Genomic DNA, 57,325 nt, shown 5'->3' on the forward strand with positions numbered 1-57,325 from the left:
CCCCGTTACACAAAATGCAGAGATGGCTTGCATAACGGGAGGTGTCCATATACGACAAGGCGCGTCAAGCGCCGCCCCCGGGATCTGTTAGCAGAGTGGTTGAATGCCCCGGAGGCGCTGCTGCGCCTTATCCGCACTACACCCGCCACTCGCTCTTTTCTTCACCATTCACCAGCAGCCTGCGGGTTTCCCCTGCCGGTAACGACACCTTCAACGCTTTCCACGCCGGTCGATAATCGCCGCGCGCGTTGACCTTCAGATTGATGCTGGCGCTATCGCAAACCATTTCCCACTCTACCCACAGCGCATGGCCATTCTGGTAACCCCAGCTTTCGCCATCATCCTCAAACAGCAGGCCGCGGCGGGTTCCCACGCCTTTCAGCGGGAACAGTTTCAGCTCACGACGATCGTCTTTTTGCGCATCGACGTGACGGATGCGTTCGCTGAGCGGCAGGCCTGCTCCGGCACGAACCAGCAGCGGCAGCTTTTCCAGCGGCGCATCAAGGACGATCCACTGCCCGCCGGCGAACCACTGGTGGCTATCAAAGTCGTACCAGCCGTCCTGATTAGCCGGCAGCCAGACGCGGCGCTGACGCTCACCGGGCTCGACGACGCTGGCGACCAGCAGATCGCGACCCAACAGGAAGTCGTCGCATTCGGCAAACGTCTGCGGATCGTGCTCGTGATCGAGGAAGGTCGGGCGCAGCATCGGTTCATCGTCGGCGTGAGCCTGCCAGAGCAGGGTATAGAGGTACGGCAGCAGACGATAGCGCAGCTCAATGGCCGCACGGATGGCCGGCGTGATTTCCGGATACATCCACGCTTCATTAACCGTCTGGTCGTCATTCCATGAGTGAATGGTAAAGCGCGGATGCATAACGCCGTTTTGCACCCAGCGAACGAACAGTTCCGGGTCCGGTTTATCGCCAGAGAAGCCGCCAACATCGTGGCCGACGTTGAACAGTCCGGAGAGGCTCATTCCCAGCCCCATCCGGGTGTTGTAGCGCAGCGTGTCCCAGTTAGTACGGTTATCACCGCTCCAGGTCTGAACATAGCGCTGCATCCCGGCGCAGCCGGAACGAGAGATAAGATACGGACGTTTGTGCGGCGCAAAGCGCTGCTGAGCCTCCAGCGACGCGCGCATCATCAGCAGCGGCATGACCGGGCGAATATGTTTAATGGCAATCTCCTGGCCAAACCCATAACAGCGGGCTTCGCCGTCCCACACTTCATACTCGTTATTATCGTTCCACGTGGAGTCGATACCCATCTCCAGCAGCTGGGTTGTCACGCCTTCCTGCCACCAGGCGACGGTCTGCGGGTTGGTAAAGTCGAGGTGCGACCCTTCGTCGTCCCAGAAGCTGGAGCGCTCGGGGGCATCGGCCTGTGAATCACGAATAAATAGCCCGCGTTCCGCCACTTCGTTATAGCGCGGATGGTCCTGCAGCAGGCAGGGCTTAATATTGGCGGCGAGCTTCAGCCCGGCATCGTGGAAGGCCTGGCTCATCACCTTCGGCTGCGGCACTTTATCGTAGTTCCAGTTAAAGACGTAGCGTTTGCCATTAATCGAGGTATAGCCGGATGAGAGCTGAAACGAATCGCACGGAATGGCGTGTTCATCGCACAGACGGATAAAGTTCATCAGCTGGTTTTGCGCATCCGGCGCGTCGGTGTAATGCATCGTCGAACCGCTATAGCCGAGGCTCCATTTTGGCCCAAACAGCGTTTTACCGGTCAGGCGAACGAAGGCTTTAGTGATATCCAGTACGCGCTTGCCGGTGAACAGATAGTAATCGATGTCGCCAGCTTCCGCCTGCCAGCGGCGATAGGCGGTATGGTAATTATCGATTTCGTTACCGAGATCCAGCCAGCAGCTGCTCAGGTTATCGTAAAACAGGCCGTAGCTGACATCGCTACGCTGCGCGATGGTAAATGGAATATGTTTATACAGCGGGTCGGTGCTCACCGCGTTATACCCCATCGCGTCGAGGTTACGCATCTCATAGCGTTTGCCGGTACGCTGCAGATTGCCCGCCTTCTCACCCAGACCGTAGAAGCGCTCATCTTTACGTCGGCTCAGGTAGTGAGCAACGCCGTCGCCGTGCGCATTCGCCAGATAGGCGCTGGTCGGGCGGTCGTTCGCCAGCGGCTGCCACTCGCCGGCTTCATCGCGATAGCTCCATTCCAGCCACAGCGGCTGGTGGACGATAACGCGCAGCTGTTCGGTGACGATACAGAGGGTGCCTTCCTGTTCCGTGAGCTGCCAGGCGGGGAGGCTAAAGCCGCTTAGCTCTTCGCGCGGACGGCCTTCCCACGGCACATCCTGTCCGGGAGCGATACTCCAGGTGCGATCCACCGCCAGCTGACCGTGCCGTTTCAGCAGCACGCGGAACATATTCTCTTCCAGAACGTACAGACACAGGGTGTGTTGGCCGTCGACGGTCAGCTCAACGTGGTGCTCCAGCCGTTGGCGTAAAGTCCAGTTTTTCAAAGTCTTCATTTTTTACATCCACTCTCAGGCGCGTTTTGCGCGACGTTCAGCAATAAATGCCACCAGGAATACCGCGCCAATCAGGTCAAAGAACCCCATGGCGATAAACAGCGGGTTGAAGCCGATTTTGTCGGCGGTGACCCCAATTAACAGTGAGAACAGAAAGCTGGCGATCCACGCGGCGGATCCGCGCATGCCGTTCACGGTCGCCATCTGTCCTTTATCGAACGACTCCACCACCAGCGCGCTGAGCATGCAGGAGATAATCTGGTGACCGAAGCCGCCTATTGAAATCAGTACGATGGTGATATAGGGATCGCGGGTGATCGCCACGGTGGCGAGCGAAATCATCAGGAAGGCGCCGGTCACGGAGCTGGCGACCACCGAGTTCACCCGTGAACAGCCGAACCAGCGGGTATACAGTTTGGTCAGATAGCCGCTGGCGACGCTGCCGAGGTCGGCCGCCAGAAACGGTAGCCAGGCGAACATAGCGATTTGCTTTAAATCCATTCCGTGCTCTTTTGCCAGATAGAGCGGTACCCAGAAGCTCAGCACCGCCCAGGCGGGTTCCGCCATAAAGGCCGGAATGGCGATACCGTAGAAGCGCTTGTTTTTTGATACGGTTTTCAGCGCGGTAAAGAAGGGCAGTTTGACCGGCGGTGCTTCATTATCCTGCTGGATCAGCGCCAGCTCAGCTTTCCCGAGGTTAGGGTGCTTCTCCGGATTATGATAAAACGCCCACCACAGCACGACCCACAAGAGCGCCAGCGCGCCGGTGAACATGAATGCGCCCTGCCAGCCGAACGAGGCGTGCGCAAAGTAGATAATCGGCGGCGCCAGCATGGCGCCGACCGAGAAACCGACGCCAGCCCAGCCAGCCGCTATCGGCCGCTCGGATTTTGGAAACCACTCACCCAGCGTTTTGGCGTTGGCTGGCGTCGCCGCAGCCTCAGCGCCGCCCATAAAAAAGCGCAGGATCGCCAGGTGCAGCCAGCTTCCCGCACCGGCATGGGCAATGCAGGCGACGGCCCACAGCGTGGCGCAAATCATAAAGCCGAGCTTGAGGCCGATTACGTCGATGAGCCAGCCGCAGAGCGGCTGGAAAATGGTATAGGCCAGCTGAAATGCGCCGACTATCCATGAATACTGTTCGGTGGTAATCCCCAATGAGGTTTTTAATTCCGGGGCGATAATCCCCAGCGAGTTGCGCGTAATGTAGTTCACGGTCACGCCCAGCAAAAACAGCACCAGTATCCACCAGCGCAGATTTTTTACTATGCGGCCTGATTTACTCACCGCCATATCATTATTGAGACCTTGGCTCATAGAACTCTCCACGAGACATGTAGTAGGGAAAATTGACCAGCCTGATTCCTGAGTGGTCGCTAAAATTTTCTGTTTCGTTGTTCGATAATGCTGCTGTTCCGCCACGATTGGTTGACTTATTTGATTTGTGGTGGACCAATTCAGGCTAAGGGAGAAAAGAGGTGGACCCTAGCGGCAATTCTGCAAATTTTTTCATGAGCCGATCGCGATCGCAGTAAGAAGCGGGCAATTCCCTTAAAAATATTCATATTCTGAATATGAAAATTTTTTCATCAGCAAATTAGAGCGCGATCACAAAATGGATAAAAAGCTAAAAGTGAGCGAAATAGCGGGCCGCACGGGGCTCTCTGTCAGTACGGTATCGCGAGTGCTGGCAGGGAAAGCGAATACCAGCGCCAGGGCCCGCCAGAGGGTTCTGGAGTGCGCTCGCGAGCTGGGCGTCATGGACGGTATCGCCGCCGGGAGAATGCTGCTCAATAATCTGGTGGTCTTTGCCCCTCAGCGGGCGTTCGATGAGCGTACAGATATTTACTACTATCGCGTTATTCAGAGCATCAATTCGGCGCTGGTGCCCCATGAGGTGCATCTGCGCTACTGCGCGCTGGAGGAGAATGACAGCGATGCCAATTTGTTTTTGCAGCGTATGCATGAAACATCGACCCAGGCCGCCATCTTACTGGGAATCGACGATCCGCATATTCACGATCTGGCGGCGGACCTGGCTAAACCCTGCGTGATGATTAACTGCCACGACGCCGGAATGCGCCTCCCTTCCGTCGCGCCGGATCATCGACTGATCGGTCAATTCTCCGCCCGCTATCTGTTTGAGATGGGGCACCAGGCGATCATGAACGTGATGTGTCTGCGCCGCTATACCATGGAACTGCGTTTACTGGGGATTAAGCAGGCGTGGCGTGCGCGGAATCTGCGCTTCGTCGATAGCATGGATTTAATCGACGTCGCCAATTTCAGCGCCCGGGATACTGAGACAAAAGTGGGCGAGTGGCTGGATCAGCGCTGTGATGGCCCGCTGCCAACGGCGTTTCTGGTAGGCGGTGATTTTATGGCGGCAGGGACGATCGCTGCTCTGCAGAAGCGCGGATTACGCGTGCCGCAGGATATTTCTATCATGAGTATCGACGGCTTTAACCTGGCGGCGATTCAGGATGTGCCGTTAACCGCTGTCCACGTCCCGCGCGATGAATTAGGCGTTGAAGCAGTACATTTGTTGCAGCAGAGGCTGATTCGTCCCGATGCGCCGCACGGCTCACTATTATTGCATGGTACGCTGGCGGTACGTGATTCGGTGCGGCGGATACGTGCCGGTAACCGCCGCACCGCCGTTGAGCCTAAGGGGTTATACGACGATTAATCCGCCATCCCCAGCGCCCGCTTGCCGTGGACATTTAAATCCTCCAGCGTGAAGCGGCCTTCCCAGTCGGTTTCATAATCTTCACGCGGGAAATCTCCCGGCGAAGCGCCGCGCGCCAGCGCGGCTTTAACCTTCTGCGCGTAGGCGAGGTTTTTCTCACACATCGGCGCGGCGGGAATATACATGACGTTGCCCCAGCCTTGCTGATTTTCCACCGGCGCGACTGAGTGGATGACGTCGCAGTGCCACCATACCGAATCGCCCGCATTGAGCGCCGGAATAGAACTTAAGGCTTTGATCAGCAGCGGGTGCCATTTTTCCGAAATCGGCAATACCTTGCCCGGCGCGACGCCGCACAGTTCATCCTCCGGCACATCGTCGAGCAGCGGACGCAGAAGTACGTAAGCCATAGCTTCCGGGATCGGCACGACGTGCAGCAGGCCCTGATCGGGGATCATATCGGAGAGCGCGGTCCAGCCCTGGAAGGTACGGAATACCGAGCATTTGGTGGTATTGTCGACCGTGTACTCTTCGACGTCAGTACGGTGCGCCGCGTCCCACGGGTCGTAAGCATCAACATTGCCGTTAAACACGTCGGCAAACACTTTCTGATAGGCCGGTAGCAGCCAACGTTCCAGGGCGCCGGAATCGGTATGCGCGCCCAGACCTTTCGAGGTGGTTCCCGGCGGGCGGCGGCGAATGCGGTCCGGGTAAATAACGCTGATATCCGGGTTAAACCACTGCTTGCCGTCGTGGTTAAACGTCCACAAGCGGTTAAGAAATGACTGTGCGGCGGCCATTTCATCGCTCTGGCGCGCCTGCATCTGCGCCTGGGACCAGTAAATCGGATAGATTTCCGGGCGCGACGCTTCCAGTGAACCGAAAAAAGTATCGCCGGGACCTTTGTAGACCTCATCGAAATGGTTGCGGTCCAGATACGCGAGCATCGAGTTATCCCATCCCAGCGCCTGTTCGCGGGGAAAATGGCTCTTGATCACCACGCAGCCGCGACGCTTGATGAGCTCGCGCTGGGCTTGCGTAACCCGATCCCGGGCAATATCGGCGAACGGGATCGTCGGCCAGACGTCCTGTCCGCTGGTTTTAAGGGCATCAATCTCTTCCACACGCGCAGCGATTCGCGCCGTCAGACGATCGAACACCGCCTGCACGTCGCCAATTTGCGCCCGCAGCTCTTGCTTAATCTGGCGGATGGCCGCTTTTGGGTCGGCAGGTAAAGTTTCACAGGTACAGGTAATAGCCATAATGACCTCTCATCTTTCATTCGAAAGTATTAAATATTACATACGATAATTTAAGTTAAAATTAAGTTAATGCAAGTTTAAAATTATGCGGAGATGCACAAAATGGAAAATCGGGGCGGTAAGCCCCGGAGAGGCGCTACTCGTCGAACGGGGTGGCGTGGTCGAGGACGGCCTGAATCACCTTCAGCGCGCCGTCGTGGTTGTTGTCATCGGTAGCATAACGCGATACCGCTTTAATGCTTTCGGCGGCATTGGCCATTGCGAAAGAGTATCTCACCAGCTTCAGCATTTCCGTGTCGTTCGCGCTGTCGCCGATGGCTACGCACGCCTGCGGCGAAATGTTCCAGCGCTTAAGCAAGCGGCTGATACCGTTGGCTTTATGCAGGCCGGGGATGATCAAATCGACGAAGCCAAAACCGCTGGTGACCGGCTTCATAATGCCGTCCAGCGAGACGTGCAGTTTGTCGATAAGCTGCGGAATTTCGCTATCCGGCAGGTTAAGGGAAAACTTAAACAGCTTATCGTCGATGTCATGGTAGCTGCCAATACGCTGCAGACGATGGTAGTGCTTTGACATCAGCGCGACAAAGGCGTCGGGCGCGCGATCGCTGACGTAAGCGCTCTCGAGGCCGCAGGCGACAAAGTTGAGCTGCGGGTCTTTGAGCAGTTCGCCAATCACCACCTGGGATTCATGGCGGGTAAGTTCACCGTGGAACAGCTGTTGACCGTGTTCGAAAACCAGCGCGCCGTTCTCGGCAACAAAGGAGATTTGGTCGCGGATTTCCGGGAAAAAAGAGATCAGCTGATAGTACTGGTTGCCGCTGGCGACCACAAATTCAATACCCTGCTGCTGGAGTTGCGCGAACTGCGCAAGAAAACGCGAGCGATCGTACTGCTTGGCGTCATTGAGAAAAGTTCCGTCCATATCGGTGACGATAACTTTAACGGTCATAACACATGCTCCTGGCTTAACTTCGACCAGTAACATTCTAATTACAATGTGATGAGGAGCACAAATTTATTTCGAATGAAAGTTTGTGTTCACCCTTGTGCAGCATAAAACCCCGGATTGCGGCGTAAACGCCTTACCCGGACTACCGGCCCGCAAACGGCTTCGAACCTGTAGCCCGGCTAAGCGCAGCGCAAGCCGGGGGATGTGGCTTACAGCGTATGCTCGGTACGGGCGATAATATCGTCCTGAGCATCCGGCGACAGGGCGGTAAAGAACGCCGAGTATCCGGCCACGCGGACCACTAAATCACGATACTGGTCAGGATGTTTCTTCGCTTCCAGCAGCGTTTCGCGCGACACGATGTTGTACTGAATATGCCAGCCTTTGTGCACCTCGAAGAAGGTGCGCAGCAGCACCATCAGTTTCTGCTTATCCGACTCATTCTCCAGCGTAGCCGGGTTCAGCTTCTGGTTAAGCAGTACGCCGCCAAGAATTGAGCCGGTTGGCAGTTTACCTACCGAGCTGATCACCGCGGTCGGCCCCAGGTGGTCGGTACCCGAAGCCGGACTTGCCCCTTCCGCCAGCGGCGAGTGCGCTTTACGGCCATCCGGCGTCGCCATCGTTTGAGCGCCAAACGGCACGTTGGCGGAGATGGACGAGGTGCCGGCGTAGTAGTTACCGCCGATCGGGCCGCGGCCATAGCGCGGGTTATGATACAGCTTCAGCTCATCAATATAGGTCTGGTAGGCGCGAGCCAGCAAAATATCGACGCTATCTTCATCGTTACCGTATTTCGGCGCGCCGTTGATTAAGCGCTGGCGCAGCTGCTCGTGGGTCAGGCCTTCGAAGTCTTCAGCCAGCGCTTTGGCCAGCTCTTGTTGACCAATGACGCCCTGGTCGAACACCAGTTTCTTCACCGCCGCCAGGCTGTTGCCGAGGTTAGCGATACCGACCTGCAGACCGGATACCCAGTCATATTTCGCGCCGCCCTGCTTGATGCTCTTCGCACGCTCAATGCAGTCATCGACCAGCGCCGAGCAGAGGATATCGTGCACGTTCTCTTCCAGCATGGTATCGACCACGTACTCAATCTCGATAGATTTGCGCGTGTAGTAGCGGATCTGCGTATCCCAGTCGGCCAGGACCTGTTCAAAGTTGTCGAAGTTGCCTTTTGACAGCGCATGTTCCTGCGGCAGGAAAACCTGGCCGCTGGTGGCGTCGCGGCCGCCTTCCAGGGTTGCCAGCATGACGCGGGCGAAGTTGATAAAGCTCATCCCGGTGCAGCGATAGCCCCATTTACCGCCGACGGCGGTTTCAATGCAGCCGATAGCGGCATAGTCGTAGGCATCCTGCGGCTCGATCCCCAGCTTGATAAATTCCGGGATGACGATTTCATCGTTGTTGAACGCCGGCATGCCGAAGCCGCAGCGGATCACCTGCACGCAGGCGTCGAGGAAGTCGTTGCTCATGCCCGCGTGATAGCGCACGCTGAGGTTAGGCTGAGTCGAACGCAGCCGACCGCAGGATTCCAGGATGGCGTAGGAGAGCGGGTTCACCGCATCCTGCGCTTTACCGTCCACCAGATTCTGGCCGCCGATGGTGACGTTCTGATACAACGGGCTCCCGGCGGAAGCCTTAGAGTGCGAGCCGGAGCGAATTTTGTTCACCTCCAGCAGTTTAAGCCAGCAGCAGTGCAGTAGCTCAATGGCGTGTTCGCGATCCAGAGAGTGTGCCAGCTCAACGTCACGGCGGTAGTAAGGGTAGAGATACTGGTCCATACGGCCGAAAGAGACCGAGTGACCGTTGGACTCGATCTGCAGAATCAGCTGGATGAAATAGCACAGCTGCAGCGCCTGCCAGAAGGTTTTCGGCGGCTCATGGGCGATGATGTCGCAGTTTTCGGCAATCGCCAGCAGCTCGTCGCGGCGGGATTCACGGCTCTCCGTCGCGGCCATGCTGCGCGCCAGCCCGGCATAGCGCTTACAGTGTTCGCTCACCGCTTCCAGCACGATATCAATGGCTTTCAGGAACTGCTCGCCGTGCAGATCTTCCAGTACGGTCAGGTTAATGCGCGAACGGCGCTCGGCGACTTTCGCGCGCATGCCGTCGAGGCCTTTTTCCAGCAGCAGCGGATAGTTGACTGCAAGGTGAGCATCGCCGGAGGTCATATTGCCTTCCGCTTTGATAATGCCGGTGGCCAGCAGCGCTTTTTGCTCATCGGTGAACATGCCGTAGCAGCGGTCCTGTACCGTTTGACCGCGCCACCACGGACACACTTCGTGCAGCACGCGTTTGTTTTCTTCGCTAACGGCAAAACCGGCGCCGGGGCGATCGGCGAGGTCGTCGATCTCTTTTTCGATCCAGCTAACGGTGTATTCCGGGAAGATTGGCGCCGCGCGAACTTCGCTGGCCTGGTTGCCGACGATCAGTTCATCGTGCTTGATCCAGATTGTGCGTTCCGCCAGGTGGTGGGCCAGCGCCAGCGCGCGGCGTACCGGGATCGGCTTATCCAGATGCTGCTGATAGGCTTGGGTATAGTGCAGGGCGCGTTCGGTACAGACCGGCGGCTTGACGATATGCACCAGCGCCATTTTATGCGCCTGTATGCGCGGGCTCAGAGTATCCAGTTTCAACGTTGTCATAAGGTTATCCTCGTAGAGTCGCCGTTACACCTTTGCTCTGAGCATAGTGCTGCGCGAAGGCGAGCAGCTCGGGTGCAGCAAGCGGTTTATCCGGAGCGGTATAGGGCTGACTGAGTAATTGGTATTTATTCATGCCTAACGTGTGGTAAGGCAGAAAGTGGATCTCGCCAACCTTTAAACGGTCAGCGGCAAAATCGGTAATGGCGGCGATATCGCTTTCGTTGGCGTTAAAGCCCTGGATCAGCGGTACGCGAATGATGATTTTCTTTCCGGCCTGCGCGACGCGCTGCAGATTATCCAGTACCCGACGGGCGCTGCCGTCCGTCCACTGCTGGAAAATCGCTTCGTTGACGTGCTTGAGATCGGCGAGAAACAGATCGATAAACGGCAAAGCGGGTTCGACGTATTTCCACGGCACGTGCAGGCAGGTTTCGACCGCGGTGTGGATCCCCGCGCGGTGGCTGGCCTCAAACAGCTGTCGGGCCAGCTCGGGATTCATAAACGGCTCGCCGCCGGAAAGCGTGATGCCGCCGCCGCTGCGGTCGTAAAACGGTTTGTCGCGCAGCACCGTGGCCATAATCTCTTCGACGCTTTTCTCTTCGCCGCACACCGTTAACGCCGTCGTCGGGCAGCAGTCGCGCAATTTGCCGATATGCGCATCGGTGAGCTTTTCGCGATGGATAATCAGACCGTCCAGCTTACGGGTAATCACTTCCGGCGCAGCCTGCTGGCAGAGGTCGCAGCCGTCCAGGCAAAGGCGGGCGTCGTACAGCAAATCCGCCGTGCGGGCGCGGCTTTCCGGGTTCTGGCACCAGCGGCAGCCCAGCGAACAGCCTTTGAGGAATACGACAGTGCGGATCCCCGGGCCGTCATGGGTTGAGTAACGCTGAATGTTGAAGATCATGATTCACCCTCTTGTTTGCATATGAAGATTAAATTACTTTCGAATGAAAGTTGTATTGATATAAATCAACAAGCAGAAGGAGGGAGGAAAATGGAGGCTAAAAAGCCGCTGCGGGTCACAAATCATCCGGCGACGGCAGTCGCCGGAAAAGGGCTAAGGCGTGCCACACACCTCACACTGAGGGTTACGCATCAATTTCATTTCGCGGAACTGGCAGCGCATGGCGTCGTACATGACGATTTTTCCCGTCGCCGGGCTGCCGTAGCGGGTCAGCAACTTTATCGCTTCCATCGCCTGTAGCGAACCAATGGTGCCGACCAGCGGCGCCATCACCCCGGCTTCTACGCAGGTGAGGGCGTTTTCGCCAAACAGACGGCTCAGGCAGCGGTAGCAGGGTTCATCTTCCTGCCAGGTAAAAACGCTGATTTGCCCTTCCATGCGAATTGCCGCGCCGGAGACCAGCGGTGTTTTATGGCGGAAACATCCGGCGTTGAGCTGGTTACGGATCGCGACGTTGTCGGTACAGTCGAGCACCAGATCGTGGGCGGCGATTTGCGCCGCCAGCGCCTCGTCTTCCAGCCGCGCGTTGAGCGCCGTGAGCTGAACGTGGGGATTAATCCGCGCCAGCGCGGCGCGGGCGGAGTCGACCTTCGGCTGGCCGATGGTGGCGTCACTGTGCAGGGTCTGGCGCTGAAGGTTGGAGAGCGAAACGGTGTCGAAATCGAGCAGGGTAAGCAGGCCGACGCCTGCCGCCGCCAGATACTGCGCGGCGGCGCAGCCCAGCCCGCCGAGGCCGACAACCAGCACGCGGGAGGCTTTCAGCTGCTCCTGACCGTCAAAATCGAAATCGCGCAGAATAATCTGCCGGTTATAGCGCAGCATCTCCGCATCGCTCAGCTCCACGCTCATTACAGCCCTCCGAACAGATGATTAAAGGGCTCAACGTCCACCCATTCGCCCGCTTCCACGTTGCCGCGCTCGCGCTCCAGCACGATAAAGCAGTTGCCGAGGCTGAATGAGCTGAAGATATGCGATCCCTGGTGACCGGTGCTGTTAACCGTCAGTTCGCCGTCCGGACCGCGCTGCAGCACGCCGCGTTGAAAATCGAGTCGTCCGGGCGATTTTTTCAGATGGGTTGCGGCGCGCACGCGCAGACGCATCGGCTGAGCCTGCCCACCGTTGCCGGAGAGCTTCGCCAGCAGCGGCTGGACCAGCTGGTAAAAGGTTAGCGTTGCGGAAACCGGGTTGCCCGGCAGACCGCAAAACCAGCTGTGGTTGAGCTTGCCGAAAGCGAAAGGTTTACCCGGTTTAATCGCCAGCTTCCAGAAGCCGATTTCACCCAGTTCTTCGAGAATCGCTTTGGTGTAGTCTGCTTCGCCGACGGAGACGCCGCCGGAGCTAATCACCACGTCTGCCTGTCGATCGGCCTCGATAAAGACTTCCCGCAGCTTAGCCGGATCGTCGGGAATAATGCCGAGGTTAATGACCTCGCAGCCCAGCTCCTGCAGCATCAGGTGTACCGCCAGGCGATTAGTATCGTAAATTTGCCCGTCGGCGAGGGGCTGGCCCGGCAGCTGGAGTTCATCGCCGGTAGAGAAAACCGCCACGCGCACTTTGCGTATCACCTCGACGTCGGCAATCCCCAGCGAGGCCAGAACCGGCAGCTCGGCAACGGTCAGGCGGGTGCCAGCAGGGAAAACGACCGCACCGTGGGCGATATCTTCGCCGAGACGACGGATATTCTGTCCGCTTTTCACCGGCGCGAGGAAGCGGATGCCCCCATCGGTTTGTTCCGTCTGCTCCTGCATCACCACCGCGTCGCAGCCTTCCGGCACCGGTGCGCCGGTCATAATGCGGATACAGGTGCCCGCCGGCCAGTCACCGTTAAAAGGTTGACCGGCGAAGGCCTTGCCGGTGACCGGCAGCGCTGCGCCGTCGGTGAGATCCGCCAGGCGTACCGCATAGCCGTCCATTGCCGAGTTATCAAAACCAGGCACGTTGAGCGGTGAAACGAGATCATGGGCGGTCACGCGCGAAAAGGCCTGCAACAGCGGTACGGTTTCCGTCGCATTCAGCGGCGTAATACGATTGAGCATCTGGGTCAGGGCTGTGTCGAGCGGCATCAGTCCGGCGGTAAAATCCATGGCTTTCTCCTGCGGGCAAACATCGAAAACGCCTATTATACCTTAAATAATTCGCGTTGCAGGCAGGCGGCGACGTAGGGACAAATTCGTCGGGAACGAATTTGAACAGCTGAAGGCTGCCTCTGGTGAGGGACAAGGATGTCCCTCATTACATCCCCGGGAGCTTACTTCAGTAAGTGACTGGGGTGAGCGACAAATCTGTACGGAACAGATTTGAACGCCGTGTAACGGCGGCCCGTCAGGGCGAGGCTCATGGATGAGCCGAGTAACGAAGCCAACGCACATGCAACTTGAAGTATGACGGGTATATGGCAGAAAAGAGAGACGGGCTATAACCCACCTGGGTACAAGCTTTACATCACCCTCCGCTCTTTCTATATTCAAAAATTGTATAGGACAGTCAGCACGATAATGATATTTATACACTTTATCGTTAAGGAATGGCGCGATGGGTAAGGCGGTTATAGCAATTCACGGCGGAGCCGGGGCGATTAGCCGCGCGCAGATGACGCCGGAGCGCGAGCGGGAGTACGTGGCAGCGCTGTCGGCGATTGTCGATAGTGGACAAAAAATGCTGGCGGCCGGGGCCAGCGCGCTGGATACGGTAACCGAAGCAGTTCGGCTGCTGGAAGAGTGCCCGCTATTTAATGCCGGTATTGGCTCCGTGTTTACCCGCGATAGTCGCCATGAACTCGATGCCTGCGTCATGGATGGTTACAGCCTACAGGCGGGAGCCGTGGCCGGCGTTCAGCATTTACGCAATCCGGTGCTGGCGGCGCGGCTGGTGCTGGAGCAAAGTCCGCACGTGCTGCTGATTGGCGAAGGGGCGGAAGCGTTTGCCGCTTCCCGCGGTATGGCGCGCGTCGATAACAGCTTGTTTTCTACTCCTGAGCGTTTACTGCAGCTGCGTCAGGCGCAGGAAGGCGACGATATCGTGCTCGATCACCACGCCGCGCCGCTGGATGAGCGGCACAAAATGGGGACCGTCGGCGCGGTAGCCATGGATCTGACGGGCAACCTCGCGGCGGCGACCTCAACCGGCGGGATGACCAATAAGCTACCGGGACGCGTCGGCGACAGCCCGCTGCCGGGAGCGGGCTGCTACGCCAATAACGCCAGCGTCGCCGTGTCCTGTACCGGTACCGGGGAAGTGTTTATGCGGACCCTGGCGGCCTACGATATTTCGGCGCTGATGGAGTATAGCCAGCTCAGCCTGCAGGAGGCCTGCGAAAGGGTAGTGATGGAGAAGCTTCCGGCGCTGGGCGGTAGCGGCGGCCTGATCGCCATCGACAGAGAAGGCAACGTGGCGCTGCCGTTTAACAGCGAAGGCATGTACCGTGCCTGGTGTTATGCGGGCGATACGCCCACGATTGGTATTTATCGCGAATAAGAGGAAAGGGCGTTGCCGCATAGTCAAGAAATCGATGCCGATGATGTTCTGCAGGTGCGCGGCCTGAACGTCGTGTTTAATCAGCAACAGCAGGCTTTTTCCGCCGTCCGCGACCTGTCGTTTACCCTGCGGCGCGGCGAAACGCTGGCGATTGTCGGCGAGTCGGGCTCGGGAAAATCGGTGACTTCGCTGGCCCTGATGCGCCTGCTCGATCGGGCGGTCAGCGAAGTGCGCAGCGATGCGCTACTTCTGCGCCGTCGCAGTCGGCAGGTGATTGAGCTGAGCGAACAGTCTGACGCTGAAATGCGCGGCGTGCGCGGCGCGGATATGGCGATGATCTTCCAGGAGCCGATGACCTCGCTCAATCCGGTCTTCACCATCGGCGAGCAGATTGCCGAATCTATCCGCTTACATCAGGGCCTGAAGCATGATGAGGCCCTGCGCGAAGCGAAAAAAATGCTCGATCAGGTGCGCATTCCGGAAGCGGAAGCCATGCTCTCACGCTATCCGCACCAGCTTTCCGGCGGGATGCGTCAGCGGGTGATGATCGCCATGGCGCTCTCCTGTCGTCCGGCGGTGCTGATTGCCGATGAACCGACGACCGCGCTGGACGTCACTATCCAGGCGCAGATCTTACAGCTGATTGCCGTCCTGCAAAAAGAGATGGCGATGGGCGTTATCTTTATTACCCACGATATGGGGGTGGTCGCCGATATCGCCGACCGCGTGCTGGTGATGTATCGCGGCGAAGCGGTGGAAACCGGCAGCGTGGAAGAGATTTTTCGCGCGCCGAAGCACCCGTATACCCAGGCGTTGCTGGCCGCGGTGCCGCGGCTGGGCGCGATGCGCGGCACTTCGCTGCCGCGTCGCTTCCCGCTGTTAAACCAGAGCCCGTCGTCGGAGGGGCAGAACACCGTTGTGGCCGGAGAACCGATCCTTAAAGTTCGCGATCTGGTGGCGCGCTTCCCGCTGCGTAGCGGAATTCTCAACCGCGTAACCCGTGAGGTGCATGCGGTCGAAAAGGTCAGCTTTGATTTATGGCCCGGCGAAACCCTGAGCCTGGTGGGCGAGTCCGGGTGCGGTAAATCGACGACCGGCCGGGCGCTGCTGCGGCTGGTAGAGACCCAGGGCGGCAGCATTATCTTCAACGGCCAGCGAATTGATATGCTAACGGGCAGTAAGCTTCAGGCGCTGCGCCGCGATATTCAGTTTATTTTTCAGGACCCGTACGCTTCCCTCGACCCACGGCAAACGGTGGGCTATTCGATTATGGAGCCGCTGCGTGTGCATCGGCTGCTGGAGGGCGATGCCGCCCGTGAACGGGTCAGCTGGCTACTGGAACGCGTCGGGCTGGAGCCGGAACATGCGTGGCGCTACCCGCACGAGTTTTCCGGCGGCCAGCGGCAGCGCATCTGTATTGCCCGCGCGCTGGCGCTCAATCCGAAAGTGGTGATTGCCGATGAGTCGGTATCGGCGCTGGACGTGTCGATTCGCGCGCAAATTATCAATCTGATGCTCGATCTACAGCGTGAGATGGGCATCGCATTTCTGTTTATCTCCCATGACATGGCGGTGGTTGAGCGCATCAGCCACCGCGTGGCGGTGATGTATCGCGGGCGTATTGTCGAGATTGGCCCGCGCCGCGCCGTGTTTGAAAACCCGCAGCACCCCTATACCCGTAAACTGATGGCCGCCGTTCCGGTGGCTGACCCTGCGCATCGCCGTCCGCAGCGCGTGCTGCTCTCCGACGAGCTGCCGGGTAACATTTTCAAGCGGGGCGAAGAGGGGATCAGTACGCCGTTACAGCAGGTGGGGCCGGGGCACTTTGTCGCCAGAGAGTCCGCCGCCGACGTGCTGGCGCGCTAACAACGACACCAATAATGCAGCATTTCAGGAGAACAACATGACTCAACGCGTATCAGGCAAATGGCTGTTGGCGCTGGGCGTCGCCTCGGCGCTGACAGCCGCTCCGGCTCTGGCCGCAAAAGATGTGGTGGTGGCGGTCGGTTCTAATTTTACGACCCTCGACCCGTATGATGCTAACGACACGCTGTCGCAGGCCGTCGCCAAGTCCTTCTATCAAGGGCTGTTCGGCCTCGATAAAGAGATGAAGCTACAGAACGTGCTGGCGGAAAGCTATACCGTTTCCCCGGACGGCCTGGTGTATACCATTAAGCTACATCCGGGGGTGAAGTTCCAGGACGGTACCGAGTTTAATGCCGAAGCGGTTAAGGCGAACCTCGATCGCGCCAGCAACCCGGAAAACCATCTCAAGCGTTATAACCTGTATAAAAATATCGCCAGCACCGAAGCGGTAGACCCGACCACGGTGAAAATTACCCTCAAACAGCCTTTCTCGGCGTTCATTAATATTCTGGCCCATCCGGCGACGGCGATGATTTCTCCGGCGGCGCTGAAGAAATATGGTAAAGAGATTGGCTTCCATCCGGTTGGCACCGGGCCTTATCAGCTCGATACCTGGAACCAGACCGATTTTGTGAAAGTGAAAAAATTCGCCGGTTACTGGCAGCCAGGGCTGCCGAAGCTGGACTCCATCACCTGGCGCCCGGTCGTGGATAATAATACCCGCGCGGCGATGCTGCAGACCGGCGAAGCGCAGTTTGCGTTCCCGATCCCCTACGAGCAAGCGCCGCTGCTGGAGAAAAATAGCAAGCTAGAGCTGGTGGCCAGCCCGTCAATTATGCAGCGCTATATCAGCATGAACGTGACGCAGAAGCCGTTCGATAATCCCAAAGTGCGCGAAGCGATTAACTACGCTATCAACCGTCAGGCGCTGGTAAAAGTCGCTTTTGCCGGCTACGCCACACCGGCGACCGGCGTGGTGCCGCCGTCTATCGCCTATGCTGAAAGCTACAGCGCCTGGCCGTACGATCCGGCTAAAGCTCGTGAGCTGCTGAAAGAGGCGGGTTATCCGAATGGCTTTACCACGACGCTATGGTCATCGCACAACCACAGCACGGCGCAGAAAGTACTGCAGTTTACCCAGCAGCAGCTGGCGCAGGTGGGCATTAAGGCGCAGCTGACGGCGATGGATGCGGGCCAGCGCGCGGCGGAAGTTGAAGGTAAGGGACAGAAAGAGAGCGGCGTACGCATGTTCTACACCGGCTGGACGGCGTCGACCGGGGAAGCTGACTGGGCGCTGTCGCCGCTGTTTGCGTCGCAAAACTGGCCGCCGACCCTGTTTAATACGGCTTTCTACAGCAATCCGCAGGTCGATAAAGATCTCAATGACGCGCTGAAAACCACCGATGCGCAGGAAAAAACGCGGCTGTATAAAGACGCGCAGGATACTATCTGGAAAGAGTCGCCGTGGGTGCCGCTGGTCGTAGAAAAGCTGGTCTCGGCGCACAGTAAAAATCTGACCGGTTTCTACATCCAGCCGGATACCGGATTTAGCTTTGAACAGGCGGATCTTAAGTAGAGAGTTGTGGGTCCCCGGGCGCAGGCTGCGGGGAATTTGCGCAAGGAGAAGCATGCTCAATTATGTGATTAAACGCCTGCTGGGGCTGATCCCCACGCTGCTGATTGTAGCGGTGCTGGTGTTTCTGTTCGTGCATATGCTGCCCGGGGATCCGGCTCGGCTGATTGCCGGACCGGAAGCCGATGCCCAGGTGGTGGGAATGGTGCGCCAGCAGCTTGGGCTCGATCGCCCGCTGCACGTGCAGTTCTGGCACTATATCAGCAACATTTTGCAGGGCGACTTTGGCACCTCGATGGCTTCCCGCCGCCCGGTGAGCAGCGAAATCGCCAGCCGTTTTATGCCCACTTTCTGGCTGACGATTGCCAGTATGGGCTGGGCGGTCATCTTCGGGATGGCGGCAGGGATCGTGGCGGCCGTGTGGCGCAATCGCTGGCCGGATCGTATAGGCATGGCGCTGGCGGTCACCGGCATCTCGTTCCCGGCCTTTGCGCTCGGTATGCTTTTGATGCAGATCTTTTCCGTTGAACTGGGCTGGCTGCCAACGGTGGGCGCCGACAGCTGGCGGCACTATATTCTGCCTTCGCTCACCCTGGGCGCGGCGGTGGCGGCGGTGATGGCGCGTTTTACCCGCGCCTCGTTCGTCGATGTTCTGCATGAAGACTATATGCGCACCGCGCGGGCGAAAGGCGTCAGCGAAACTCTGGTGGTGCTCAAGCACGGCCTGCGCAACGCGATGATCCCGGTCGTCACTATGATGGGGCTACAGTTCGGCTTTTTGCTCGGCGGTTCAATCGTGGTGGAAAAGGTCTTTAACTGGCCTGGTCTCGGACGTCTGCTGGTGGACTCGGTGGAGATGCGCGATTACCCGGTGATTCAGGCGGAAGTGCTCCTGTTTTCGCTGGAGTTTATTCTTATTAATTTAGTGGTGGACGTACTGTATGCCGCCATTAATCCGGCTATCAGGTATAAGTAAGGTGCGATTGCTCAACTGGAGAAGACAAGCGGTTATCAACGCGATGCCGGGGGTTAAACCCGGGCAGATACGTACCCCGTGGCACGAGTTCTGGCGGCGGTTTCGCGGCCAGCCGGTGGCGATGGGCGCGGGGATATTTGTGCTGCTGCTGATTGCGGTGGCGATCGTGGCGCCGTGGATCGCGCCGTTCGATGCGGAAAACTATTTTGACTACGATCGGCTCAACGATGGACCGTCGATGATGCACTGGTTCGGCGTTGATTCGCTGGGGCGCGATATTTTTAGCCGGGTGCTGGTCGGCGCGCAGATTTCGCTGGCCGCCGGGGTTCTGGCGGTATTGATCGGCGCGGCTATCGGCACCGTACTTGGGCTACTGGCCGGGTATTACGAAGGCTGGTGGGATCGCATCATTATGCGCATCTGCGATGTGCTGTTTGCTTTCCCTGGCATTCTTCTGGCGATTGCCGTCGTGGCGGTGATGGGCAGCGGAATGTCGAACGTCATCATCGCGGTGGCGATCTTTTCGATCCCGGCATTTGCGCGTCTGGTGCGCGGCAATACGCTGGTGCTTAAGCAGCAGACTTTTATCGAGTCGGCGCGCAGCATTGGCGCCAGCGACGCTAACATTCTGTTTAACCACATTTTGCCCGGAACGGTATCATCGATTGTGGTCTACTTTACGATGCGCATCGGAGTGTCGATTATCTCTGCCGCCAGCCTGTCATTTCTGGGCCTTGGCGCGCAGCCGCCGACGCCGGAGTGGGGGGCAATGCTGAACGAGGCGCGGGCGGATATGGTGATGGCGCCGCACGTGGCGCTGTTCCCGGCAATTGCCATTTTTCTGACGGTGCTGGCGTTTAACCTGCTGGGTGATGGCCTGCGCGATGCGCTGGATCCGAAGATAAAAGGTTAGGCGTTCGAGGATTGTGCAGCCCGGACAGGTGTCCGGGAAAGCACACCGCACGCTAATTCTGTGCGGTTTTGTCGCCCGGATAGGGCGCATGAGCGCCGCTATCCGGGACAGGTTCAGCGGGCGGAATTAAACCCGGCTGCCCCACAGATCGTATTCGTCGGCGTGTTCGACTTTCACTCGCACAACGTCGCCCGGTTTGACTTTACTTTCGCCGTTGAGGTACACCGCGCCGTCGATTTCTGGCGCATCGGCCATGCTGCGGCCAATGGCTCCTTCTTCATCGACTTCGTCGATCAGCACCATAATTTCGCGGCCAACTTTCTCCTGCAGACGCTCGGCGGAGATCTGCTGCTGAAGCTGCATAAAGCGGTTCCAGCGCTCTTCTTTAACGTCTTCCGGTACCTGATCCGCCAGTTCGTTGGCGGTCGCGCCTTCCACCGGGCTGTACTTGAAGCAGCCGACTCGGTCGAGGCGGGCTTCCTTCAGGAAGTCCAGCAGCATCTGGAAATCTTCTTCCGTCTCGCCCGGGAAGCCGACGATAAAGGTCGAGCGCAGGGTGAGTTCCGGGCAGACTTCGCGCCACTGCTTGATACGCGCCAGCTGACGGTCGGCGGAGCCCGGACGCTTCATCATCTTGAGAATGCGCGGGCTGGCGTGCTGCAGCGGGATATCGAGGTAGGGCAGAATTTTGCCTTCCGCCATCAGCGGGATCACATCATCAACGTGCGGATAGGGATAGACGTAGTGCAGGCGCACCCAGATGCCAAGCTTAGCCAGTTCTTCGCACAGGCTAACCATGCTGGTTTTAACCGGCATACCGTTGTGGAAGCCGCTGCGATGTTTAACATCGACGCCGTAGGCGGAGGTGTCCTGAGAAATCACCAGCAGCTCTTTTACCCCCGCGTCGGCCAGGCGTTTGGCTTCTGCCAGCACTTCACCAATCGGACGGCTGACGAGATCGCCGCGCATGGACGGGATGATGCAGAAGGTGCAGCGATGGTTGCAGCCTTCAGAAATTTTTAAGTAAGCGTAATGACGCGGCGTCAGCTTCACGCCCTGTTCCGGTACCAGGCTCAGGAACGGATTATGTTTAGGCTTCGGCGCGTAGTGGTGGACGTGCTCAAGCACCTGTTCATAGCTGTGCGGGCCGGTAATTTCCAGCACCTTCGGATGCACTTCGCGGATCTGATCTTCTTTTGCGCCCAGGCAGCCGGTGACGATCACTTTGCCGTTTTCTTTCAACGCTTCGCCAATCGCTTCCAGCGACTCCTGCACGGCGCTATCGATAAAGCCGCAGGTGTTAACGATAACCATATCAGCGTTATCGTAGGAGGGAACCACATCATACCCTTCGGTACGCAGTTCAGTCAGGATACGTTCTGAGTCCACCAGATTTTTCGGGCAGCCCAGAGAGACAAAGCCGATCTTCGGCTGAGGGGTGACATTGCTCATAGCTTAAAAAGTGTTCAATTATTGGGATGGTCAGGGCAGGGATTCTACAGAGATCGGCGGAAAGTTTATACTCCTTTTCTTGTTAGCCCGCAGACAGCAGCATCTCTTTTTACGGCGTTGATTATCCGTATTGTTGAGAAAAATAACGCCGTTATTCATCTTTTACCGCCGGAGCCAGCGCAGGGTGGTTTAAATCAGGTTTAAGCCAGAAACAGTAAAATAGTCACTGCTATGGATTTTCATTTTTTATCAGGTTTCCGATGTTTAAAAAGTTGGGTGGTTCAGCGTGCGCGCTGGTAATGATTGGCACAGCGCCAGTTTATGCCGACGAGCTGGCGTTATATTCAGTGAATACCGGTTCATTTGTCTATCATATGACCGGCAATCACGGCCAATATAACGAAAAATTCAATAATCAATTTTTTTCCGTTGAGCGCAAGCTGTCGGCAGATTCGAAGTACAGCCTGTTAGTCGGGACCATGAAAAATAGTTTTGACGATCGCTGCCTCTCTCTGGGGGCAAGGAGAGACTGGTATGCGGGGACAAATGGCTGGACGTTTAAGGGCGTCTATGCCTACACCGGGGAGTTCTTCTTTAAAGCTTTTAGCGATTGCGGCGATTCAGGTACCTATCGAACGGCGAAGAAACTGACCGGCGTCGGTTTCTCTCCCTATATTTATCATGGCCTGCAGTACAATTTTACCCCTTATTTCGGCGTAGAAACCGGGATTATTATCCCGGCGATATTTGTGGTGAGCGTGCAGTGGAGTTTTCGTTGATTCGCCCGAAAGCCGCTTCCGGGCGAATTGATGATTAATGGCTTTGCGCAACGCCAGCGCCTGGCGCAGACCCCGGCGCGGTCGGTTCTCTATTATCGCGAAGCGTAAATACCGAAATTAACGTAAATACCCCGGCGACACCGCCCAGGATATAATACGTCTGCGCGAAGCCGATAGTGTCATACAAATACCCCGCCAGCGGCGAGTAAACGGCGGTGGCGATGGAGGCGACAAACAGCACCAGCAGGTAAACCGTCGATGACAGCTTGTTGTCGAAGTTGGCGGCAATGAATTTAAATACCGACACCAGGATCAGCGGTTTTTCCAGCGCATGCATCATTTTGACTGCGCCGATCCACACCGGACCCAGCGGGATCGCGGAGCCTACGATACGGACCGACATGATCAGTCCGGCGATGATCAGCGCCCACTTCGCGCCGGTGCGGTTTACAAACCACGGCATCAGGCATAAAAACAGCGTCTCCCCGCACACCTGAATGGAGGCCAGAATGCCGTACCAGCGATTCCCCTCCTCGGGCGTCGGGAACTGCAGGGAAAAGTACTGGGCAAACTGCTGATCGTAGGTATCGTATATTTGCGTGACGAAAAGGGTGAAGACCAGCAGCATCCAGAACTGCCCGTTCTTCGCCAGCTCAAGGGCATGGGAAACTTTCAGCGCGCTGGTTTTCTGCATCTCCGCTTCGCTCAGTTCGATTTTGGTCAGCATAAAACAGATCGCCGCAATCACAATGGCGATGCTGGCCAGCCAGAAAGCAAGGTTCGGATTGCTGTCGATATACTTACCGACGATCCACGCCGCGGCGGCCCAGCCTAACGATCCCCACATCCTTACGCGGCCATATTCGAACTGGTAGCGCCGCGAAATTTTATCGATATACGAATCGATCACCCCGCAGCCGGAGTTAAAAATAATCCCCAGGTATACCCCGCCGAGTAGCGCGCCCAGCCAGAAGCTGTGCACCAGCAGCGGTGCATATAAATAAATAAAGAACGGACCCACCGGTAGCAGCATGGCGACGAGAAACCAGATGAGTCGTTTTTTCAGGCCGAATTTATCGGAAATAAAGCCAAAGAAGGGCTGCATCAGCAGGGCAATAAAGGCGTTAACCGAGTAGAGCAGGCCGGTTTTCGTGGCGCTAATCCCGAGATGCTGGGTCGTCCAGATAACAAAGAATGCCATGGTCGAGGACCAGGCGAAGAGGTAGAGGAAGTCGAAAAGACTCAACAAGATATAGTTTCTTCTGCCGGGATTAATCATTTCTGTTCCTTCAAGCGGTAGCGTCAAAGGTTACAAGCAAGATAGAGCAACCTGCTGCGACCTGTTTTGTTATGCGTATTACATATTTGTGAGGTGATATGACACCCGGCGACATTTTCAGGCAATGTGAATGGCGCTAATTTGTGATCATTGCGGCAAAAAAATAATTTTTCATCACATGAAAAAGAATTGATCTTGATTGAGAGCGTATAACATTTTTGCTTGAAGGGCGCAGGTTGAGCAGGCGAGGATTATAATCTTAGTTGTAACATTGTAAATAATGTTAATGACCTGAGAATTATTGATCTCACACAGCGTTTTGTACAAAAAATAACCATATTATAATTATGGTGAAGGACGATAGAGGAGGAACTGAGATGAACGTTGACAGACTGTATCGTAACCTGATGAATAAGCTGATTAATGCCTCCATTGATCTTGATGCTTATTTACAGTTGCGTAAAGCAAAAGGCTATATGTCAGTCAGCGAAAACGACCATCTACGTGATAACTTGTTTGAACTGTGCCATGAGATGCGTGAATACGCGCCGCGCCTGCAGCCCGCCGTTGCGCCGGAGGAAAAGGAAGCCCTGCGCCTTGCGGGCGAAGCCGTCGCTTCCGCGGCGGTATGCCTGCTAAGCGGACATCATGATTGCCCGTCCTACATTGCGGTCAACGTAGATAAACTGGAAAGCTGCCTGGCGGTATTGCGGCTAAACATTCATAAATTGAATGATTTTGCCCCCATTACCCACGCCTGAGACAGGGGGAGCCTGCTCCCCCTGATTAATGTTATGTAAAAATCCCTTCCCGCTTCCCCACGCTGGCTACCCTTATCAGCATTGCTGACAAAAGGAGTATGCCATGCACCAGACCGTCACCCTGATAGCGCTTACCACGCTGTTGTTACCCACTGCCGTCCTTGCCGCCCGGGAGCGCGTGGAGGTGTTGCAGAACCAGCTCGAACACCCGTGGGCGCTGGCCTTCCTGCCGGACGATCGCGGTATTTTGATTACCCTGCGCGGCGGCGAACTCAAGCTCTGGCAGCGCGACAAAGGCCTCTCGTCGGCGATCCCGGGCGTACCGCAGGTCTGGGCTAACGGGCAGGGCGGTTTGCTGGACGTGGCGCTGGCACCGGACTTTGCCCAGTCGCGCCGGGTCTGGCTGAGCTATGCCGAGGGCGGGGATGAGGATAAAGCCGGGACCGCGGTGGGCTATGGCCGATTGAGCGAGGATCTCCAGCGTCTGGAAAACTTCCAGGTGGTGTTCCGCCAGCAGCCGAAGCTCTCGACCGGCAATCATTTTGGCGGACGGTTGGCGTTCGACGGTCGCGGTCATCTGTTTATCGGTCTCGGAGAGAATAACCAGCGTTCAACCGCTCAGGATCTCGATAAGCTGCAGGGAAAAGTGGTGCGGCTAACGGCTGATGGCAAGGTCCCGGCCGATAATCCTTTTGTCGGCCAGTCTGGCGTCAGGCCTGAAATCTGGTCTTACGGAATTCGTAATCCTCAGGGATTGGCGATAAACCCGTGGAGCGATACGCTGTGGTTACATGAGCACGGGCCGCGCGGCGGGGATGAGATTAACATCGTGCAAAAAGGTAAAAACTACGGCTGGCCGCTGGCGACGCACGGCATTAACTACAGCGGCCTGCCGATCCCGGAAGCCAAAGGCAAAAAGGCGGAAGGCACCGAAGCGCCGCTATTTGTCTGGGAGAAGTCGCCGGCGGTGAGCGGTATGGCGTTTTACAACGCGCAGGTTTTTCCGCAGTGGCAACACAGGCTGTTTATCGGCGCGCTGAAGGATGAATCGCTCATTGTGCTCAAGGTTGATGGCAATAAAGTCACGGAGCAGGAGCGCATTCTGACCGATCGCGGTAGACGCATTCGCGACGTACGCGTTGGACCCGATGGTTATTTGTATGTGTTAACCGACGAATCCAACGGTGAGCTGCTGAAGGTGAGTCCGGCGGGTTAAAATCAGGTGACCGGGATCATCACCACGTTGCGCCAGGCCTGACGTTCGCCGATCTGCTGGTACCAGCGCTGCAGATGCGGGCGCGGCTGCCAGGTTTTTACCGTTTCCAGCAGGTTGTAGACGAACGGCGCGACGGCGATATCGCCGAGGCCGAAGGCATCGCCCGACAGCCACTGATGGCGCGACAGCTCGTCGTCCAGAATAGCGAACAGCGTCTCGCAGGCGGCAATACCGGCTTCAATGGCGGCAGGATCGCGTTTTTCTACCGGCGTTCTGACCAGGCCCATTAAAACGGGTCGATGGGCAGGCGAGAGCGAACCGTTGGCCCAGTCCATCCATTTTTCTCCCTGGGCGCGCTCGGCTGGCGACTCCACCCACAGGCGATTCTGACCATACTGCGCGGCCAGATAGCGGATAATGGTGTTTGATTCCCAGAGTACGATATCGGTCGTTGCATCTTTCAACAGCGGTACCAGACCGTTGGGGTTCATGGCCAGATAGGCCGGATCGTGATTCAGACCGAACTCCAGGCCTGCCAGAATTTGCTGATACGGGAGGTCGAGTTCTTCCAGCACCCAGCGCACTTTCTTCACATTGGTTGAGTTATTTCTGCCCCACAGCGTAATCATATCCGCTCCTGCTTTTTATTTCGCCGCCATTGCGGCGTAGTGAGCATTCATGTTGGAATAAAGTTAATATTTAGGCAACCGCGATCAAAAAAATTGCGCTGTTTGCAGCGCCGCGCGAGGTTATTGCGTAAACTTTAAAAACTTTACCAACTCGCTGTTTCTTTAAGGTCATTTGTACGCTTTACTCACCGGCTGCTGCGGCGCGGAACGAGTGTGGCGGCATATTTTTGTTTGGAAAGGATACTTGGGTGGCTCTTATGACGCACGATGCTTTTTCTCTTCGCGGCCTCGCGGCAGGCTGCGCGCTTTTATTTCTCGTCGCGCCTGCGGTGCAGGCTGCGGAACAACTCCCCGATGCGCCATCCATTGACGCGCGCGCCTGGATCCTGATGGACTATGCCAGCGGCAAAGTACTCAGCGAAGGCAATGCCGATGAAAAACTCGATCCGGCAAGCCTGACCAAGATCATGACCAGCTACGTTGTCGGCCAGGCGCTAAAGGCGGGTAAGATTAAGTCTACGGATATGGTGACCATCGGGCGCGATGCGTGGGCCACCGGTAACCCGGCGCTGCGCGGCTCCTCGGTGATGTTCCTCAAGCCTGGAATGCAGGTGTCGGTGGAAGATCTTAACAAGGGCGTTATCATTCAGTCCGGCAACGACGCCAGCATCGCGATTGCCGACTACGTGGCGGGCAGCCAGGATGCGTTTGTCAGCCTGATGAACGGTTATGCGCAGAAGATGGGCCTCACCAATACCACCTTTAAGACCGTGCACGGGCTTGATGCGCCGGGTCAGTTCAGTACCGCCCGCGATATGGCGCTGCTGACCAAAGCGATGATCCATGATGTGCCGGAAGAGTATGCGATCCACAAAGAAAAAGAGTTCACTTTCAACAAAATCCGTCAGCCGAACCGTAACCGCCTGCTGTGGAGCACGAACCTTAACGCTGACGGCGTGAAAACCGGAACCACCGCCGGTGCGGGCTACAATCTGGTCTCTTCCGCAACGCAAAACGACATGCGCCTGATTGCCGTCGTGCTCGGCACCAAAACTGACCGTATCCGATTTAACGAATCTGAAAAATTGCTGACCTGGGGCTTCCGCTTTTATGAAACCGTGACGCCGATTAAACCTGATGCCACCTTCATTACCCAGCGCGTCTGGTTTGGCGATAGCAGTGAAGCGAAGCTTGGCGCGGGCGATGCCGGTTCCATCACGCTGCCGAAAGGCCAGCTGAAAAACCTGAAGGCCAGCTACACCCTGAATGATACGCAGCTGACCGCACCGCTGACTAAAGGGCAGGTTGTCGGCACCATCGACTTTAAACTGAATGATAAAACCATTGAACAGCGGCCGCTGATTGTTATGGAAGCGGTCAATGAAGGCGGGTTCTTTAGCCGGATGATCGATTTCGTGCTGATGAAACTGCACGGCTGGTTCGGCGGCTGGTTCTCGTAAAATGCAGGCCGCGCCCTGCGGGGCGCGGTTTTAGTAAAGGAGTGAAATCTGTTTTTCTTTCGCCAGCGTAAGCAGCTCGTCATCCGGACACACGTCGCTGGCAATCACGTCAAACTGCGATAAATCGCCCATCCGCGCCGGCCGAACTTTGCCAAATTTACTGTGATCGACGACCAGCACGTGGTAGCGCGCGCTTTTCATCGCCCAGTGTTTAACCGGCAGCTCCTCGAGGTTAAAGCAGGTCGCTCCCTGCTCGCAATCGACGCCCGCGGCGGAATAAAACGCGATATCCGGGCAAAGATGGCTTAGCGTATCCTGCAGGCTCAGCGGTTTAAAAATGGCGTTGCTGGCGTGGAACTCGCCGCCGCATAAAATCGCGCGGCACTGTGGCTTTTCCTGCAAGGAAAGGAAGGTGTTGAGCGAATAGCAGACCCCGGTAAACGGCAGGGCGTTGTCGATGGCATCGATAATCCACGGCGTGGTGGTCCCGCAGTCGAAAAAGGCCATCTGATGAGCCTCAAGCAGCTTTGCCGCATGGCGGGCGGCGCGGCGTTTTTCATCAACAAGGCGCGTTTTCTGGTCGCTTAGCAGATAGTGCGTCGCGCTGCGCGGCTCCAGAACGATATAGCCGCCCAGCAAAACGACCGGGCCGCTGTGGCCGTTTAGGTCGCGACGAATAGTCATCTCCGACACCCCAAGCAGGGTGGCCGCTTCTTTTAGATGCAGTTTATCACTGCGCTTGAGTGCCTGAATAAGCTGGCTGATGCGTTCGTCACGACGAGTTTCCATATTCCCTCTAGGCTAAAGCGCCCTGCATCGACAGGGCGTCAGCGGCGATTTTACCTGCCGAAAGAGGGTTAGTCACGCGCAGGCGTTGGGCTCTGCCGCAATTTACCGGCGGCTGAGAAACAGGTTATTCGCGCACCCAGCCTTTGCGAATCGGTAGCGAAAAGAACAGGCGGTACAGCCGCTGCAGATGCTGATAAAGGGTCTTTCCGCCGCTTTGCCACAAAAGCTGGGCGCTTAGACAGGCGCTCATCGCGGTGAGAAGTCCGCCCAGCATATCCATCGGCCAGTGAACGCCGAGATAGACCCTGGACCAGGCAATTGCGCAGGCAACGGCGAAAAGCAGTACTCCCGACCACAGGCGGTGCCAGAACATAAAGGCCAGCGCAAAGGTAAAGCAGATGGTGCCGTGATTGCTCGGGAAGGAGTTGTTGGGCGAGTGGTGCAGGAAGTTATAGCCCATACCGGCGGCGAACGGCCGTTCGTGCGGAAAAAGCGCGCCGAATATCCATGACAGCGTAAGACTAATGGCTAATGCCATCATCACCTTAAATACTAGCTGACGCTGGTTTGGACCCCAAAGCCATAAGGCTAATACTAATAATGGCACAATAATAATCAGGTCTTTGGCGATAAACGTCGCGATCTCTATCGCCCACCACGGGGACGAGGGAGTGGCATTGAGTAATGCAAACAGCGAGTAGTTAATATTTTCCAGCATACGTCCGGGCTCTTTAATCCGTTATCAATAAGCCGCCCACCCTAAGAAACGGTGGCGCTAAGGTAAAGCGGTATTTTCTTAATTATCAGTTTGTTATGAGTGAAATCTTGCATGTATCTTCGTTAACAGACTGAATAAAGGAGTATATAGTGTGTAATCTAATTGAAACATAAACGAAATACATACAGCGGGATTTTTTATTCGCTGGTGGCGAAGAGGTTGCAGAATGGCGATATTTTTTGTCATCGCTCACAATTCGCTATCTCCCCGGCACGACTTTCATTAAACTTTGCGCGGTTTTATTTAAATAAGAGATTTCATGCACAATTCTTCACTTTCAGGCAAACGCCTCGGACGTCAGGCGCTGCTCTTTCCGCTGTGCCTGGTGTTATACGAATTCGCCACCTATATCGGCAATGATATGATCCAGCCGGGCATGCTCTCGGTCGTGGAAGAGTTTGGCGTTGGCAATGAATGGGTTCCGACCTCCATGACCGCCTATCTCGCCGGCGGTATGTTTTTACAGTGGCTGCTGGGCCCGCTTTCGGACCGCATCGGCCGCCGTCCGGTCATGCTGACCGGGGTGGTGTGGTTTATCGTGACCTGCCTGGCGACGCTGCTGGCGCAAACTATTGAGCAGTTCACGCTGCTGCGCTTTTTGCAGGGTATCAGCCTGTGCTTTATTGGCGCGGTTGGCTATGCGGCGATACAGGAGTCTTTTGAAGAGGCGGTATGCATCAAGATTACCGCCTTAATGGCCAACGTCGCGCTGATTGCGCCGCTGCTTGGGCCGCTGGTGGGCGCGGCCTGGGTACATATCTTGCCGTGGGAGATGATGTTTGTCCTGTTTGCCGTACTGGCCGCTATCGCCTTCTTCGGGCTACAGCGGGCGATGCCGGAAACCGCCACCCGCATGGGCGAGAAACTATCGGTCAAAGAGCTGGGGCGTGATTATCGTGAAGTGCTGAAAAACCTGCGCTTTGTCGCCGGCGCGCTGGCCACCGGTTTTGTCAGCCTGCCGCTGCTGGCGTGGATAGCCCAGTCGCCGGTGATTATCATTAGCGGCGAGCAGGCGACCAGCTACGAATATGGCTTGCTGCAGGTGCCAATCTTTGGCGCGTTGATCGCCGGTAACCTGGTGCTGGCGCGCCAGACTTCCCGCAAAACGGTGCGTTCGTTGATTATCCTCGGCGGCTGGCCAATTATGCTTGGCCTGCTGATCTCCGCCGTCGCTACGGTCGCCTCGACGCACGCTTATTTGTGGATGACCGCCGGGCTGAGCGTTTACGCCTTCGGCATTGGGCTTGCTAACGCCGGGCTGGTGCGCCTGACGCTGTTTGCCAGCGAAATGAGCAAGGGGACGGTATCGGCGGCGATGGGGATGCTGCAAATGCTGATCTTTACCGTGGGTATTGAAGTGAGCAAGCACGCCTATGAGTCTGGCGGCAGCGGACTCTTCAGTTTGCTGAATTTGCTTAGCGGGGTGCTCTGGCTGGCGATGACGGTCTACTTCCTGAAGGACAAACGCGTAGGCAGCTCCCTCGAACCGCAGTAACTCTCCAATGACCTGCTGCGACGTTACGCGCCGCAGCAGGCGCGCCCTCAGGCGAACGGCGCTTCGCGATTAAGCACTTTATCAATGATATGCAGTACGCCCTCTTCGTTATTGTGCGGCGCACGATAGCCAGCAACGGCCTTCACCGGCGCGGCGGCGTTGGCCATCGCGTAACCGAATCCGGCATGCTGCAGCATTTCAATATCGTTGCCGCTATCGCCAAAGGCGACCACTTCATGATTGTCGATCCCCCAGCGCTCCTGCAGGATGCGCAGGCCGTTAGCCTTGTGTACCCCAGGAATAATCAGGTCAATGCTGCCGTAGCCGGTAGCGACTGCGGTTACCATATCGCCAAGCGCGGCGTGCAGCTTCGGCTGTATCTCAGGGATCAGCTGGTCCGGGACGTTGAGGCCAAATTTCAGAATCGCATCATCAGCAATATGATTAAAGTCGTCGACCAGTTCGAGGCGATGATAATACTTCGCCGCGACCGCTTTCAGCTCATCATTATACTGGTTGAGGGTATAAGCGCTGCGCTTACCGCAGGCGATAATTTCAATGTTGGTCAGCGTCTGGAGATGATCGATGACGGTATTGAAATGTTCCTGCGGCATCCGGCAGTTAAATACATCTTCTCCGGCGCTGACCACCCAGCCGCCGTTTTCGGCGACAAAGGCGATCTCGTGCGCTACCTCCGGGAAGAAGGAGATAAGCTGGTAATACTGGTTGCCGCTGGCGACGACGAAGCGGATGCCCTGCTCGCGCATCCGCTGATACTGGGCGAGGAAGCGCTGACGGTTATAGGTTTTGGCATCGCTCAGAAAGGTGCCATCCATGTCTACCGCAATCAATTTGATGCTCATTAACTGTTCTCCATCACGGGTTCAGAGTGTGGCTTCGCAACCGCCCGGGCGACGATGGCCGCGACCAGCACCAATGCCAGCACTACCATCATGGCGCTACGCAGGCCGAAGTGCTCGCCGAGGAAGCCCAGCAGCGGCGGCCCGACGAGGAAGGCGAGGTAGCCGGTAATCGCCACCACGCTGACGCGCTTCGGCGCATCCGGGCCAGTGTCGCTGGCGGCGGAAATGGTCAGCGGGAAGCCGAGCGATGCGCCGAGGCCCCATAATAGTACGGAGAGGCCGGCGACCCACGGGTTATCGACAAAAATAATCAGGCCAATGCCCAGCGCGCCCATGACCGCGCTGGCGCGAACCACCGTCACCCGGCTGTAGCGGTCAATAAACCAACCGCCGGTAAAACGGCCGAGGGTCATACCGAGGGTGAAGCCCGCGTAAATCAGCGACCCGGAAGTCGGGCTGAAGCCGTGGCCGTCCACCATCAGCAGCGGCAGCCAGTCGTTGGCGGAACCTTCGGCAAAGGCCATGGCCAGGACGATGACGCCAATCAGCAGCAACTGAGCATCTCGCCATATCGGCAGGCCTTTGCCTTCATGGCGCGCCGCTTCCGCTGCATTCTTGCCGGTACCTTCCGGAATTGCGCGAATGGCGATAGCGATGGGGGCGACAGCCACCAGCGCCGCCAGCAGAATGTGCGGCGCGGCGGGCAGACCGAAGCCGGTGACCGCCATGCCTATTCCGGCGCCGACGAGCGTACCGAAGCTGTAGAAACCATGCATCATCGGCAGCACGGTTTTATTCATTTCGCGTTCAACGGCGGCGCCTTCAACGTTAATCGCCACTTCCGCTGAACCAAAGCTGGCGCCGAAGATGGCTAAGCCAACAGCAAACAGCACCGCCGAGGTAAACCATAGCGCGGCGCTGAGGACCAGCATGCCGACCACCGCGCAGGACATGGTGGTACGAATCACTTTTCGGGTGCCGAATCGATTGACCAGCCACGCTGAGCAGAGGATACCGCTCATCGAACCTATTGATAGCCCAAATAATACAATCCCCATTTCCGCCGTCGAGAGCGCGAGCAGATCGCGAATCGCCGGCGTGCGGGTCGCCCATGAGGCCATGAGTAATCCAGGGATAAAAAAGAACATGAAGAGCGCCCACAGCCTTAGCTGAAGGGCTCTGCGGGAGGTTTGCGCTGTCATCCGTAAATGCCCGAGAGTGGAGAGATGCAGACAACAGTAGCAAGGTTGTGTACATTTGTACATCCAGGCTGCTTGCTGAAGAATGTTTTTTTATTGACCTCTATGATTCGATTCAGCCTGAGGAATGCGCCCAGCATCCGCTAAGGGATTAAGCGCCTATTTAAATGAGAGAGGAACACTGATGGCCCGTCGACCAAACGACCCGCAGCGTCGGGAGCGGATTTTGCAGGCGACGCTGGACACGATCGCGATACACGGCATCCACGCGGTCACGCATCGGAAAATCGCCACCTGTGCGGGCGTGCCTTTGGGCTCGCTGACCTACTATTTCAGCGGTATCGAGGCGCTGGTCGAAGAAGCGTTCAGCCTGTTTACCGGCCAGATGTCGGCGCAGTATCAGCTGTTTTTTGCCGATGTGCATAGCCGCGAAGAGGCCTGTGACGCGATTGCCGAGCTGATATTCAGCGCCCAGGTGACCACCGCACGCAATATGGAGCTGATGTATCAGCTGTATGCTTTTTGCAGCAGCCAGCCGAATTTAAAAGCAGTCATGCAAAACTGGATGCTGCGCAGCCAGCAGACTCTGGAACAGTGGTTTGAACCAGCAACGGCCCGCGGGCTTGACGCCTTTATCGAGGGTATGACGCTGCACTTCGTGACCGACAGAGCGCCGCTATCCAGAGAAGCAATTCGACTGATGGTGGGAAGGCTGGCGGGAGAGTGAGCGGGGCGCAGAAAACAAAAAAACCATTTATGTAAACGGGTTAGTGCAAACAATTACTTGCATAATAATCAATAAGTTAGGTTAGTGGTAAGGAGTGGCAATTACGGGGTAATGCCAACTGCTGCCGCTACTTTGTCGCCATTTGGCAATGTAGCTATCGGGTTAAAGCGCAGGGCCGTTTCTAGGTGATCAGGGGTCAGGTGAGCATAGCGCATGGTCATTTTTATGTCGTGATGGCCGAGGATCTTCTGCAGGGCAAGGATGTTGCCGCCAGACATCATGAAGTGTGCTGCGAACGTATGGCGCAAAACGTGGGTAAGCTGCCCGCGGGGAAGCACTATGGAGGTTTTTTGCATCACAGACAAAAACTGGAAGTAGCAATCCGTAAAGAACTTGAAGCCGTCAAGGGCAATGATTTCCTCATACAGATCTTTGCTGATCGGAATACTGCGGTTCTTTTTACCTTTAGTCCTGACAAATGTAATACGGTACATGGTGACTTGAGTACGTGTGAGGTTTACAGCTTCGCGCCATCGTGCACCTGTGCTTAAACAGATTTTAACAACGAGAGCGAGAAGAGGACTTTGCCGTTGGCAGTCGTACAGAAGCTCAGTGATTTGTTCATGCGTCAGCCAGGCCATTTCCTTCTCGGCAATAGTGAACTTGCGCATGTTTTCTAGCGGATTAGGTGATGTCCATTCACCAGGCCGGGCTAGCTCGCTAAATACTCCGCTCAGATAGTTTTGCTCCAGATTGATGGTTACCGGGCTGGCTCCTTTCTTCCACTTATCGCTATAGTAGATTTCACCCGTCAAACGTTTATCACGGCAATGTGCGAACATTTTGGAACTGAGATCTGTTGCATGGGGATTTCCGAGTGCATCGACCATCAGGAGCAACTTATCGTAAACATGTTCGCCAGCGGACAGGGATTTGCCATGTAGTTTGAACCAGAGTTCAACGACGTCTCGCAGAGTTCTACGGTCCACTGATTCATCCAACCAGGGTTTAACCTCTGTCTCATCCATCGTGTAGCGTTCAAAAGTAAGTGCTTCCACTTTGGTGGCAAATTGCTTACGCACGCGTCGCCCACTAGGTCCTGTGGGGTAACATTCGCAAATCCATTTTCCTATGTTTAATTTACGTACTGCCATAAAAAAGCCCTCATGAATGAGGGTATAATTTGACTGTATATTTAGACAGTGGTCAATGTATGAATATTTCTAATCAAACATAGACTAGGATTTATTGAGCACAACTTTAAACTTATCGGTCACAGAGACTGACGTAATAATTATACATTCTTTTTTTGTATCGTAATAACCTACGCATTGAAATGTTTTATTTTCATTTAATCCTAAACTCAATAAGGTATCTGTTTTTTTATTTTTAAGAGTATAAGTCCCATTAAAGGCTAAATTGTTCAATAAACCGCGGATTTCTTCGACATAATTATTAGATTCCCATTTAATGCAAATGTTATTTGTTTCTGATTGAGTTATTTCGATAATCTCTCCTTTATCAGATTTCCAGTTTTGATGTGAAGGGAATTTTTCGAATATATTGTAGTATGCTCTTGTGAATTTTCGCAGAATGCCTACATTTTTCTGAGCGTATTTTTGCAGGTCGCTCCATTTTTTCTTCTCATTATCCCTCTCTGTATTTAATTTTGTAATCAGTTGATGTATGTTTTCGTGTGGGTTTTTGAAAGATAATGCTCTTTTTATCATCTCATCTGCCTGATCAGATAATCCAGCATTAAGAAGAGCATTGCCAATGTTAGCCATCGCCAATGTATTATCTAATTCCACCGCCTTATTAAAATATTCGCTAGAGATTAATTTTAATCCACATTTTCCTGTAGTTACACCCATATTATTGAAAGTCATGCTGTTTTTGGGATCTAAATTGATAAGTTGTGAATAATTAGCTATTTCAATAGCCCTAAGGGGAGTGTTAGCAGCCTCGTATGCTGCGCTAAATATACCGTCGATATCACTAGGAGAGTATTCTGCTGCTTTATCTAAGCAGAGTGCGTAATTGAACAAATTATCTTTGCCTTTTTCAATCTCTGCCAATTGGTTATAGCAGCGGGATAAATATTCATCCCTTTCATCACCTTCAATGGTTTCTAAATTATCTATCAGGGAAGTTATGATTAATTCAGCTTTAATAGCTTCAAAGTTATCAATGTATAATTGCGATAACTTAAGTGTTAAATGTGCTTTTTCGATTGGAGAATGAACAGCACGCAACTCTTCTTTAACAAATGATATTGCTTTGGAGTATTGCTTTGTTTTTGTCAAGCAACTTATATAATTATCAATATAATGGCGTTTGTTTTGAAAAGTGTTTATTTCATTAATCTTTGTTTTAAATTCATTTAAAATTTCATTGCTTGGTAAAAACATATATTTTACGAATAAGAAGAATGGATATTCTTTATTGTATTCTAAATGATGATGCTGTTGTTTCATTGTTTCATCAAAATAATGACGTGCATCCTCAAATTTTCCTTCATCAAATAAATCCCATACAGTAGCAAACCAATCAGTTTTAATTTCATTGGATATTGTAGATTTCGTGTTTTGAGGGAGATTTTCTGTGGGAGGTGCGTTATCTTCATTTTCGAGTTGAACAGTAGTAGTCGCTTCAATGTTTAAAACGGGCGATTGGACTTTAAAATTTCTAGCGCCACTTAAATTTGAAAGGATAGCACCAAGCTGTTTTCTATAAAATATCAAAGCAAGAATGCAAAGCAAAGGCCATAAAGAATACTTGATGAAAACTTCTATGAGGTTATAAAGTTTATCTTCCATTCTTTTCTACCTAATTATAGGATGGTTTTAATTACTCGTGCGATTATTGTAATATCTGTTATATCGCAGTCAAAGGAATATGAATCATTGATAACTTTTACTCTGTTGTTCGGAATTCGTGCAATCTCTCTAATGCTGAATTTATTATCAACTTGTATCAGCCACTTACCATCCGAGATATCTAAAAATGTCTCATCTGCAAGGTAGGATTTTTCATGATCCTGAATAAATATGGGTGATGTCAATTCAGTGGGCAAAAATGCCTTGTCAAACATCAAATAGCTTGATTGGTAAATAGTCCCATCAATAATTTTGCATTTCTTAATGGATATTAAATCACTGGTATCTTTTTCGTACTTTAAACCAGTACCAGTGACAAGCCAATTCAAAGAGACTCCTGTTTCAAGCGCACACTGTATCACCCATTCAGAGGGGAATGAATCACGCATGTAGCGTGTAGCTAACGTACTTTTTGAGACTCCCAAGTGATCACACAGCGCCTGCCTTGTAGTGTATCCATATGCATCGACCATCCTTTCGATCGCTGCTCTTCCACCTTTTTCCAAATTCATGGTCACTCCAAGTTAACTCAATGTTTGACTTATCGAACTGTGAGGGGTAGGTTTGCGTAAGTTCACACTGGGTGAACAAGACAAGTTGTTGTGGTTCTCATCAGGTTAACCACAACTCATCCGTATTCGAACAAGGAATCATGCATCATGACACCTCAAATTTCAATCTCACTGGCAGTACCTTCCATATCTATCGAAAAATATAGTGAACTCACAGGGTTATACGTCGACACCATAAATGACATGTTGGCGGATGGGCGCTTGATTCGTCACCGTCTTCGTAAGGATAAGAAGCGCGAGAAAGTGATGATCAATATTGCCGCAATGTCTGTAGATGCACTCTCAGATTGCAAAGTGGTTTTTAATTAGTTCGATTTTGTGACCGACTGAGGGAAATGACCATGTTGATTATCAAACTTCTAAACATGCTCACTTTGATATAGCTTGCCGAGCGTTTGCGCTGGCGCATAACTTAGAAGAAGTTGCTGTGGCTGTGGGTATGCGCCCACAAATGCTACGTAATAAACTTAATCCTGTGCAACCGCACCGCCTGACGTGCGATGAATTGCTGGCGATTACTGACCACACAGAAGATGCCCGCCTGCTGGATGGGCTTCTGAGCCAGATTAATTGCCTGCCGTCAGTTCCAGTGAACAATGCCACGCCGGGGAATATGCAGTTTTGTGCCCTGACTGCCACCGCCAGTGTCGGTGCGATCGCTGGGGAAGCCGTATCAACGGAGTGCATGACCTCCGCCCGCCGAACTCAAATCCTTGATCGCGCCCGCGATGCCATCCGCAGCCTTTCCGTGCTGGCTTATACCGTTGGAAGCCGTATTCAGTCCGCACCGGTGCTGGCTGCTGCTGTCGATATCGTGACAACTAACGTCACGGGGATGATGTGATGGCAGAGCCGTATGTATTAAGGAGTGAACATGTTGCTATTTAGGAATACCTCCTGCGAGCAGTGCCATGATTTTTTCAAATTTTGTCAGCGATTCAATGTCGAGCCGCAGTTCAACCGATGTTCTGTTACGCGCAGGGTTGTAGAGGGAAGTTGGGGCGCTACTGTCGAATTCCTCCAGTTCAGCAATGCGTCTTGCTATTTCTGCGTTAGGTGCTGCGGGGATATCACTGAGGAGTCGGGAGTATCGTTTTTTCTGTGCTTCTGCCCTGGCTGCTTTATCGGCTGGTTTATAAGCAACCCGGTAGGCAGAAAAAAACACCGCCAAAATACCGCACAGCCAGCCGAACTGAACACCGATGCTTGTAAGTCCTCCGGTGAGTATGAGCAAAAAATTCATAAGGTTATCAGTACGCCGATTGAATGTTTCAGTCATCACTTCGAGGTAATAACAGTAGGTTGCTTGGAAAATCAGGTTAACCGTTCTATCCCAGCCAGAATTAAAGCCTGCGTAATGCGCTGAGGAATCCCCAGTAATGGGCGGGTGAAAAAAGACAGGCATAGAGTTTTGTGATCTACTGATTGTGCTATCAATTCAATGAGATCACCTCTATGCCTGCCTGCCGAGTATGTCAGAATTTCTTCCGGGATGCTTTAGCTCCGTTTCACAAATACCGACAAAATGCCCTTCTTGACGCCACGCTTGCCTTAATCAACGGCGCGTCACTGACGCTGACCAGTATCGGACGTTATTTACCCGGCGCTGCTCAGGTCAAAAACAAAATCAAACGAGTTGATCGTCTACTGGGCAATAAATCACTCCATCAGGATATTCCTCTGATTTTCAATGGCATTATCACCATGCTGACACGGAAATTATCGCTGTGTGTTATTGCGGTTGACTGGAGTGGCTATCCGTCTAAGGAATACCATTTGCTCCGCGCCAGTCTGCTTTGCGATGGGCGTTCGCTTCCGCTGTTAAGCTGGATAGTCCCGTCAGAAAAGCAGCAGAATGGACAGATACAAAAGGCCTTCCTTGATGCCCTTGCCGGGGCGGTGAACCCGACGGCCAGAGTCATCATCGTTACCGATGCGGGCTTCCAGAATGCCTGGTTCCGGCATATCCGGTCGCTCGGATGGGATTTTATTGGCCGTGTCAGGGGTAATATCCAGATGCGCCTGAACAGCAAAGGTGAATACTGGTTCAGGCGTCAGGAATTACAGGCCAGCAGTAAACCAGAATATCCGGGGCCAGGCACGCTTGCACGGGCGGAATATACCCGGTGTGAGGGACATTTTTATCTGCACAGGAAAGAACCAAAAGGCCGGAAACACCGGCACTCAAGGTGTCGTATAAAACGCAAATCTCAGGTTTGCGACGGGCGCTCTTCAGCAAAAGAGCCGTGGCTCATCTTCAGCAGCACAGACGACTTTAAGCCACGTGAAATCATGAAGTTATACAGTCGCCGAATGCAGATAGAGCAGAACTTCCGCGATGAGAAAAGCGAACGGTTCGGGTTCGGTCTGCGGGCCAGTTACAGCCGTTCAGCGGGAAGAATGCTGGTGCTGAGCCTGCTGGCAACGCTGAGCACAATAGTCCTGTGGCTTAATGGTTATCATGCAGAAAGTAAAGGATTACATGTAAGGTATCAGGCCAACAGTGTTAAATCGCGGCGGGTAATCTCTTATCTGACGTTAGCGGAGAATGTCCTGCGACACTCCCCGCTAATATTAAGGCGAACGGTGCTGAGCACCGTTCTTAACCACCTCGCCAGAGCCTACCGAAGTATGGTGCTGGTTTATTAGCGCTGTTTTATGGGGATCCCTCAGCGCGTAATGCGGGTTTTTTATGCCCTCATAAAACGCTGCGTAACGGCCGCAGCGGCCTTTTCGCGGCTAATCATTCCACCTCAATACGCAAAACAGATCGCGCGCGCAGCAGGGCGCTGGCAGCGTGTGAGCCTGACAAAATAAATCTTTCCGTGACGAAAACGGCGCTACACCGCACCCGCCTGCGGTTTCTGGATCATAAAAATTTTTCAGTTTTATTTTTCTACAAACCAGGCCGCCGCACCGCGCCAGTGCTGGCGGCTTACCAGAAATCCAAATCTGAAAAGATTGAAAAGAATTTCAGTTTTTTTCAGTTTTATGGATCTGCGGAGGATCTAATATATTTTTAACTAGCTGATAAATAAGGATAAAATATTTTTAGGTGAGTCGGTAGGATCAAGTAATGAAAAATTTGATAAGCAAGAAAAACCCGCAATGCTAGAACTGGTACGGGTTTCATGGAAGAAGGATATATTTCAACCACTGAAAAATGTGGTAACGATTAGAGCAGATACTTTGACGCTGTCAAACTCAAGGCTACGGCGGTAAAAATTGCACCAATATAGATTCATAACCATTTGTTTAGTAGGTTAACCCAGCGAAGGGGAACCTTGAAGCGTAAAACAGGTTAGATATGTTTATACAAATGCCTAGCCTGCTATGTAAAGAAAGAATTAGCTTGTTCTAAAAGTAATAGCCACCACTATTGGGGATACAGCAGTGGATTCAATTGAAACGAAATTATTTGGAAGAATCAAAACGCCCAGGAATTTAGGGCAACTAATTGAAATAACAGAAGAACATGCAGCTAACCGAATGAATGTTTATATGTGGAGAGGGCAGGGAAACGTTGATTGGGCGATTCACAGTGCTGCTTATAGACGGTTGAAGTTTACTCACCGTAATGTCTCTGAGCGAAGAATGAGAAACTACGAGGTTGAGTTGTTAAGAAAAGCTCGCCACAAGGGTTATGGGTATGAAGAGGGAAGACGTCTAGCTGATTTCGAAGTACTTGCTAAGCTTCAACACCATGGTGCAGCTACTCGTTTAATAGATTTTTCAAGGAATATGCTGGTTGCATTGTGGTTCGCTTGCCAATCAGAAAGAGGAAAGCCAGGGTTGCTGTTTGGGATTCATTCAGATTCTATATATGGGCAGGAAGGAGAAACAGAGGAGCGCAACTATGATCAGATATTTGAGAAAGGGATAAGCAATGGTGGTGCTACAACATGGGAGCCTCCAGCGGTAACTAAAAGAATTGCAGCTCAAAGTGCGCAATTTATGTATAGTATCGTAAGTGATGACCCAATGGGAAGTCTCGATTTTGATCACTCAGAAGAGGCCTATCTTCCAATTGCTATCACGGCAAGTATGAAAGAAGAGTTTTTAAGGCTTCTAGAAGGTACTTTTGATGTTCGTCAGCTTACTCTCTTCCCTGATCTTGATGGATTCTGCCATGCCAATACAGAAAAGAATGGGCGCTGGGACAACGAACGATGGTAATGAGAAATACTCTGCCGCCATTTTGTCGCCACTTATAGTTAAGCTCGTATCTAAGTGTTTGACTTATAATGAATTGAATTCCATGCAACAAAAAACCCATCAACCTTGAACCTAAGTGGCGGGGTTGATGGGCTCCACAAAATGGGGACATCAAAGAAAAGCAGTGGCACTACTTATGACTGATGCCAGCAAAAAAAGTTCTGCGTATGCGCGTTTTTTTTCTTAAAAAATTCACTGTAGTCCCGGCCAGATGATGACAATCAGCGTACCTGCCAGGGTTAACAATACGTTAGCGATGGCGTAGGTCCCCGCGTATCCCAGCGCCGGGATATTGCTGCGGGCAGTATCGCTGATAATTTCCATCGCCGGCGCGCAGGTACGGGCGCCCATCATGGCGCCGAAGAGCATCGCGCGGTTCATGCGCAGGATGTACGCGCCGAACAGGAAGCAGATAACCACCGGTACCAGGCTGACGATCAGGCCCGCCGCCAGCATCTGACCGCCGACGGCGCCGAGGCCGTTGTTAATCCCGGCGCCCGCGCTGAGCCCCACGCCGGCCATAAATACCATCAGGCCGAACTCTTTCACCATATTCAGCGCGCCCTGCGGGATGTAGCCGAACGTCGGATGGTTGGCGCGCAGGAAGCCGAGCATAATGCCGGCAAACAGCAGACCGGCGGCGTTACCGATGCCGAAGCTGAACGAACTGAACTGGAAGGTGATCATGCCGATCATCAGGCCAACGATAAAGAAGGCGCAGAAGGCGAGCAGGTCGGTCACCTGGCTGTGAATGGAGATGAAGCCGATACGATCGGCGACGGTTTTAACGCGACGCGCGTCGCCGCTGACCTGCAGCACATCGCCCTTGTTGAGCACCACGTTATCGTCGATAGGCATTTCGATCTGGCTGCGAATGACGCGGTTTAAGAAGCAGCCGTGGTCGGTCAGCTTCAGCTGCGCCAGGCGACGGCCGACGGCATTGTGGTTTTTGACCACGATCTCTTCGGTGACGATGCGCATATCGAGCAGATCGCGGTCGAAGACCTCTTTGCCGTTACGGAAGCTTGGGTCGAGGCGGGCATGGGCATCCGGGTAACCCACCAGGGCGATATCATCACCCATCTGCAGCACCGCATCGCCGTCCGGGTTCGCGAGAATGCCGTTGCGGCGGATGCGCTCAATGTAGCAGCCGGTCTGGCGGTAAATACCCAGCTCGCGCAGATTTTTACCATCAGCCCACGCCACCAGCTCCGGACCGACGCGGTAGGCGCGGATCACCGGCAAATAGACCTTACGCCGGGAGTCGGTATCGAGACCGCGCTCGCGGGCGATTTGCTGGGCGCTGGTCTGCAAATCCTGATGCTGCAGCTTCGGCATATAGCGGGCGCCGACGATCAGGCTGACCAGGCCAATCAGATAGGTCAGCGCATAGCCGAGGCTCAGATGATCGAGCGAAAGGGCGAGCTGATCGCTGGGCATGCCGAAGTGGCGAAGCGTATCCCCGGCGCCGACCAGCACGGGAGTGGACGTCATCGCGCCGGCGAGCATCCCGGCCGTCAGGCCGATATCCCAGCCGAAGAGCTTACCCAGCCCCATGGCGATCAGCATTGCGCTGCCGACCATCACCAGCGCGAGCATCAGGTAATTTTTCCCATCGCGAAAAAAAATAGAAAAAAAGTTGGGGCCCGCTTCTACGCCGACGCAAAAAATAAACAGCATAAAGCCGAGATTGAGGGCGTCAGTGTTAATACTGAAATGCTGCTGCCCTAATAATAGGGAAACCACTAAAACGCCAATGGAATTACCAAGTTGTACCGACCCGAGACGCAGTTTCCCGAGGCAGAGTCCCAGTGCAAGTACAACGAACAATAACAGGATGTAATTCCCGTTTAACAAATCTGCGACGTTTATATTCACGAAAGCCAACTTCTCATTTACTAGTAAGTTGTTGAAGGAAATGGTTATTTGGTCTAAGGTTGGTCCAGTGTTCGCGTTGTCCCGAACGCTATTCTGGCATCCCGTTATAACCAGCAAAATATAGTCGATAGTTTAATCTTTCCTGGGGGCTGCGGCTAGCAACAATCGTTATTACCTTGACGGGATCTTTTATTGGCATGGATTGCCAGAATCTTTATCTGACTGGGCGAAGTGGAAGTTGGTTAGAGGCAAAATCAGGAGGATGTCGTGAAATCTGAGCGTGCTTGGGCCGGTATTATCTGTGGGTTCTTTCTATTTATCGTGGTTTGCTTATCGCTGCTGTTACATATGAAAGGCGCCTTTCGGGCTACCGGTAACCCTGAGCTCGGGCTGCTGTTCTTTTTGCTACCCGGTGCGGCGGCAAGCTGCCTCTCCCCGGGTCAGCGGGTGCTGCGTCCGCTTATCGGCGCTATGCTGGCTGCGCCTATTTGTCTGGTCGTCATGCGGTTGTTCTTCGTCACTCAACGATCTTTCTGGCAGGAACTGGCGTGGCTATTTAGCGCGGTGTTCTGGTGCGCGCTGGGCGCGCTGTGCTTTTTATTTATTTGCGCCTGGCTTGATACCAGACGCAAGCCCTCGTCAGAGGAGTGAGTCGTCTCAGGCAAACAGACCGAGATTCTCTTTCGCCCAGGCTTCAAAGTCGGTGCAGCCGCCAATGTGCTTCTGATCGACAAAAATCTGCGGTACGGTTTCAACCGGTTTACCCACGGTTTTCTCCAGATCGGCTTTGCTGATGCCTTCAGCGTGGATATCAATGTAGCGATAGTTAAAATCATCGCGCTCGTTGCTCAGTTTTTCCGCCAGTTCTTTGGCGCGAACGCAATATGGGCAACCTGGACGACCAAAAATTACCGTAAACATACTCTCTCTCCTTAAACCTCAGCCGGATGGCGAATGGGGCGTATCATGCCGCGTTATGGCAACGAGGAAAAGAAGGTTCTGCCTTTTGCTTTGATGGCTTAAGGCTATGTTTGTTAAATATTCTGCTGATGAAACCGCTATACTCCCTCTGATACGCGACTTTTTTACCCGGTTGCGTGATTGCTTTGGACCGGAGGAGCGTTATGCGATCGCCCGCAGCATTACCCAAAAGCGTTCTGGTAGTTGAGTTTATCGGCATGGTGCTGTTGACCCTGGCCTGGCTCTCGCTTAATCAGTACGTCAGCCTGCCTGCGCCGTTCTCCAGCCCGACAGCGGCGCTGCTGATGATCTTCGCGGGGATCCTGCTGATGCTTCCGGCCGCCGTGGCGTTAATCTGGCGTGTGGCGAAAGTTGTTGCCCCGCAGTTGACGCAAACGAAAAATTCCCCTTCATCATTGCCTGACAGAGAAAAACGAGATGACGCCGACCATTGAGCTGCTGCGTAGCCACCGTTCTATTCGCCATTTTACCGACGCGCCGATCAGCGAAGAACAGCGCGCCGCAATTATCGCCAGCGCGCAGGGAGCCTCCAGCTCCAGTTTTTTACAATGTACCTCAATTATTCGCGTTACCGACCCGGAAATACGTCAACAGCTGGTGCCGCTGAGCGGCGGACAGCAGCACGTGGCGCAGGCTGCGGAATTCTGGGTATTCTGCCCTGATTTTAACCGCAATCTGCAAATCTGCCCGGACGCTCAGCTGGGGCTCGCCGAACAGCTCCTGCTGGGCTGCGTCGACACCGCGATTATGGCGCAGAATGCGCTGGTGGCGGCGGAATCTCTTGGCCTGGGCGGCGTCTATATCGGCGGGCTGCGTAACAATATTGATGCGGTGACCCAGCTGCTGAAGCTCCCACAGCACGTAATGCCGCTGTTTGGCCTGTGCCTTGGCTGGCCTGACGATAATCCGGAAGTGAAACCGCGCATGCCGTCGGCGATGCTGGTTCATGAAAATTACTATCAGCCGCTGGATGAGACGGTCCTTGCTGAATATGACGAGCAGTTGGCGCACTATTATCTCTCTCGCGGCAGCAACACGCGTCGCGATACCTGGAGCGACCATATCCGCCGGACTATCGTCAAAGAAAGCCGGCCATTTATTCTGGAATATCTGCATAAGCAGGGATGGGCTACGCGCTGATTGCGTGTAAACTGCACCCGGTCTGACGCAAGGAAATTCCGCAGGTCAGCGCTAATTTAAAACGTTGTTTGCTACTCAGAGGCCCGCCAGAGCGGGTCTTTTCGCAGAGGTGCAGGGTGAAAATTGCCATATTATCCCGGGATGGAACGCTTTATTCATGTCGACGCCTGCGCGAAGCCGCGCAAAAACGCGGTCATCAGGTGGAAATCCTCGATCCGCTTTCCTGCTATATGAACGTCAGCCCGGTGGCCTCGTCAATTCACTATAAAGGCCGCCAGCTCCCGCATTTTGACGCCGTGATCCCGCGTATCGGCACGGCGATCACCTACTACGGCACCGCGGCGCTGCGTCAGTTTGAGCTGCTCGGCAGCTACCCGCTGAATGAATCGGTAGCCATCACGCGCGCCCGCGACAAGCTGCGCTCGCTCCAGCTGCTGGCGCGCCAGGGCATCGACCTGCCGCTCACCGGTATTGCCCACTCGCCGGACGACACCAGCGATCTGATCGCCATGGTTGGCGGCGCGCCGCTGGTGGTCAAGCTGGTGGAGGGGACGCAGGGGATCGGCGTTGTGCTGGCCGAAACGCGCCAGGCGGCAGAGAGCGTTATTGACGCTTTTCGCGGCCTGAATGCGCATATTCTGGTTCAGGAGTATATCGCCGAGGCGAAAGGCCGGGACGTGCGCTGCCTCGTGGTGGGTAATGAAGTGGTCGCGGCGATTGAGCGGCGGGCGAAGGAGGGCGATTTTCGCTCCAACCTGCATCGCGGCGGCGTAGCCTCGGTGGCGCTTATCAGCGAGCAGGAGCGTGAAATGGCCATTAAGGCGGCGCAAACGCTCGGGCTGGACGTGGCGGGCGTGGATATACTGCGCGCCACGCGCGGACCGCTGGTGATGGAAGTGAACGCTTCTCCGGGGCTGGAGGGGGTTGAAACCACCACCGGCGTCGATATTGCCGGCAAGATGATCGCCTGGATTGAACGACAAGCGACGCCCGGATTTTGTCTGAAAATGGGGGGATAGCTGCCTTTCGCGACACCGTCATGGAATACGGCGCTTTTTTTGCGTAAGCTATGGCGTCGCATTTTTCACAGTAAGAGGTCACAGGTCATATGGATTCACTGGTCGTTCCGGGTCTTGATACGTTACGTCAATGGCTCGACGAATTGGGCATCAGCTTTTTTGAGTGTGATTCCTGCCAGGCACTGCACCTGCCGCATATGCAAAATTTCGAAGGCATTTTTGATGCCAAACTTGACCTGGTTGATAACGTGGTGCTTTTCTCCGCGCTGGCTGAGGTGAAACCCTCCGCGCTCCTGCCGCTTTCCGCCGATCTTTCTGCGATTAACGCCAGCTCGTTGACGGTGAAAGCTTTCCTCGATATTCAGGATGATAATCTGCCGAAACTGGTGGTTTGCCAGGCGTTGACCGTCGGCGTCGGCGTGACGATCGATCAGTTTGCATGGTTTTTCCGTCAGAGCGAAGAACAGATATCGATGGTCATCCTTGAAGCCAGTGCTAACCAGGTGCTGTATAAGTCTGAGGAAGAAGAGCCGATAGCTGAGAATATTCAGTACCATTTTCTTCACTGAGGCTGGCGAAAAATAGCGCAGTCACTGCCATGGTGGCTGCGTATTACCCGCGATTATTCTGTTGTTAACCTTCCTGTAAAGAATTTTTCACCGCCATTCCGCCGTTTTCGGCTTATCACATAGACCCTTATTGCATAAAAAATTGATAAAAGCCGTTTTTTCTCCTGGGCTATAGCCTCTTATTCTGGCTACAGTTATTCTGACGCTGCTTCCAGTTGCGGGCAACCATTCCGGGAGAGGTCCTCTCTCCTTTTCTTAGGCATTGAAAAAAAATGCATGATTATTGCATGCGAACAAGTGCGTATATTCAGCCCGCTTGTTAACGGGCATTGAGAAGGAATAAGAGATATGACCGCCTTTGGTAAAAAATGGTTAACAGGTCTGGTTACGGGTGCGCTGATGGCCGTCTCTGCCGGTTCGCTCGCAGCCGAACAAAAAACCCTGCATGTATATAACTGGTCTGATTATATTGCCCCGGATACGGTGGCGAATTTTGAAAAAGAGACCGGTATTAAAGTGGTGTATGACGTTTTTGACTCCAATGAAGTGCTGGAGGGTAAGCTTATGGCGGGCAGCACCGGATTTGACCTGGTGGTGCCGTCGGCCAGCTTCCTCGAGCGCCAGCTGGCGGCAGGGGTGTTCCAGCCGCTGGATAAGAGCAAGCTCCCCAACTGGAAAAATCTCGATCCGGAAGTGCTGAAGCTGGTCGCGAAGCACGACCCGGACAATAAATACGCGATTCCCTACCTGTGGGCGACAACCGGCATAGGCTATAACATCGATAAAGTGAAAGCCGTGCTGGGCAAAGATGCGCCGCTGGACAGCTGGGATCTGGTAATGAAGCCGGAAAATCTGGAGAAACTGAAAAGCTGCGGCGTCTCCTTCCTTGATGCCCCGGAAGAGATTTTCGCCACCGTGCTGAACTACCTCGGTAAAGATCCTAATAGCGCCAAAGCCGATGACTACACTGGCCCGGCAACCGACCTGCTGCTGAAGCTGCGTCCGAATATTCGCTACTTCCACTCTTCGCAGTACATCAACGACCTGGCGAACGGCGATATCTGCGTCGCGATCGGCTGGGCGGGCGACGTATGGCAGGCGGCTAACCGGGCGAAAGAAGCGAAGAACGGGGTCAACGTTTCCTACTTTATCCCGAAAGAGGGCGCGCTGGCGTTCTTTGACGTCTTCGCTATGCCGGCAGATGCGAAAAACAAAGAAGAGGCTTATCAATTCCTGAACTATCTGATGCGTCCGGACGTTATCGCGCATATTAGCGATCATGTCTATTACGCTAACGGCAACAAAGCATCTACGCCGCTGGTCAGCGAAGCGATCCGCAGCAATCCGGCCATCTACCCGCCGGCTGACGTCTTCGCCAAGCTGTTCACCCTGAAAGTCCAGGATCCGAAAATCGATCGCGTGCGTACTCGCGCATGGACGAAGGTGAAAAGCGGTAAGTAATTCTCCGTGAGTTGTAGGCCGGATAAGCGTCGCGCTGCCGGCAACAGGCGCACCGTTATGGTGCGCCTGCACCATGATTTGATTTCTGCCGGAGAACACCCCGTGAATGATGTAATTCCTCGCCCGCAGGCGAAAACCCCCAAAGCGCTGACCCCGCTGCTCGAAATCCGTAATTTAACGAAGTCCTTCGATGGCCAGCACGCCGTCGATGATGTCAATCTCACCATTTATAAAGGCGAAATTTTTGCCCTGCTGGGCGCATCCGGCTGCGGCAAGTCAACCCTGCTGCGCATGCTGGCGGGATTCGAACAGCCTACCGCCGGGCAGATTGTCCTGGATGGCGTCGATCTGGCGCGGGTGCCGCCGTATCAGCGGCCGATTAACATGATGTTTCAGTCCTATGCGCTCTTTCCCCATATGACGGTGGAGCAGAACATCGCCTTTGGCCTCAAGCAGGACAAATTGCCTAAGGCTGAAATCACCAGTCGGGTGCAGGAGATGCTGGCGCTGGTGCATATGCAGGAGTTCGCAAAGCGTAAACCGCATCAGCTCTCCGGCGGTCAGCGTCAACGCGTGGCGCTGGCCCGCAGCCTGGCGAAAAGACCGAAACTGCTGCTGCTTGACGAGCCGATGGGCGCGCTGGATAAGAAGCTGCGCGACAGGATGCAGCTGGAAGTGGTCGATATTCTTGAGCGCGTCGGCGTCACCTGCGTGATGGTAACCCACGATCAGGAAGAGGCGATGACCATGGCGGGGCGTATCGCCATTATGAACCGCGGCAAGTTCGTACAGATCGGCGAGCCGGAGGAAATTTACGAGCACCCAACTACCCGCTACAGCGCGGAGTTTATCGGCTCGGTTAACGTCTTTGAAGGGCTGGTGAAAGAGCGCCAGGAAGATGGCCTGGTGCTGGATTCCCCGGGCCTGACGCATCCGCTGAAGGTCGATCCCGATGCCTCCGTCGTCGATAACGTCCCGGTGTGGGTGGCTCTGCGCCCGGAAAAAATTATGCTCTGCGAGGACCCACCGGCGGACGGCTATAACTTCGCGGTAGGTGAGGTTATCTATATTGCCTATCTCGGTGACCTGTCTATCTACCATGTGCGCCTGAAAAGCGGGCAGATGCTCAGCGCTCAGCTGCAGAACGAGCACCGTTACCGCAAAGGGGCGCCAACCTGGGGCGATGAAGTCCGTTTATGCTGGGACGCCGATAGCTGCGTCGTGCTGACGGTGTGAGGAGAGGGCAATGCGTACATTAGAACCCCCGTCAGGCGTAAACAAACCGGGCGGTTTCGCGCTGTGGCTGGCGCGGCTGCAGATGGCCCACGGGCGCAAGCTGGTGATTGCGCTGCCTTACATATGGCTGATCCTGCTGTTCCTGCTGCCATTTCTGATCGTCTTTAAAATCAGCCTGGCGGAGATGGCGCGGGCGATCCCGCCCTACACCGATCTGCTGGAGTGGGCCGACGGCCAGCTAACGTTAACGCTGAATCTCGGTAATTTCCTGCAGCTTACCGACGATCCTCTCTATTTTGAGGCGTATCTGCAGTCGCTCCAGGTGGCAGGGATCTCGACGTTCTGCTGTCTGCTGCTGGGTTATCCGCTGGCGTGGGCGGTGGCGCACAGTAAGCCATCGACCCGGAATATCCTGCTACTGCTGGTCATTCTGCCGTCATGGACGTCGTTCCTGATCCGCGTCTATGCCTGGATGGGGCTGCTGAAAAGCAACGGCGTGCTGAACAACTTCCTGCTGTGGCTGGGGGTTATCGACCAGCCTCTGGAGATCCTGCACACCAACCTGGCGGTCTATATCGGTATTGTTTACGCCTATCTGCCGTTTATGGTGCTACCGATTTATACCGCCCTCACGCGCATCGATTACTCGCTGGTTGAGGCGTCGCTGGATCTGGGTGCCCGGCCGCTGAAGACCTTCTTCCAGGTGATCGTCCCGCTCACCAAAGGCGGGATTATTGCCGGGTCGATGCTGGTATTTATTCCGGCGGTAGGGGAGTTCGTTATCCCGGAACTGCTGGGCGGCCCGGACAGTATTATGATTGGCCGCGTGCTGTGGCAGGAGTTCTTTAACAACCGCGACTGGCCGGTGGCCTCGGCGGTAGCGATAGTGATGCTGCTGTTGCTGATCGTACCGATCATGTGGTTCCACAAGCATCAGCAAAAACAGGTGGGGGAACACGGATGAATAATTTACCGGTAGTCCGTTCGCCGTGGCGAATCATCATTTTGCTGCTTGGCTTTACCTTTCTGTATGCGCCGATGCTGATGCTGGTAATTTACTCGTTCAACAGCTCAAAGCTGGTGACGGTATGGGCCGGGTGGTCGACGCGCTGGTATCGCGAGCTGTTTCATGACGATGCGATGATGAGCGCGGTAGGCTTAAGCCTGACCATTGCCGCCTGCGCCGCGACGGCGGCGGCGATCCTCGGTACCATTGCCGCAGTGGTGATGGTGCGTTTTGGCCGCTTCCGCGGTTCAAACGGCTTTGCTTTTATGATCACCGCGCCGCTGGTGATGCCCGATGTGATTACCGGCCTGTCGCTGCTGCTGCTGTTTGTCGCGCTGGGGCATTCAATTGGCTGGCCGTCGGATCGCGGCATGCTGACCATCTGGCTGGCGCACGTGACCTTCTGTACCGCGTACGTGGCGGTGGTCATTTCATCGCGCCTGCGTGAGCTGGACCACTCAATTGAGGAGGCGGCGATGGATCTGGGCGCCGCGCCGCTGAAGGTCTTTTTCGTCATTACGCTGCCGATGATTATGCCGGCGGTGGTCTCCGGCTGGCTGCTGGCCTTTACGTTGTCGCTCGACGACCTGGTTATTGCCAGCTTTGTTTCCGGGCCGGGGGCGACGACGCTGCCGATGCTGGTCTTCTCCAGCGTGCGCATGGGGGTTAACCCGGAGATTAATGCCCTGGCAACGTTAATCCTCGGCGTGGTCGGCATTGTTGGTTTTATCGCCTGGTATTTGATGGCCCGCGCGGAAAAGCAGCGGGTGCGCGATATCCAGCGTGCAAGAAGCGGCTGAACCACCTAAAATCTGCAATAGAGTTAACATCGGCGCCGCATTTGTGGCGCCGTTTTCATGGAAGACTTTACGTTGGGATTGTTTACTAAAACGCGTTCGTCTCATGCTCGTCTTAACGTTCCTGCGCTGGTGCAGGTGGCGGCCTTCGCCATTATTTTAATCCGCGGCCTGGATTTGCTGATGATCCTCAACCAGCTTGGCGTTCAGGGAATCGCGGATTTTGTCCATCGCAGCGTGCAGACGTGGGCGCTCACCCTGGTGTTTCTCTCAAGTCTGGTGCTGGTATTTATTGAAATCTGGTGCGCGTTTTCGCTGGTAAAAGGGCGCAACTGGGCGCGTTGGCTGTTCCTGTTGACGCAGATTATTGTGATTGGCTACCTGTGGGCCGCTTCATTGGGCTACGGTTATCCTGAGCTGTTTAGCATTGCCGGTGAATCGAAGCGCGAAATATTTCGTTCTCTGGTGCTGCAAAAGCTGCCGGATCTACTGGTGCTGGCCATGCTGTTTGTTCCGGCCCCGTGCCGACGCTTTTTCCGTTTACAGTAACGGTGATACAATCCCCGCCCCTGTTTTTTTGAAGGTCTTGTTATGCACTGCGCACTCTATGACGCGGGCCGCTGTCGCTCCTGCCAGTGGCTGGAACTGCCGGTATCGCAACAGCTCGCCGATAAAATGGCCGATTTGCGCACGCTTCTCGCCGATGCCCCCGTCGCTGACTGGTGCGCGCCGGTTTGCGGCCCGGAAAGCGGGTTTCGCAACAAAGCGAAAATGGTGGTCAGCGGTAGCGTAGAGCGCCCGCTGCTCGGAATGCTGCACCGTGATGGCGCCCCGGAAGACCTCACCGATTGCCCGCTCTATCCGCCAGGCTTCGCCCCCGTCTTCGCTGCGCTCAAGCCGTTTATCGCCCGCGCCGGACTCACGCCCTATAACGTTGCCCGCAGGCGCGGAGAGCTGAAGTACATTCTGCTGACCGAAAGCCGGCTCGACGGCGGGATGATGCTGCGCTTTGTTCTGCGTTCGGAGACCAAGCTGGCCCAGCTGCGCGCCGCGCTGCCGGCGCTCCAGGCGCAGCTGCCGCAGCTGAAAGTGATTACCGCCAATATTCAGCCGGTGCATATGGCCATCATGGAAGGAGAGCGGGAAATTTTCCTCACCGACCAGCAGGCGCTGGCGGAAAACTTTAACGGCGTGCCGCTATGGATCCGCCCGCAAAGCTTCTTTCAGACCAACCCGGCGGTGGCCAGCCGGCTGTATGCCACCGCTCGCGACTGGGTGCGCCAGCTACCGGTTAATCATATGTGGGATCTCTTTTGCGGCGTTGGCGGCTTTGGTCTGCACTGCGCCACGCCGGAGATGCGCCTGACCGGGATTGAGATCGCCGCTGAGGCCATCGCCTGCGCCAGACAATCGGCGGCGCAGCTCGGCCTGCAGAATCTGCATTTCCAGGCGCTCGATTCTACGCAGTTTGCTACCGGCGAAGGCGAAATTCCCGATCTGGTACTGGTGAACCCGCCGCGTCGGGGTATCGGCGACGGCCTGTGCGCCTATTTAAGCCGTATGGAGCCGGAGTTTATTATCTACTCCAGCTGCAACGCCCGAACGATGGCGAAAGATATCGCTCGCCTGGCCGGTTATCGTATTGAGCGCGTCCAGCTGTTCGATATGTTCCCCCATACCGCCCATTATGAGGTGCTGACCCTGCTGGTTCGCGAAGTATAAACAAAATGTGAACTCTTCAGGCGGCGAAGATCGGGTAAGCTTGGCTTATCAGAACGTAAGAATAGCGGAGTGCTGCCGGTGGCAAAAAAAATTCTGTTGGTTGAAGATGATGAAGATATCGCCGCGCTGCTGCGCCTGAATCTGCTGGATGAGGGCTATCAGATTGTCCACGTGGCGGACGGAGCCCAGGCCCTGCGCCTGCTGGAAAAAGAGCTTTGGGATGCGGTGATCCTCGACCTGATGCTGCCGGGCGTAGACGGTCTGGAAATTTGTCGGCACATTCGTCAGCAAACCCGCTATCTGCCGGTTATCATTATCAGCGCTCGCGCCAGCGAAACCCAGCGGGTACAGGGGCTGGAGATGGGAGCGGATGATTATCTGGCCAAACCCTTTTCGATTCTCGAACTGACCGCCCGGGTCAAAGCGGTGTTCCGTCGCCAGGAGGCGATGGGGCAAAATTTGTTAATGGATGCCGGGCGTATCAATAGCCACGGCTTGAGCATCGATCCTCTATCCCGCGACGTTAAGCTGCGCGGCGAGATGGTGGATCTCACCCCGCGCGAGTTCGATCTTTTATACTATTTTGCTCGTCACCCCGGGGAGGTCTTTTCCCGTCTTGAGCTGCTCGATCGGGTGTGGGGCTATCAGCACGACGGCTATGAGCATACGGTCAATACCCATATCAACCGTCTGCGCACCAAAATTGAGCGTGACCCGGCGGAGCCGGACATCATTTTGACCGTCTGGGGTAAAGGCTATAAATTTGCCGTGGAGCGCAAAGAGGCGCAGCCATGATCCGCCGTCTCAGCCTCAGCCAGCGCCTGGCGCTGGTGTTTACCTCGTTACTGCTGCTTTGTGCGTTAGCCGTTTGCCTGATCCAGCTCTACAGCAGCGCGCAGTACGGCAACGTGATGGTCCAGCGTCTTTCCGCCGGGCTGGCGCAGCAAATCGCCGCTCGCGAGCCGCTGCTGGACGCTCAGGGGCAGGTTGACCGCCGGATGCTGAAACCGCTTTTCGACCGGCTAATGACCTTCAACCCCAGCGTGGAACTGTATCTGCTTTCGCCCGACGGCGAGCTGCTGGCCGACGCCGCGCCGCCCGGTCATATCAAACGTCAGCGCATCGATCTGGCGCCGGTGCAAACGTTCCTTTCCGGCGGCGCGTGGCCGGTATACGGCGATGATCCGCGCAGCCTTGATAAACAAAAAGTATTTAGCGTGGCGCCGCTGCGCCAGGACGGTCAGCTGCGCGGCTATCTCTATATCATTCTGCAGGGCGAAACCTTTAATGAACTGGCGGCAAGCGCCTGGCTGAAAACACTGTCCAGCCTGCTGCTGTGGACTCTGCTGCTGGTGGCCGCTCTCGGCCTGCTGGCGGGACTGCTCGCCTGGCGGTGGGTCACGCGCCCGGTGCGTCAGCTCACCGCGCTGGTGGCTACGAATGAGCAGGACAGCATCCATGCGATTAAGGCGCTGGCGGCGCAAACCCCGGAGGCGAATCCGGGAAACGAAGTCGCCGTACTGCATAACCGCTTTATTGAACTGGCCCGCCAGATTGCCGGGCAGTGGGATCGTCTGGCCGATAGCGACCGTCAGCGGCGAGAGTTCGTTGCCAATATCTCCCATGATTTACGCACGCCGCTCACCTCCTTGCTGGGATATCTGGAAACGTTAAGCCTGAAGGCCGATCGCCTGACGATGGAAGAGAACAAGCAGTATTTGAATATCGCGCTGCGCCAGGGCAATAAAGTGCGCCATCTTTCTCAGCAGCTGTTTGAGCTGGCCCGCCTGGAGCACGGTGGGATTAAGCCGCAGCCGGAAACGTTCGTGCTGGCCGAGCTGGTGCAGGATGTGGCGCAAAAATTCGATCTGCCCGTCGCGACGCGCAATATCGGTTTGCAGCTGGAGCTGGCTGCCGGATTACCGCCGGTCACCGCCGATCTCTCAATGATTGAACGGGTGTTGACCAATTTGCTCGATAACGCCATTCGTCATACGCCGGAGGGCGGGGTTATTCGCCTGGCGGCTCGGCGGTCAGGGTCAGAGATTATCGTCGAGGTGGCCGATAGCGGGCCGGGCATCGCCGGCGAGCTGCGGGCAACCTTGTTTGAACGACCTTCGGTGCTGGAACCTGGCGCGCAAAGCGCATCGAGAGGAGGGTTGGGATTAATGATTGTCCGGCGGATGCTGCAGCTGCACGGCGGCGATATTCGCCTGCTTGAAGCGCCGGCAGGAGCCTGTTTCCAGTTTACCCTGCCGGTTTAAGGTGGCGGATTGGTTGCTCGGGATATAGGTTTAGCGCTGTCTGCTCAACGGTAGCCCGGAGAAGGCGTTTACGCCGCAACCCGGGGAATGCGCCGGGATGGAGACTTTGGCGCGGCTTCTTCCCGGGCTGCGCTGTGCTAGCCCGGGCTACGGGGCCACGGCTGTCTGCGGGCCGGTAGCCCGGACAGGCGCGTCAAGCGCCGCCTCCGGGAGGGTTTACTCCGGGAACCACTGCTTGCTGATTTTATCGTAGGTACCGTCAGCTTTAATCGCCTTCAGCGCGGCGTTCAGTTTTTCCAGCAGCGCTTTGTTATCCGGGCGTACCGCAATGCCGAGGCCGGTACCGAAGTACTGCGCGTCGGTGACCTTCGGCGTTGCCGCGCCCAGCTGCGGGTTGGTTTTCAGCCACTCGTTGACCACGGCGGTATCGCCAAACACCCCATCAATACGGCCATTTTTCAGGTCGATGAACGCATTCTGGTAGCTATCGTAAGCCACGGTTTTCACTTCCGGATGTTTATCCTGGAGGTATTTCTGGTGCGTGGTGCCGTTTTCCATCCCGATGCGCTTGCCTTTCAGATCGGCGAAAGAGTGGAAAGCATCTTTCTTCGAGATTACCAGCGCGGAGTTAGCGTAGTACGGGTCGGTAAACGCCACCTGCTTGCTGCGTTCCGGGGTAATGTCCATGCCGGAGATGACCGCATCATATTTCTTGAATTTGAGCGCCGGGATCAGGCTGTCGAAGGCATGGTTGGTAAAAGTACACTCGGCCTGCATCTGTTTGCACAGCGCGTTGGCCAGGTCGATGTCGAAACCGGCGATTTGGTTATTGGCGTCCATCGATTCAAACGGTGGGTAAGTTGCAGAAACGCCAAAGCTGATTTTTTCTGCGGCAGCGGCGCCAAAGGCGAAAGAACTAAGCAGTGCGGCCAGAACTAACTTTTTCATCGTGGAACTCCCGTCGGTCAATCTTATGTTGTTGTGCCGTGTCTGCGGCTGGCAGTAACAATGCCACTAAATGAATTTATATTCAATAAATATGGATATTTATTTGGCTTGAATAAAAAAAGACGGGTAATTCAGTGAACTACCCGTCTTGATTTGGCTGGATATGCGTTTTTAATTGCGTCGCTCAAAGGCCAGCGCTTTATGTTCCACCAGACGCATCAGTAGCGTCAGCAGGCCATTGACCACCAGATAAACGATGCCGGCGGCGCCGAACACCATTACATCATAGGTGCGTCCATAGAGCAGCTGGCTGTGGCCCATCACTTCCATCAGGGTAATGGTGTAGGCCAGGGACGTGCTCTTGAACACCAGCACCACTTCATTGGAGTAGGAGGAGAGGGCGCGTTTAAAAGCGTACGGCAGCAGGATCGCCAGCGTATCCTTCTTACTCATCCCCAGCGCGCCGCAGGATTGCCACTGGCCGTCCGGAATGGCGCGGATTGCGCCATAGAACAGCTGGGTGGTATAAGCGGCGCTGTTAAGAGAAAGGGCAATCAGCGCGCAGAGCCAGGGCTCGGAAATCAGATGCCAGAGCAGCGGATACTCCTGCAGCGACGGAAACTGGCCCGGGCCGTAGTAAATCAGGAAGATCTGCACCAGCAGCGGCGTGCCGGTAAACAGCGTGATATAGCCGCGCACGACCCACACCAGCCCCGGGGTTTTTAACGTCAGGATGATGGTGAAGATTAGCGACAAAATCAGCGCCACGACGATCGAGGCCGCGGTCAGCGTCAGGCTGGTATGCAGCCCTTTTAGCAGTTCGGGTAAGTAATCAAGCATCAGCCTGGTCTCCGTTCGAAGCGCGTCGCTCGCTGATCAATACGTTTCAGAATGTACTGACTCAACAGGGTGATGACCAGATAGATTGCTGCCGCGATGATATACCAGTTAAACGGCTCCTGGGTTCGGGTAGCGATACTTTTGGTTTGCAGCATCAGATCGTTGACGCTAATGAGGCTCACCAGTGCGGTATCCTTCAGCAGCACCAGCCACTGGTTGCCGAGGCCCGGCAGCGCGTGGCGCCACATCTGCGGCATCACCAGGCGGAAGAAAATAGCGGCTTTTGATAATCCCAGCGCCTGACCGGATTCCCATTGCCCCTGCGGAACGGCTTTAAGCGCCCCGCGCAGCGTTTGCGATGCGTAAGCGGCATACAGCAGAGAAAGCGCGATAGCCCCACACAGGAATGGGCTGACGTCAAAATTTTCAATCTGCATCTGTACCGGGATCTGCACAATGCCGAGATTAATAGTAAAGCCGTCAGAAAGGGTCAGCAGCAGCTGAGAGGAACCAAAATAGATAAACAGAACTACCAGGATTTCCGGTAGTCCGCGCAAAAG

53 protein-coding genes (1 of these 53 cut by a window edge) are annotated in these 57,325 nt (G+C 55.0%); 29 read left to right on the forward strand and 24 right to left on the reverse strand.

Annotated elements, in window-relative coordinates; all coding sequences use genetic code 11:
* Positions 1 to 136: 136 nt before the first annotated feature.
* Positions 137 to 2,500 carry a glycoside hydrolase family 31 protein gene (locus tag ABLV12_RS17995; protein WP_348867201.1) on the reverse strand — a complete coding sequence of 788 codons (2,364 nt, stop codon included), beginning with the start codon at positions 2,498 to 2,500 and terminating at the stop codon, positions 137 to 139.
* A 15-nt stretch (positions 2,501 to 2,515) separates the two neighbouring features.
* Positions 2,516 to 3,817, reverse strand: coding sequence for an MFS transporter (locus ABLV12_RS18000; protein WP_004100512.1), 1,302 nt, complete (start codon positions 3,815 to 3,817; stop codon positions 2,516 to 2,518).
* A 298-nt stretch (positions 3,818 to 4,115) separates the two neighbouring features.
* Between ABLV12_RS18000 and ABLV12_RS18005 the strand changes: the two genes are divergently transcribed.
* Positions 4,116 to 5,189 carry a LacI family DNA-binding transcriptional regulator gene (locus tag ABLV12_RS18005; RefSeq protein ID WP_348867202.1) on the forward strand — a complete coding sequence of 358 codons (1,074 nt, stop codon included), beginning with the start codon at positions 4,116 to 4,118 and terminating at the stop codon, positions 5,187 to 5,189.
* On the opposite strand, the gene ABLV12_RS18010 is transcribed toward ABLV12_RS18005, so the two are convergent.
* The 6 genes from ABLV12_RS18010 to moeA form a co-directional block, all read right to left on the reverse strand.
* On the reverse strand, positions 5,186 to 6,451 hold the full coding sequence (locus tag ABLV12_RS18010) for a DUF1479 domain-containing protein (protein WP_023320621.1): 1,266 nt from the start codon (positions 6,449 to 6,451) through the stop codon (positions 5,186 to 5,188). The two genes, ABLV12_RS18005 and ABLV12_RS18010, sit on opposite strands and share 4 nt — an antisense overlap.
* Before the next feature lie 136 nt (positions 6,452 to 6,587).
* Positions 6,588 to 7,403 (reverse strand): Cof-type HAD-IIB family hydrolase, encoded by an 816-nt coding sequence (locus ABLV12_RS18015; protein ID WP_016808101.1) that lies wholly within the window; start codon positions 7,401 to 7,403, stop codon positions 6,588 to 6,590.
* A gap of 209 nt (positions 7,404 to 7,612) precedes the next feature.
* Positions 7,613 to 10,045 carry a formate C-acetyltransferase/glycerol dehydratase family glycyl radical enzyme gene (locus ABLV12_RS18020; protein WP_004100520.1) on the reverse strand — a complete coding sequence of 811 codons (2,433 nt, stop codon included), beginning with the start codon at positions 10,043 to 10,045 and terminating at the stop codon, positions 7,613 to 7,615.
* 4 nt (positions 10,046 to 10,049) lie between these two features.
* On the reverse strand, positions 10,050 to 10,949 hold the full coding sequence (locus tag ABLV12_RS18025) for a glycyl-radical enzyme activating protein (RefSeq protein WP_348867203.1): 900 nt from the start codon (positions 10,947 to 10,949) through the stop codon (positions 10,050 to 10,052).
* A 153-nt stretch (positions 10,950 to 11,102) separates the two neighbouring features.
* Positions 11,103 to 11,858: a molybdopterin-synthase adenylyltransferase MoeB gene (gene moeB / locus ABLV12_RS18030; RefSeq protein WP_004100525.1), complete on the reverse strand. Its 756-nt coding sequence runs from the start codon at positions 11,856 to 11,858 to the stop codon at positions 11,103 to 11,105.
* Positions 11,858 to 13,093, reverse strand: coding sequence for a molybdopterin molybdotransferase MoeA (gene moeA / locus ABLV12_RS18035; RefSeq protein ID WP_049591116.1), 1,236 nt, complete (start codon positions 13,091 to 13,093; stop codon positions 11,858 to 11,860). The genes moeB and moeA overlap by 1 nt, the downstream gene beginning before the upstream one ends.
* A gap of 448 nt (positions 13,094 to 13,541) precedes the next feature.
* Between moeA and iaaA the strand changes: the two genes are divergently transcribed.
* Genes iaaA through gsiD form a run of 5 tightly spaced genes read left to right on the forward strand, consistent with a single transcriptional unit; the run spans position 13,542 to position 19,811 of the window.
* Positions 13,542 to 14,483 (forward strand): beta-aspartyl-peptidase, encoded by a 942-nt coding sequence (gene iaaA, locus ABLV12_RS18040; protein ID WP_023320623.1) that lies wholly within the window; start codon positions 13,542 to 13,544, stop codon positions 14,481 to 14,483.
* Between the two features lie 12 nt (positions 14,484 to 14,495).
* Positions 14,496 to 16,349: a glutathione ABC transporter ATP-binding protein GsiA gene (gene gsiA / locus ABLV12_RS18045; protein WP_023320624.1), complete on the forward strand. Its 1,854-nt coding sequence runs from the start codon at positions 14,496 to 14,498 to the stop codon at positions 16,347 to 16,349.
* 37 nt (positions 16,350 to 16,386) lie between these two features.
* Positions 16,387 to 17,925, forward strand: a complete 1,539-nt coding sequence (gsiB, locus tag ABLV12_RS18050) for a glutathione ABC transporter substrate-binding protein GsiB (RefSeq protein WP_004100531.1) — start codon at positions 16,387 to 16,389, stop codon at positions 17,923 to 17,925.
* A gap of 52 nt (positions 17,926 to 17,977) precedes the next feature.
* The gene (gene gsiC, locus ABLV12_RS18055; RefSeq protein WP_004100533.1) at positions 17,978 to 18,898 is read left to right on the forward strand and encodes a glutathione ABC transporter permease GsiC; all 921 of its coding nucleotides are present in this window, start codon (positions 17,978 to 17,980) and stop codon (positions 18,896 to 18,898) included.
* A gap of 1 nt (position 18,899) precedes the next feature.
* A complete protein-coding gene (gsiD, locus tag ABLV12_RS18060) occupies positions 18,900 to 19,811 on the forward strand; it encodes a glutathione ABC transporter permease GsiD (RefSeq protein ID WP_017146287.1) in 912 nt (303 codons plus the stop codon).
* 126 nt (positions 19,812 to 19,937) lie between these two features.
* Here gsiD and rimO read toward each other — a convergent pair whose 3' ends face one another.
* A complete protein-coding gene (gene rimO, locus ABLV12_RS18065; protein ID WP_004100537.1) occupies positions 19,938 to 21,263 on the reverse strand; it encodes a 30S ribosomal protein S12 methylthiotransferase RimO in 1,326 nt (441 codons plus the stop codon).
* Positions 21,264 to 21,562: 299 nt separating this feature from the next.
* Between rimO and ABLV12_RS18070 the strand changes: the two genes are divergently transcribed.
* Positions 21,563 to 22,042 (forward strand): hypothetical protein, encoded by a 480-nt coding sequence (locus ABLV12_RS18070; RefSeq protein WP_026055890.1) that lies wholly within the window; start codon positions 21,563 to 21,565, stop codon positions 22,040 to 22,042.
* 34 nt (positions 22,043 to 22,076) lie between these two features.
* Here ABLV12_RS18070 and ABLV12_RS18075 read toward each other — a convergent pair whose 3' ends face one another.
* Positions 22,077 to 23,318 carry an oligosaccharide MFS transporter gene (locus ABLV12_RS18075; RefSeq protein ID WP_162098348.1) on the reverse strand — a complete coding sequence of 414 codons (1,242 nt, stop codon included), beginning with the start codon at positions 23,316 to 23,318 and terminating at the stop codon, positions 22,077 to 22,079.
* 380 nt (positions 23,319 to 23,698) lie between these two features.
* Between ABLV12_RS18075 and bssR the strand changes: the two genes are divergently transcribed.
* Together bssR and ABLV12_RS18085 are read left to right on the forward strand one after the other, a co-directional pair.
* Positions 23,699 to 24,082: a biofilm formation regulator BssR gene (gene bssR / locus ABLV12_RS18080; RefSeq protein ID WP_004111675.1), complete on the forward strand. Its 384-nt coding sequence runs from the start codon at positions 23,699 to 23,701 to the stop codon at positions 24,080 to 24,082.
* Positions 24,083 to 24,185: 103 nt separating this feature from the next.
* The gene (locus ABLV12_RS18085; protein ID WP_023320627.1) at positions 24,186 to 25,298 is read left to right on the forward strand and encodes a PQQ-dependent sugar dehydrogenase; all 1,113 of its coding nucleotides are present in this window, start codon (positions 24,186 to 24,188) and stop codon (positions 25,296 to 25,298) included.
* A 2-nt stretch (positions 25,299 to 25,300) separates the two neighbouring features.
* Here the strand turns inward: ABLV12_RS18085 and ABLV12_RS18090 are convergent, their stop codons facing one another.
* Positions 25,301 to 25,927, reverse strand: a complete 627-nt coding sequence (locus tag ABLV12_RS18090) for a glutathione S-transferase family protein (protein ID WP_049593369.1) — start codon at positions 25,925 to 25,927, stop codon at positions 25,301 to 25,303.
* 257 nt (positions 25,928 to 26,184) lie between these two features.
* Here ABLV12_RS18090 and dacC point away from each other — a divergent pair, with 257 nt between their 5' ends.
* Positions 26,185 to 27,387: a serine-type D-Ala-D-Ala carboxypeptidase gene (gene dacC, locus ABLV12_RS18095; RefSeq protein WP_016808089.1), complete on the forward strand. Its 1,203-nt coding sequence runs from the start codon at positions 26,185 to 26,187 to the stop codon at positions 27,385 to 27,387.
* 30 nt (positions 27,388 to 27,417) lie between these two features.
* Here dacC and deoR read toward each other — a convergent pair whose 3' ends face one another.
* Positions 27,418 to 28,176: a DNA-binding transcriptional repressor DeoR gene (deoR, locus tag ABLV12_RS18100; RefSeq protein WP_004100552.1), complete on the reverse strand. Its 759-nt coding sequence runs from the start codon at positions 28,174 to 28,176 to the stop codon at positions 27,418 to 27,420.
* A gap of 124 nt (positions 28,177 to 28,300) precedes the next feature.
* Complete coding sequence (ybjG, locus tag ABLV12_RS18105; RefSeq protein ID WP_004100554.1) at positions 28,301 to 28,894, reverse strand: undecaprenyl-diphosphate phosphatase; 594 nt, start codon at positions 28,892 to 28,894, stop codon at positions 28,301 to 28,303.
* Positions 28,895 to 29,213: 319 nt separating this feature from the next.
* On the opposite strand from ybjG, the gene ABLV12_RS18110 reads away from it, so the two are divergent.
* On the forward strand, positions 29,214 to 30,449 hold the full coding sequence (locus tag ABLV12_RS18110) for an MFS transporter (protein WP_016808088.1): 1,236 nt from the start codon (positions 29,214 to 29,216) through the stop codon (positions 30,447 to 30,449).
* Positions 30,450 to 30,496: 47 nt separating this feature from the next.
* Here the strand turns inward: ABLV12_RS18110 and ABLV12_RS18115 are convergent, their stop codons facing one another.
* Complete coding sequence (locus tag ABLV12_RS18115; protein WP_049593366.1) at positions 30,497 to 31,312, reverse strand: Cof-type HAD-IIB family hydrolase; 816 nt, start codon at positions 31,310 to 31,312, stop codon at positions 30,497 to 30,499.
* Positions 31,312 to 32,514, reverse strand: a complete 1,203-nt coding sequence (locus ABLV12_RS18120; protein ID WP_017146224.1) for an MFS transporter — start codon at positions 32,512 to 32,514, stop codon at positions 31,312 to 31,314. The genes ABLV12_RS18115 and ABLV12_RS18120 overlap by 1 nt, the downstream gene beginning before the upstream one ends.
* 181 nt (positions 32,515 to 32,695) lie before the next feature.
* On the opposite strand from ABLV12_RS18120, the gene ABLV12_RS18125 reads away from it, so the two are divergent.
* Complete coding sequence (locus ABLV12_RS18125) at positions 32,696 to 33,238, forward strand: TetR family transcriptional regulator (RefSeq protein WP_004100562.1); 543 nt, start codon at positions 32,696 to 32,698, stop codon at positions 33,236 to 33,238.
* 101 nt (positions 33,239 to 33,339) lie between these two features.
* Here the strand turns inward: ABLV12_RS18125 and ABLV12_RS18130 are convergent, their stop codons facing one another.
* The 3 genes from ABLV12_RS18130 to ABLV12_RS18140 form a co-directional block, all read right to left on the reverse strand.
* Positions 33,340 to 34,392, reverse strand: coding sequence for a tyrosine-type recombinase/integrase (locus tag ABLV12_RS18130; RefSeq protein WP_348867204.1), 1,053 nt, complete (start codon positions 34,390 to 34,392; stop codon positions 33,340 to 33,342).
* A gap of 84 nt (positions 34,393 to 34,476) precedes the next feature.
* A complete protein-coding gene (locus tag ABLV12_RS18135; protein ID WP_348867205.1) occupies positions 34,477 to 36,057 on the reverse strand; it encodes a hypothetical protein in 1,581 nt (526 codons plus the stop codon).
* Positions 36,058 to 36,071: 14 nt separating this feature from the next.
* The gene (locus ABLV12_RS18140) at positions 36,072 to 36,629 is read right to left on the reverse strand and encodes a phage repressor protein CI (protein WP_348867206.1); all 558 of its coding nucleotides are present in this window, start codon (positions 36,627 to 36,629) and stop codon (positions 36,072 to 36,074) included.
* A gap of 147 nt (positions 36,630 to 36,776) precedes the next feature.
* Here ABLV12_RS18140 and ABLV12_RS18145 point away from each other — a divergent pair, with 147 nt between their 5' ends.
* A complete protein-coding gene (locus tag ABLV12_RS18145) occupies positions 36,777 to 36,998 on the forward strand; it encodes a regulator (RefSeq protein ID WP_348867207.1) in 222 nt (73 codons plus the stop codon).
* A 70-nt stretch (positions 36,999 to 37,068) separates the two neighbouring features.
* Positions 37,069 to 37,533 carry a phage regulatory CII family protein gene (locus ABLV12_RS18150; protein WP_348867228.1) on the forward strand — a complete coding sequence of 155 codons (465 nt, stop codon included), beginning with the start codon at positions 37,069 to 37,071 and terminating at the stop codon, positions 37,531 to 37,533.
* A 36-nt stretch (positions 37,534 to 37,569) separates the two neighbouring features.
* On the opposite strand, the gene ABLV12_RS18155 is transcribed toward ABLV12_RS18150, so the two are convergent.
* Positions 37,570 to 38,094 (reverse strand): hypothetical protein, encoded by a 525-nt coding sequence (locus ABLV12_RS18155; RefSeq protein WP_348867208.1) that lies wholly within the window; start codon positions 38,092 to 38,094, stop codon positions 37,570 to 37,572.
* Between the two features lie 50 nt (positions 38,095 to 38,144).
* Here ABLV12_RS18155 and ABLV12_RS18160 point away from each other — a divergent pair, with 50 nt between their 5' ends.
* Together ABLV12_RS18160 and ABLV12_RS18165 are read left to right on the forward strand one after the other, a co-directional pair.
* Complete coding sequence (locus tag ABLV12_RS18160; RefSeq protein WP_348867209.1) at positions 38,145 to 39,338, forward strand: IS4 family transposase; 1,194 nt, start codon at positions 38,145 to 38,147, stop codon at positions 39,336 to 39,338.
* Positions 39,339 to 40,082: 744 nt separating this feature from the next.
* Positions 40,083 to 40,865, forward strand: coding sequence for an FRG domain-containing protein (locus tag ABLV12_RS18165; protein ID WP_348867210.1), 783 nt, complete (start codon positions 40,083 to 40,085; stop codon positions 40,863 to 40,865).
* A gap of 231 nt (positions 40,866 to 41,096) precedes the next feature.
* Here the strand turns inward: ABLV12_RS18165 and ABLV12_RS18170 are convergent, their stop codons facing one another.
* Positions 41,097 to 42,782 carry an aspartate:alanine antiporter gene (locus ABLV12_RS18170; protein ID WP_004100564.1) on the reverse strand — a complete coding sequence of 562 codons (1,686 nt, stop codon included), beginning with the start codon at positions 42,780 to 42,782 and terminating at the stop codon, positions 41,097 to 41,099.
* 267 nt (positions 42,783 to 43,049) lie between these two features.
* Here ABLV12_RS18170 and ybjM point away from each other — a divergent pair, with 267 nt between their 5' ends.
* Entirely contained in the window at positions 43,050 to 43,433 is a 384-nt protein-coding gene (ybjM, locus tag ABLV12_RS18175) for an inner membrane protein YbjM (RefSeq protein WP_004100565.1), read from the forward strand.
* 6 nt (positions 43,434 to 43,439) lie between these two features.
* On the opposite strand, the gene ABLV12_RS18180 is transcribed toward ybjM, so the two are convergent.
* On the reverse strand, positions 43,440 to 43,703 hold the full coding sequence (locus ABLV12_RS18180; RefSeq protein WP_004100567.1) for a GrxA family glutaredoxin: 264 nt from the start codon (positions 43,701 to 43,703) through the stop codon (positions 43,440 to 43,442).
* A gap of 203 nt (positions 43,704 to 43,906) precedes the next feature.
* On the opposite strand from ABLV12_RS18180, the gene ABLV12_RS18185 reads away from it, so the two are divergent.
* The 12 genes from ABLV12_RS18185 (at position 43,907) to ABLV12_RS18240 (ending at position 54,977) form a co-directional block, all read left to right on the forward strand.
* Positions 43,907 to 44,197 (forward strand): YbjC family protein, encoded by a 291-nt coding sequence (locus ABLV12_RS18185; RefSeq protein WP_004100569.1) that lies wholly within the window; start codon positions 43,907 to 43,909, stop codon positions 44,195 to 44,197.
* Entirely contained in the window at positions 44,181 to 44,903 is a 723-nt protein-coding gene (gene nfsA / locus ABLV12_RS18190) for a nitroreductase NfsA (protein WP_049127549.1), read from the forward strand. The genes ABLV12_RS18185 and nfsA overlap by 17 nt, the downstream gene beginning before the upstream one ends.
* Before the next feature lie 116 nt (positions 44,904 to 45,019).
* Positions 45,020 to 45,922: a 30S ribosomal protein S6--L-glutamate ligase gene (rimK, locus tag ABLV12_RS18195; protein ID WP_004100575.1), complete on the forward strand. Its 903-nt coding sequence runs from the start codon at positions 45,020 to 45,022 to the stop codon at positions 45,920 to 45,922.
* Between the two features lie 89 nt (positions 45,923 to 46,011).
* Entirely contained in the window at positions 46,012 to 46,491 is a 480-nt protein-coding gene (locus tag ABLV12_RS18200; RefSeq protein ID WP_004100577.1) for a YbjN domain-containing protein, read from the forward strand.
* A gap of 348 nt (positions 46,492 to 46,839) precedes the next feature.
* Positions 46,840 to 47,952 (forward strand): spermidine/putrescine ABC transporter substrate-binding protein PotF, encoded by a 1,113-nt coding sequence (gene potF, locus ABLV12_RS18205; RefSeq protein WP_004111825.1) that lies wholly within the window; start codon positions 46,840 to 46,842, stop codon positions 47,950 to 47,952.
* A gap of 102 nt (positions 47,953 to 48,054) precedes the next feature.
* Positions 48,055 to 49,188, forward strand: a complete 1,134-nt coding sequence (gene potG / locus ABLV12_RS18210; RefSeq protein WP_004134592.1) for a putrescine ABC transporter ATP-binding subunit PotG — start codon at positions 48,055 to 48,057, stop codon at positions 49,186 to 49,188.
* Between the two features lie 10 nt (positions 49,189 to 49,198).
* Positions 49,199 to 50,152 carry a putrescine ABC transporter permease PotH gene (potH, locus tag ABLV12_RS18215; RefSeq protein ID WP_016808082.1) on the forward strand — a complete coding sequence of 318 codons (954 nt, stop codon included), beginning with the start codon at positions 49,199 to 49,201 and terminating at the stop codon, positions 50,150 to 50,152.
* A complete protein-coding gene (potI, locus tag ABLV12_RS18220; protein ID WP_064396665.1) occupies positions 50,149 to 50,994 on the forward strand; it encodes a putrescine ABC transporter permease PotI in 846 nt (281 codons plus the stop codon). Before potH ends, potI begins: the two co-directional genes overlap by 4 nt.
* A 57-nt stretch (positions 50,995 to 51,051) precedes the next feature.
* The gene (locus ABLV12_RS18225) at positions 51,052 to 51,540 is read left to right on the forward strand and encodes a YbjO family protein (protein ID WP_004100588.1); all 489 of its coding nucleotides are present in this window, start codon (positions 51,052 to 51,054) and stop codon (positions 51,538 to 51,540) included.
* 42 nt (positions 51,541 to 51,582) lie between these two features.
* Entirely contained in the window at positions 51,583 to 52,713 is a 1,131-nt protein-coding gene (gene rlmC / locus ABLV12_RS18230) for a 23S rRNA (uracil(747)-C(5))-methyltransferase RlmC (protein ID WP_064396668.1), read from the forward strand.
* A 78-nt stretch (positions 52,714 to 52,791) separates the two neighbouring features.
* Positions 52,792 to 53,508 (forward strand): response regulator transcription factor, encoded by a 717-nt coding sequence (locus tag ABLV12_RS18235; protein ID WP_142478275.1) that lies wholly within the window; start codon positions 52,792 to 52,794, stop codon positions 53,506 to 53,508.
* Entirely contained in the window at positions 53,505 to 54,977 is a 1,473-nt protein-coding gene (locus ABLV12_RS18240; RefSeq protein ID WP_064396671.1) for an ATP-binding protein, read from the forward strand. Before ABLV12_RS18235 ends, ABLV12_RS18240 begins: the two co-directional genes overlap by 4 nt.
* A 216-nt stretch (positions 54,978 to 55,193) precedes the next feature.
* On the opposite strand, the gene artJ is transcribed toward ABLV12_RS18240, so the two are convergent.
* The 3 genes from artJ to artQ all read right to left on the reverse strand — a co-directional run.
* Positions 55,194 to 55,925: an arginine ABC transporter substrate-binding protein ArtJ gene (artJ, locus tag ABLV12_RS18245; RefSeq protein ID WP_017146217.1), complete on the reverse strand. Its 732-nt coding sequence runs from the start codon at positions 55,923 to 55,925 to the stop codon at positions 55,194 to 55,196.
* A 171-nt stretch (positions 55,926 to 56,096) separates the two neighbouring features.
* Entirely contained in the window at positions 56,097 to 56,765 is a 669-nt protein-coding gene (gene artM / locus ABLV12_RS18250) for an arginine ABC transporter permease ArtM (RefSeq protein WP_004100597.1), read from the reverse strand.
* Positions 56,765 to 57,325, reverse strand: the 3' portion of a protein-coding gene (gene artQ / locus ABLV12_RS18255; protein WP_004111832.1) for an arginine ABC transporter permease ArtQ. Its footprint extends 156 nt past the window's final position; 561 of the gene's 717 nt are visible here — the last part of the coding sequence; the start codon falls outside the window, past its right edge; its stop codon occupies positions 56,765 to 56,767. The genes artM and artQ overlap by 1 nt, the downstream gene beginning before the upstream one ends.

Source organism: Klebsiella sp. CN_Kp100 (genome assembly GCF_040065315.1).
In the GTDB taxonomy this organism is placed as follows: domain Bacteria; phylum Pseudomonadota; class Gammaproteobacteria; order Enterobacterales; family Enterobacteriaceae; genus Klebsiella; species Klebsiella oxytoca.

Bases quoted from the DNA above. Each gene is read 5' to 3' on its own strand.
- ABLV12_RS18160 (WP_348867209.1), top strand. From the start codon at position 38,145: ATGCCTGCCTGCCGAGTATGTCAGAATTTCTTCCGGGATGCTTTAGCT.
- rimO (WP_004100537.1), bottom strand. From the start codon at position 21,263: ATGAGCAATGTCACCCCTCAGCCGAAGATCGGCTTTGTCTCTCTGGGC.
- gsiC (WP_004100533.1), top strand. From the start codon at position 17,978: ATGCTCAATTATGTGATTAAACGCCTGCTGGGGCTGATCCCCACGCTG.
- artJ (WP_017146217.1), bottom strand. From the start codon at position 55,925: ATGAAAAAGTTAGTTCTGGCCGCACTGCTTAGTTCTTTCGCCTTTGGC.
- ABLV12_RS18120 (WP_017146224.1), bottom strand. From the start codon at position 32,514: ATGACAGCGCAAACCTCCCGCAGAGCCCTTCAGCTAAGGCTGTGGGCG.
- iaaA (WP_023320623.1), top strand. From the start codon at position 13,542: ATGGGTAAGGCGGTTATAGCAATTCACGGCGGAGCCGGGGCGATTAGC.
- ABLV12_RS18125 (WP_004100562.1), top strand. From the start codon at position 32,696: ATGGCCCGTCGACCAAACGACCCGCAGCGTCGGGAGCGGATTTTGCAG.
- artM (WP_004100597.1), bottom strand. From the start codon at position 56,765: ATGCTTGATTACTTACCCGAACTGCTAAAAGGGCTGCATACCAGCCTG.
- ABLV12_RS18225 (WP_004100588.1), top strand. From the start codon at position 51,052: ATGGAAGACTTTACGTTGGGATTGTTTACTAAAACGCGTTCGTCTCAT.
- moeB (WP_004100525.1), bottom strand. From the start codon at position 11,858: ATGAGCGTGGAGCTGAGCGATGCGGAGATGCTGCGCTATAACCGGCAG.
- ABLV12_RS18085 (WP_023320627.1), top strand. From the start codon at position 24,186: ATGCACCAGACCGTCACCCTGATAGCGCTTACCACGCTGTTGTTACCC.
- ABLV12_RS18070 (WP_026055890.1), top strand. From the start codon at position 21,563: ATGATTGGCACAGCGCCAGTTTATGCCGACGAGCTGGCGTTATATTCA.
- ABLV12_RS18130 (WP_348867204.1), bottom strand. From the start codon at position 34,392: ATGGCAGTACGTAAATTAAACATAGGAAAATGGATTTGCGAATGTTAC.
- potF (WP_004111825.1), top strand. From the start codon at position 46,840: ATGACCGCCTTTGGTAAAAAATGGTTAACAGGTCTGGTTACGGGTGCG.
- dacC (WP_016808089.1), top strand. From the start codon at position 26,185: ATGACGCACGATGCTTTTTCTCTTCGCGGCCTCGCGGCAGGCTGCGCG.
- ABLV12_RS18010 (WP_023320621.1), bottom strand. From the start codon at position 6,451: ATGGCTATTACCTGTACCTGTGAAACTTTACCTGCCGACCCAAAAGCG.
- potH (WP_016808082.1), top strand. From the start codon at position 49,199: ATGCGTACATTAGAACCCCCGTCAGGCGTAAACAAACCGGGCGGTTTC.
- ABLV12_RS17995 (WP_348867201.1), bottom strand. From the start codon at position 2,500: ATGAAGACTTTGAAAAACTGGACTTTACGCCAACGGCTGGAGCACCAC.
- ABLV12_RS18000 (WP_004100512.1), bottom strand. From the start codon at position 3,817: ATGAGCCAAGGTCTCAATAATGATATGGCGGTGAGTAAATCAGGCCGC.
- rlmC (WP_064396668.1), top strand. From the start codon at position 51,583: ATGCACTGCGCACTCTATGACGCGGGCCGCTGTCGCTCCTGCCAGTGG.
- ABLV12_RS18110 (WP_016808088.1), top strand. From the start codon at position 29,214: ATGCACAATTCTTCACTTTCAGGCAAACGCCTCGGACGTCAGGCGCTG.
- ABLV12_RS18180 (WP_004100567.1), bottom strand. From the start codon at position 43,703: ATGTTTACGGTAATTTTTGGTCGTCCAGGTTGCCCATATTGCGTTCGC.
- deoR (WP_004100552.1), bottom strand. From the start codon at position 28,176: ATGGAAACTCGTCGTGACGAACGCATCAGCCAGCTTATTCAGGCACTC.
- ABLV12_RS18015 (WP_016808101.1), bottom strand. From the start codon at position 7,403: ATGACCGTTAAAGTTATCGTCACCGATATGGACGGAACTTTTCTCAAT.
- ABLV12_RS18005 (WP_348867202.1), top strand. From the start codon at position 4,116: ATGGATAAAAAGCTAAAAGTGAGCGAAATAGCGGGCCGCACGGGGCTC.
- nfsA (WP_049127549.1), top strand. From the start codon at position 44,181: ATGACGCCGACCATTGAGCTGCTGCGTAGCCACCGTTCTATTCGCCAT.
- potI (WP_064396665.1), top strand. From the start codon at position 50,149: ATGAATAATTTACCGGTAGTCCGTTCGCCGTGGCGAATCATCATTTTG.
- ABLV12_RS18135 (WP_348867205.1), bottom strand. From the start codon at position 36,057: ATGGAAGATAAACTTTATAACCTCATAGAAGTTTTCATCAAGTATTCT.
- ABLV12_RS18020 (WP_004100520.1), bottom strand. From the start codon at position 10,045: ATGACAACGTTGAAACTGGATACTCTGAGCCCGCGCATACAGGCGCAT.
- ABLV12_RS18240 (WP_064396671.1), top strand. From the start codon at position 53,505: ATGATCCGCCGTCTCAGCCTCAGCCAGCGCCTGGCGCTGGTGTTTACC.
- ABLV12_RS18155 (WP_348867208.1), bottom strand. From the start codon at position 38,094: ATGCCTGTCTTTTTTCACCCGCCCATTACTGGGGATTCCTCAGCGCAT.
- ABLV12_RS18115 (WP_049593366.1), bottom strand. From the start codon at position 31,312: ATGAGCATCAAATTGATTGCGGTAGACATGGATGGCACCTTTCTGAGC.
- ABLV12_RS18140 (WP_348867206.1), bottom strand. From the start codon at position 36,629: ATGAATTTGGAAAAAGGTGGAAGAGCAGCGATCGAAAGGATGGTCGAT.
- ybjG (WP_004100554.1), bottom strand. From the start codon at position 28,894: ATGCTGGAAAATATTAACTACTCGCTGTTTGCATTACTCAATGCCACT.
- ABLV12_RS18090 (WP_049593369.1), bottom strand. From the start codon at position 25,927: ATGATTACGCTGTGGGGCAGAAATAACTCAACCAATGTGAAGAAAGTG.
- ABLV12_RS18025 (WP_348867203.1), bottom strand. From the start codon at position 10,949: ATGATCTTCAACATTCAGCGTTACTCAACCCATGACGGCCCGGGGATC.
- ABLV12_RS18185 (WP_004100569.1), top strand. From the start codon at position 43,907: ATGCGATCGCCCGCAGCATTACCCAAAAGCGTTCTGGTAGTTGAGTTT.
- moeA (WP_049591116.1), bottom strand. From the start codon at position 13,093: ATGGATTTTACCGCCGGACTGATGCCGCTCGACACAGCCCTGACCCAG.
- gsiB (WP_004100531.1), top strand. From the start codon at position 16,387: ATGACTCAACGCGTATCAGGCAAATGGCTGTTGGCGCTGGGCGTCGCC.
- ABLV12_RS18145 (WP_348867207.1), top strand. From the start codon at position 36,777: ATGACACCTCAAATTTCAATCTCACTGGCAGTACCTTCCATATCTATC.
- bssR (WP_004111675.1), top strand. From the start codon at position 23,699: ATGAACGTTGACAGACTGTATCGTAACCTGATGAATAAGCTGATTAAT.
- ABLV12_RS18200 (WP_004100577.1), top strand. From the start codon at position 46,012: ATGGATTCACTGGTCGTTCCGGGTCTTGATACGTTACGTCAATGGCTC.